The 57,671-nt window shown below is 60.0% G+C and carries 42 protein-coding genes and 1 pseudogene (2 of these 43 running past the window's edge); 24 read left to right on the forward strand and 19 right to left on the reverse strand.

What is annotated here, in order from left to right; translation table 11 throughout:
- From aceK to QNH97_RS07230, 8 genes are all read left to right on the forward strand, one after another.
- A protein-coding gene (gene aceK, locus QNH97_RS07195; RefSeq protein WP_283556218.1) for a bifunctional isocitrate dehydrogenase kinase/phosphatase crosses the window boundary here: on the forward strand, positions 1 to 867 show its 3' portion. The gene continues 855 nt to the left of window position 1, outside the view; only the last 867 of its 1,722 coding nucleotides appear in the window; the start codon falls outside the window, past its left edge; its stop codon occupies positions 865 to 867.
- Between the two features lie 328 nt (positions 868 to 1,195).
- Positions 1,196 to 5,107, forward strand: a complete 3,912-nt coding sequence (hrpA, locus tag QNH97_RS07200; protein WP_283556219.1) for an ATP-dependent RNA helicase HrpA — start codon at positions 1,196 to 1,198, stop codon at positions 5,105 to 5,107.
- Positions 5,108 to 5,383: 276 nt separating this feature from the next.
- Entirely contained in the window at positions 5,384 to 6,505 is a 1,122-nt protein-coding gene (locus QNH97_RS07205) for a beta-ketoacyl-ACP synthase III (RefSeq protein WP_283556220.1), read from the forward strand.
- Positions 6,506 to 6,675: 170 nt separating this feature from the next.
- Positions 6,676 to 7,287, forward strand: coding sequence for an RNA polymerase sigma factor (locus QNH97_RS07210; protein WP_283556221.1), 612 nt, complete (start codon positions 6,676 to 6,678; stop codon positions 7,285 to 7,287).
- A complete protein-coding gene (locus tag QNH97_RS07215) occupies positions 7,281 to 7,517 on the forward strand; it encodes an anti-sigma factor family protein (protein ID WP_283556222.1) in 237 nt (78 codons plus the stop codon). The genes QNH97_RS07210 and QNH97_RS07215 overlap by 7 nt, the downstream gene beginning before the upstream one ends.
- A gap of 287 nt (positions 7,518 to 7,804) precedes the next feature.
- Positions 7,805 to 9,115 carry an OprO/OprP family phosphate-selective porin gene (locus QNH97_RS07220; RefSeq protein WP_283556223.1) on the forward strand — a complete coding sequence of 437 codons (1,311 nt, stop codon included), beginning with the start codon at positions 7,805 to 7,807 and terminating at the stop codon, positions 9,113 to 9,115.
- Between the two features lie 275 nt (positions 9,116 to 9,390).
- Entirely contained in the window at positions 9,391 to 10,488 is a 1,098-nt protein-coding gene (locus tag QNH97_RS07225) for an RHS repeat-associated core domain-containing protein (RefSeq protein WP_283556224.1), read from the forward strand.
- 157 nt (positions 10,489 to 10,645) lie between these two features.
- Complete coding sequence (locus QNH97_RS07230) at positions 10,646 to 11,770, forward strand: GNAT family N-acetyltransferase (protein ID WP_283556225.1); 1,125 nt, start codon at positions 10,646 to 10,648, stop codon at positions 11,768 to 11,770.
- Positions 11,771 to 11,786: 16 nt separating this feature from the next.
- Here QNH97_RS07230 and aqpZ read toward each other — a convergent pair whose 3' ends face one another.
- The 6 genes and pseudogenes from aqpZ to QNH97_RS07255 form a co-directional block, all read right to left on the reverse strand.
- Positions 11,787 to 12,476: an aquaporin Z gene (aqpZ, locus tag QNH97_RS07235; RefSeq protein WP_283556226.1), complete on the reverse strand. Its 690-nt coding sequence runs from the start codon at positions 12,474 to 12,476 to the stop codon at positions 11,787 to 11,789.
- A 442-nt stretch (positions 12,477 to 12,918) separates the two neighbouring features.
- Positions 12,919 to 12,992 (reverse strand): annotated as a pseudogene (locus QNH97_RS29445) (hypothetical protein); the annotation flags it as partial.
- 195 nt (positions 12,993 to 13,187) lie between these two features.
- Positions 13,188 to 15,020, reverse strand: a complete 1,833-nt coding sequence (locus QNH97_RS07240) for an ABC transporter ATP-binding protein (RefSeq protein WP_283556227.1) — start codon at positions 15,018 to 15,020, stop codon at positions 13,188 to 13,190.
- An 86-nt stretch (positions 15,021 to 15,106) separates the two neighbouring features.
- Positions 15,107 to 15,661, reverse strand: coding sequence for a peptidylprolyl isomerase (locus QNH97_RS07245; protein WP_283556228.1), 555 nt, complete (start codon positions 15,659 to 15,661; stop codon positions 15,107 to 15,109).
- A gap of 4 nt (positions 15,662 to 15,665) precedes the next feature.
- Entirely contained in the window at positions 15,666 to 16,469 is an 804-nt protein-coding gene (locus tag QNH97_RS07250; protein WP_283556229.1) for an alpha/beta fold hydrolase, read from the reverse strand.
- 14 nt (positions 16,470 to 16,483) lie between these two features.
- Positions 16,484 to 17,407: a PA3225 family LysR-type transcriptional regulator gene (locus tag QNH97_RS07255; RefSeq protein ID WP_283556230.1), complete on the reverse strand. Its 924-nt coding sequence runs from the start codon at positions 17,405 to 17,407 to the stop codon at positions 16,484 to 16,486.
- 50 nt (positions 17,408 to 17,457) lie between these two features.
- Here QNH97_RS07255 and QNH97_RS07260 point away from each other — a divergent pair, with 50 nt between their 5' ends.
- The 4 genes from QNH97_RS07260 to QNH97_RS07275 all read left to right on the forward strand — a co-directional run bounded on the left by QNH97_RS07260 (position 17,458) and on the right by QNH97_RS07275 (position 21,728).
- Entirely contained in the window at positions 17,458 to 17,772 is a 315-nt protein-coding gene (locus QNH97_RS07260; RefSeq protein WP_283556231.1) for a 3-phosphoglycerate kinase, read from the forward strand.
- 150 nt (positions 17,773 to 17,922) lie between these two features.
- The gene (locus tag QNH97_RS07265) at positions 17,923 to 18,522 is read left to right on the forward strand and encodes an FMN-dependent NADH-azoreductase (protein WP_283556232.1); all 600 of its coding nucleotides are present in this window, start codon (positions 17,923 to 17,925) and stop codon (positions 18,520 to 18,522) included.
- A 393-nt stretch (positions 18,523 to 18,915) separates the two neighbouring features.
- Positions 18,916 to 20,778, forward strand: a complete 1,863-nt coding sequence (locus QNH97_RS07270; RefSeq protein WP_283556233.1) for an ATP-binding protein — start codon at positions 18,916 to 18,918, stop codon at positions 20,776 to 20,778.
- 83 nt (positions 20,779 to 20,861) lie between these two features.
- Positions 20,862 to 21,728, forward strand: a complete 867-nt coding sequence (locus QNH97_RS07275; RefSeq protein WP_283556234.1) for a carboxylate/amino acid/amine transporter — start codon at positions 20,862 to 20,864, stop codon at positions 21,726 to 21,728.
- Positions 21,729 to 21,839: 111 nt separating this feature from the next.
- On the opposite strand, the gene QNH97_RS07280 is transcribed toward QNH97_RS07275, so the two are convergent.
- Entirely contained in the window at positions 21,840 to 23,138 is a 1,299-nt protein-coding gene (locus tag QNH97_RS07280) for a mechanosensitive ion channel family protein (RefSeq protein WP_283556235.1), read from the reverse strand.
- A gap of 193 nt (positions 23,139 to 23,331) precedes the next feature.
- Between QNH97_RS07280 and QNH97_RS07285 the strand changes: the two genes are divergently transcribed.
- Complete coding sequence (locus QNH97_RS07285; protein ID WP_283556236.1) at positions 23,332 to 24,678, forward strand: DEAD/DEAH box helicase; 1,347 nt, start codon at positions 23,332 to 23,334, stop codon at positions 24,676 to 24,678.
- A 238-nt stretch (positions 24,679 to 24,916) separates the two neighbouring features.
- Here the strand turns inward: QNH97_RS07285 and QNH97_RS07290 are convergent, their stop codons facing one another.
- The gene (locus tag QNH97_RS07290) at positions 24,917 to 25,192 is read right to left on the reverse strand and encodes a hypothetical protein (RefSeq protein WP_283556237.1); all 276 of its coding nucleotides are present in this window, start codon (positions 25,190 to 25,192) and stop codon (positions 24,917 to 24,919) included.
- 279 nt (positions 25,193 to 25,471) lie between these two features.
- Here QNH97_RS07290 and QNH97_RS07295 point away from each other — a divergent pair, with 279 nt between their 5' ends.
- The 4 genes from QNH97_RS07295 to QNH97_RS07310 all read left to right on the forward strand — a co-directional run bounded on the left by QNH97_RS07295 (position 25,472) and on the right by QNH97_RS07310 (position 40,890).
- Positions 25,472 to 27,178 (forward strand): ShlB/FhaC/HecB family hemolysin secretion/activation protein, encoded by a 1,707-nt coding sequence (locus QNH97_RS07295; protein ID WP_283556238.1) that lies wholly within the window; start codon positions 25,472 to 25,474, stop codon positions 27,176 to 27,178.
- Between the two features lie 23 nt (positions 27,179 to 27,201).
- Positions 27,202 to 40,032 carry a two-partner secretion domain-containing protein gene (locus QNH97_RS07300; RefSeq protein ID WP_283556239.1) on the forward strand — a complete coding sequence of 4,277 codons (12,831 nt, stop codon included), beginning with the start codon at positions 27,202 to 27,204 and terminating at the stop codon, positions 40,030 to 40,032.
- 7 nt (positions 40,033 to 40,039) lie between these two features.
- Positions 40,040 to 40,489, forward strand: coding sequence for a hypothetical protein (locus tag QNH97_RS07305; RefSeq protein ID WP_283556240.1), 450 nt, complete (start codon positions 40,040 to 40,042; stop codon positions 40,487 to 40,489).
- A gap of 98 nt (positions 40,490 to 40,587) precedes the next feature.
- A complete protein-coding gene (locus QNH97_RS07310; protein ID WP_283556241.1) occupies positions 40,588 to 40,890 on the forward strand; it encodes a hypothetical protein in 303 nt (100 codons plus the stop codon).
- Between the two features lie 70 nt (positions 40,891 to 40,960).
- Here the strand turns inward: QNH97_RS07310 and QNH97_RS07315 are convergent, their stop codons facing one another.
- Positions 40,961 to 41,233: a hypothetical protein gene (locus QNH97_RS07315; RefSeq protein ID WP_283556242.1), complete on the reverse strand. Its 273-nt coding sequence runs from the start codon at positions 41,231 to 41,233 to the stop codon at positions 40,961 to 40,963.
- 431 nt (positions 41,234 to 41,664) lie between these two features.
- Complete coding sequence (locus QNH97_RS07320) at positions 41,665 to 42,396, reverse strand: DUF899 domain-containing protein (protein WP_283556243.1); 732 nt, start codon at positions 42,394 to 42,396, stop codon at positions 41,665 to 41,667.
- Between the two features lie 187 nt (positions 42,397 to 42,583).
- On the opposite strand from QNH97_RS07320, the gene QNH97_RS07325 reads away from it, so the two are divergent.
- The gene (locus QNH97_RS07325) at positions 42,584 to 42,976 is read left to right on the forward strand and encodes a transcriptional regulator (protein ID WP_283556244.1); all 393 of its coding nucleotides are present in this window, start codon (positions 42,584 to 42,586) and stop codon (positions 42,974 to 42,976) included.
- A gap of 138 nt (positions 42,977 to 43,114) precedes the next feature.
- Here QNH97_RS07325 and QNH97_RS07330 read toward each other — a convergent pair whose 3' ends face one another.
- The 3 genes from QNH97_RS07330 to QNH97_RS07340 all read right to left on the reverse strand — a co-directional run bounded on the left by QNH97_RS07330 (position 43,115) and on the right by QNH97_RS07340 (position 45,191).
- Positions 43,115 to 43,981 (reverse strand): DUF6279 family lipoprotein, encoded by an 867-nt coding sequence (locus QNH97_RS07330; protein ID WP_283556245.1) that lies wholly within the window; start codon positions 43,979 to 43,981, stop codon positions 43,115 to 43,117.
- A 108-nt stretch (positions 43,982 to 44,089) separates the two neighbouring features.
- A complete protein-coding gene (locus tag QNH97_RS07335; protein ID WP_283556246.1) occupies positions 44,090 to 44,806 on the reverse strand; it encodes a TorF family putative porin in 717 nt (238 codons plus the stop codon).
- Positions 44,807 to 45,002: 196 nt separating this feature from the next.
- Entirely contained in the window at positions 45,003 to 45,191 is a 189-nt protein-coding gene (locus tag QNH97_RS07340; RefSeq protein ID WP_025212437.1) for a PFL_1563 family small protein, read from the reverse strand.
- Positions 45,192 to 45,529: 338 nt separating this feature from the next.
- Between QNH97_RS07340 and QNH97_RS07345 the strand changes: the two genes are divergently transcribed.
- Entirely contained in the window at positions 45,530 to 46,366 is an 837-nt protein-coding gene (locus QNH97_RS07345; protein ID WP_025212438.1) for a CvfB family protein, read from the forward strand.
- A 389-nt stretch (positions 46,367 to 46,755) separates the two neighbouring features.
- Positions 46,756 to 48,204, forward strand: coding sequence for an NCS1 family nucleobase:cation symporter-1 (locus QNH97_RS07350; protein ID WP_283556247.1), 1,449 nt, complete (start codon positions 46,756 to 46,758; stop codon positions 48,202 to 48,204).
- On the opposite strand, the gene QNH97_RS07355 is transcribed toward QNH97_RS07350, so the two are convergent.
- Entirely contained in the window at positions 48,205 to 49,374 is a 1,170-nt protein-coding gene (locus QNH97_RS07355; protein WP_283556248.1) for an MFS transporter, read from the reverse strand.
- 103 nt (positions 49,375 to 49,477) lie between these two features.
- On the opposite strand from QNH97_RS07355, the gene ptrR reads away from it, so the two are divergent.
- Both ptrR and QNH97_RS07365 read left to right on the forward strand, forming a co-directional pair.
- Entirely contained in the window at positions 49,478 to 50,371 is an 894-nt protein-coding gene (gene ptrR, locus QNH97_RS07360) for a putrescine utilization regulator PtrR (protein WP_283556249.1), read from the forward strand.
- A 139-nt stretch (positions 50,372 to 50,510) separates the two neighbouring features.
- Positions 50,511 to 50,639 (forward strand): PA1414 family protein, encoded by a 129-nt coding sequence (locus tag QNH97_RS07365; protein WP_256222727.1) that lies wholly within the window; start codon positions 50,511 to 50,513, stop codon positions 50,637 to 50,639.
- Positions 50,640 to 50,938: 299 nt separating this feature from the next.
- On the opposite strand, the gene QNH97_RS07370 is transcribed toward QNH97_RS07365, so the two are convergent.
- The 4 genes from QNH97_RS07370 to speB form a co-directional block, all read right to left on the reverse strand.
- A complete protein-coding gene (locus QNH97_RS07370; protein WP_283556250.1) occupies positions 50,939 to 52,327 on the reverse strand; it encodes a sodium:solute symporter family protein in 1,389 nt (462 codons plus the stop codon).
- A 192-nt stretch (positions 52,328 to 52,519) separates the two neighbouring features.
- Entirely contained in the window at positions 52,520 to 54,031 is a 1,512-nt protein-coding gene (locus QNH97_RS07375; protein ID WP_283556251.1) for a purine-cytosine permease family protein, read from the reverse strand.
- Positions 54,032 to 54,085: 54 nt separating this feature from the next.
- The gene (locus QNH97_RS07380) at positions 54,086 to 54,511 is read right to left on the reverse strand and encodes a YybH family protein (protein ID WP_283556252.1); all 426 of its coding nucleotides are present in this window, start codon (positions 54,509 to 54,511) and stop codon (positions 54,086 to 54,088) included.
- A 9-nt stretch (positions 54,512 to 54,520) separates the two neighbouring features.
- Complete coding sequence (speB, locus tag QNH97_RS07385) at positions 54,521 to 55,471, reverse strand: agmatinase (RefSeq protein WP_283556253.1); 951 nt, start codon at positions 55,469 to 55,471, stop codon at positions 54,521 to 54,523.
- A gap of 347 nt (positions 55,472 to 55,818) precedes the next feature.
- Here speB and QNH97_RS07390 point away from each other — a divergent pair, with 347 nt between their 5' ends.
- Complete coding sequence (locus QNH97_RS07390) at positions 55,819 to 56,712, forward strand: LysR family transcriptional regulator (protein ID WP_003184133.1); 894 nt, start codon at positions 55,819 to 55,821, stop codon at positions 56,710 to 56,712.
- 9 nt (positions 56,713 to 56,721) lie between these two features.
- Positions 56,722 to 57,318, forward strand: coding sequence for a tRNA-uridine aminocarboxypropyltransferase (locus QNH97_RS07395; protein WP_283556254.1), 597 nt, complete (start codon positions 56,722 to 56,724; stop codon positions 57,316 to 57,318).
- A gap of 159 nt (positions 57,319 to 57,477) precedes the next feature.
- Here QNH97_RS07395 and QNH97_RS07400 read toward each other — a convergent pair whose 3' ends face one another.
- On the reverse strand, positions 57,478 to 57,671 hold the 3' end of the coding sequence (locus QNH97_RS07400; protein ID WP_283556255.1) for an HlyD family type I secretion periplasmic adaptor subunit. Its footprint extends 1,171 nt past the window's final position; the window shows 194 of its 1,365 coding nt (coding positions 1,172-1,365); its start codon lies off the right edge, out of view; its stop codon occupies positions 57,478 to 57,480.

Consider the following 57,671-nt stretch of genomic DNA (forward strand, 5'->3'; position numbering starts at 1 on the left):
TACACCTCTATCGGCTTCTACAAGCACGGTAAATCCGAGTTCTACCGGGCGCTGATCAATCATCTGGCGAACACTGATGACCAGTTCATCATGGCCCCGGGCGTGCGCGGCATGGTCATGAGTGTCTTCACGCTGCCGGGCTTCAACACCGTATTCAAGATCATCAAGGACCGCTTCTCGCCGTCGAAAAACGTCGACCGCGCCACGGTGATCGAAAAGTACCGCCTGGTGAAAAGCGTCGACCGGGTCGGACGCATGGCCGATACCCAGGAGTTCGCCGATTTCCGCTTTCCCTTGAGCAAGTTCGAGCCGGCGTGCCTGGAGGAACTGCTGGAAGTGGCGGCGTCCACGGTGTCGGTGGAAGGCGACACCGTGCTGATTCGCCACTGCTGGACCGAGCGGCGCATGACCCCGCTGAACCTCTACCTGGAACACGCCAACCAAGACCAGGTGCGCGAGGCACTGGACGACTATGGCCTGGCCATCAAGCAACTGGCGGCGGCGAATATCTTTCCCGGTGACATGCTGCTCAAGAACTTCGGCGTGACCCGCCACGGTCGCGTGGTGTTCTACGACTACGATGAAATCTGCTTCCTGACCGAAGCCAACTTTCGCCACATCCCCGAGCCCCGCACCCCGGAAGACGAAATGGCCTCCGAGCCCTGGTATTCCATCGGGCCGCTGGACGTGTTCCCCGAAGAGTTCCCGCCGTTCCTGTTCGCCGATGCGGGGCAACGCAAGCTCTTCGACCAGTTGCATGGCGAGCTGTACAACGCCGATTACTGGAAAGGGCTGCAAGAGGCGATTCGTGGGGGGAAGGTGATTGACGTATTCCCGTATCGGCGTAAAGACCTGGACAGCGAATAGCCCGTCCGGCAAACGAAGTACCCCTGTGGCGAGGGAGCTTGCTCCCGCTGGGCTGCGAAGCGGCCCCAAGATCTTGCGGCTGCTGCGCAACCGAGCGGGAGCAAGCTCCCTCGCCACAACAGCATCCTTGACGCAAATCTCCTGTGGGAGCGAGCTTGCTCGCGATAGCGGTGTATCAATCAACATCAATGCACGCTGAACCACCGCCATCGCGAGCAAGCTCGCTCCCACAAGGGGGTGGCGGTGGGCTGCTTTGCGTGTTCGGCGCAATGGCCGCAAATCTGCGACAATCCGCCCCCTGCACAAACCGACGACCCTTGCGTACCTGATGACTGACCAAGCCCCCGCTATCGACAAGCTGCTGAAAAACCTCGACCACGCCATGCTCGCCGACCGTCAGCGGTTGCGGCGGCAGTTGTTCGAGCTGCGCAAGAAACCCGACGAGGCCAAGCTGGCCCAGTGGGTGACGCGCATGCAGGCGTCGTGCGATCAGGTGCTGGCGCGCAAGGCGAGCCTGCCGGTGATCCGCTACGACGACAACTTGCCGATCGCCGCCAAGCGCGACGAAATCAAGGAAGCGTTGCTCAAGCATCAGGTGCTGATCATCGCCGGCGAAACCGGCTCGGGTAAAACCACGCAGTTGCCGAAGATCTGCCTGGAAATCGGTCGCGGCCAGCATGGCTTGATCGGCCATACCCAGCCGCGCCGGATCGCCGCTCGCAGCGTGGCGAGCCGTGTCGCCGAGGAACTGGCCACGCCGTTGGGCGCGCTGGTGGGTTATCAGGTGCGGTTCGAGGACCAGAGCGACGCCAACACCCTGATCAAGCTGATGACCGACGGCATCCTGCTGGCCGAGACCCAGAACGACCGCTACCTCGAGCGCTACGACACGATCATCGTCGACGAAGCCCACGAGCGCAGCCTGAACATCGACTTTCTGCTCGGCTACCTCAAGACCCTGCTGCCGCGCCGCCCGGACCTCAAGGTCATCATCACCTCGGCAACCATCGACCTGGAGCGTTTCTCCAAACACTTCGATGACGCGCCGATCGTGGAAGTCTCGGGCCGTACTTTCCCGGTGGAAACCTGGTATCGCCCGCTGACCCTGGAGCAGGACGAGGAGGGTAATCGGGTCGAGGACGACTTGACCGTCGACCAGGCGATCCTCGCCACCCTTGATGAAATCGCCGCGTTTGAGCGCAGTGAACGCCGCAGCCCTGGGGATGTGTTGGTGTTCCTGCCGGGCGAGCGGGAGATTCGCGACGCGGCGGAGATGCTGCGCAAGGCCCAGCTCAAGCACACCGAGATCTTGCCGCTGTATGCGCGCTTGTCGCCGGCCGAACAACAGCGGATCTTCCAGTCCCACCCGGGCCGTCGCGTGGTCCTGGCGACCAACGTCGCGGAAACCTCGCTCACCGTGCCCGGCATTCGCTACGTGATTGACAGCGGCACTGCGCGCATCAGCCGCTACAGCTATCGCGCCAAGGTCCAGCGCCTGCCCATCGAAGCCATTTCCCAGGCCAGCGCCAACCAGCGCAAAGGCCGTTGCGGACGGGTTGAGCCAGGGATTTGCGTGCGGTTGTACAGCGAGGAAGATTTCCTCGGTCGGCCGGAGTTCACCGATCCGGAGATCCTGCGCACCAACCTCGCGGCGGTGATCCTGCAGATGCTGCACCTGCGCCTCGGCGAGATCACTGATTTTCCGTTCATCGAACCGCCGGACGGCAAGGCCATCAGCGACGGTTTCAATCTGCTGCAAGAGTTGTCGGCGGTGGACCGCAACAGTCAGTTGACCCCACTGGGCCGCCAATTGGCGCGCTTGCCGGTGGACCCGCGCATGGGCCGCATGCTGCTGGAAGCGGCGAAGCTGGGCAGCCTGCAGGAAGTGTTGATCGTCGCCAGCGCCATGTCGATCCAGGACCCGCGCGAGCGTCCGCCGGAGCGCCAACAGGCAGCCGACCAGGCCCATGCCCAATGGAAGGACCCGGACTCGGATTTCGCCGGTCTGGTCAATCTGTGGCGCGGTTTCGAAGAACAGCGCCAGGCCCTGACCGCCAGCCCGCTGCGCAACTGGTGCCGCAAGAACTTCCTCAACTACCTGCGCTTGCGCGAATGGCGTGATTCCCATCGTCAGTTGAGTTTGATCTGCCGCGACATGCAGTTGAGCCTCAATAAGGAGTCGGCGGATTACCCGAAACTGCACAAAGCGGTGCTCTCGGGCCTGTTGAGCCAGATCGGCCAGAAAACCGAAGACGGTGACTACCTGGGTGCCCGTCAGCGGCGCTTCTGGATTCACCCGTCATCGGGCTTGGGCAAGAAGCGTCCGCAGTGGCTGATGACCGCCGAACTGGTGGAAACCACCAAGCTGTATGCGCGCATGGTGGCCAAGATCGAGCCGGACTGGATCGAGCCGCTGGCCGGGCACCTGATCAAGAAAAACCACTTCGAACCCCATTGGGAGAAGAAGCGCGGGCAAGTGGTGGCCTATGAGCAGATCACCCTGTTCGGGCTGATCGTGGTCGGCCGCCGGCCGGTGCACTATGGGCCGGTGGATCCGGTGGTGTCGCGGGAGTTGTTCATCCGCGAGGCGCTGGTGCGTGGTGAGATCCAGTCCAAGGCCAAGTGCCTGAGCGCCAACACCCGCTTGCTGGAACAGCTCGACGAGCTGGAGGCCAAGGCCCGTCGGCGCGACATTCTGGCGGACGAAGAAACCCTGTTTGCCTTCTACGATGCGCGTTTGCCGGCCGAGATTCACCAGACCGCGACGTTCGACAGCTGGTACCGGATCAACAGCCAGAAAGACCCGCAGTTGCTGATCATGCGCGAGGAAGACGTGCTGGCCCGCGAGGCCAGCGAAGTCACCGCCGCGCATTACCCGGATACCTTGCGCGTCGGCGACCTGACCTTGCCGTTGAGCTACCACTTCGAGCCCAACCATCCCCGCGACGGCGTGACCTTGCGCGTGCCGGCACCGCTGTTGCCGATGCTGCCGCCGGAGCGCCTGGAATGGTTGGTGCCCGGAGTGATCGAGGCCAAGTGCATTGCCCTGGTGCGCAACCTGCCCAAAGCCTTGCGCAAGAACTTCGTGCCGGTGCCGGACTTCGTCAAGGCCGCGCTGCAACGCATCACCTTCGCCGAGGGTTCGTTGCCGCAATCCTTGGGCCGCGAGCTGCTGCGCATGACCGGCGCGCGAGTCAGCGACGAAGCTTGGGCAGAAGCGGCGCAGCAGGTGGAAAGCCATCTGCGCATGAACCTGGAAATCGTCGATGGCCAGGGCAAGTTCCTGGGTGAAGGCCGGGACTTGGCCGAACTGACGGCGCGTTTTGCCGAAGCCAGCCAGGCTGCCTTGGCCGTGCCGCAAACGGCCAAGAGCCAGGCGCCAGTGGAGGCGAAAATCTTCGCGCCGGTGGCCGAGAGGACCCAGCAGAAGATCGCCGGACTGTCGATGACCGTCTACCCAGCGCTGGTGGAAGAGGGCGGCGTGGTCAAGGAAGGCCGCTTCCCGACCCCGGCCGAAGCCGAGTTCCAGCATCGCCGCGCCTTGCAGCGCTTGTTGATGCAGCAATTGGCGGAGTCGGCGAAGTTCCTGCGTGGCAAGCTGCCGGGGCTCACGGAACTGGGCTTGCTGTACCGCGACTTGGGCCGCATCGACAGCCTGGTGGAAGACATCCTGCTGGCCAGCCTGGACAGTTGCGTGTTGGACGGCGAGGAAAGCCTGCCCCGTGACGGCGCCGCGCTGGCCTCCCTGGCCGAGCGCAAGCGTGGCGGCTGGACCGAGCACGCCGAACGCCTGGCGAAGCTGACCCTGGACATCCTCAAGCTCTGGCATGGCCTGCAAAAACGCTTCAAGGGCAAGATCGACTTGGCCCAGGCCGTGGCGCTGAACGACATCAAGCAGCAGCTCAGCCACCTGGTGTACCCGGGCTTCGTGCGCGAAACCCCGCATCAATGGCTCAAGGAACTGCCACGCTACCTCAAGGCCATCGAACAACGTTTCGAGAAACTGGGCAGCCAAGTGCAGAAGGACCGGGTCTGGAGCGGCGAGTTGTCGAACCTCTGGGCCCAATACCAGGCCCGTGCCAGCAAACATGTCCAGGAAGGCAAGCGCGATCCGCAGCTGGAGCTGTACCGCTGGTGGCTGGAGGAATACCGGGTGTCGCTGTTCGCCCAGCAGTTGGGGACCAAAGTGCCGATTTCCGACAAGCGCCTGAGCAAGCAGTGGGGGCTGGTGGAGGGTTGATCGTACAAGCCGGGTAAGCGCCACTTTCCCCTGTGGGAGCGAGCAGGCTCGCTCCCACAGGATTTTTGTCGTATGTAAGGGAGAATGGGCCAAACGCCAGCGTTTATGGCAAACTTCGCGCCTATAAATGCCGGTCCCGTGGTTTTGAGCTTCACTGCCCCGGGCGGATCGGAATAAAGCACTGCCAGGTCTGCTTCCCCTGGATGGGAAAAGACCCTTTGTGTATTGGTACGTCGGTGCCAATGCTTTCTGCCTGAACAGATCAGAGACACGACCATGCATAACGTCGTCATCAGCGGCACCGGCCTTTACACCCCGGCCAACAGCATCTCCAACGAAGAGCTGGTGCAATCTTTCAATACCTATGTCACGCAGTTCAACGCCGACAACGCCGAGGCCATCGAGCGCGGTGAAGTCGAGGCATTGACCGAGTCCAACGCCGCATTCATCGAAAAGGCCTCTGGTATCAAGAGCCGCTTTGTCATGGACAAGGACGGCATCCTCGACCCGCAACGCATGGCGCCGCGTCTGCCGGAGCGTTCCAACGACGAATGGTCGGTGCTCTGCGAAATGGCCGTCGGTGCCGCCAAGCAGGCCTTGGAACGCGCCGGCCGCACTGCCGCCGATATCGACGGCGTGATCGTCGCCTGTTCCAACCTGCAGCGCGCGTATCCGGCCATCGCCATCGAAGTCCAGGAAGCCTTGGGCATCGAAGGTTTTGGCTTCGACATGAACGTGGCCTGTTCTTCCGCGACGTTCGGCATCCAGGCCGCGGCCAACAGCGTGCAGCTTGGCCAGGCCCGGGCGATCCTGATGGTCAATCCGGAAGTGTGCACCGGCCACCTGAACTTCCGCGATCGCGATAGCCACTTCATCTTCGGCGATGCGGCCACCGCCGTGATCATCGAACGGGCTGACCTGGCGACCTCGCCGTACCAGTTCGACGTGGTCAGCACCAAGCTGCTCACCAAGTTCTCCAACAACATCCGCAACAACTTCGGCTTCCTCAACCGCGCCGCCGAAGAGGGCATCGGCAGTCGCGACAAACTGTTCGTCCAGGAAGGCCGCAAGGTTTTCCGCGACGTCTGTCCGATGGTGGCCGAGCTGATCGCTGCCCACCTGGAAGAAAACCAGCTGAACGTCGGCGAAGTGAAGCGCTTCTGGCTGCACCAGGCCAACCTCAGCATGAACCACCTGATCGTGCGCAAGTTGCTGGGCCGCGAAGCTACCGAAGAGGAAGCGCCAGTGATCCTCGACCGCTACGCGAACACCAGCTCGGCGGGCTCGGTGATTGCATTCCACAAATACCAGGATGATCTGCCCAGCGGCTCGGTCGCCGTGCTCAGCTCGTTCGGCGCTGGGTATTCGATTGGTAGCGTGATTTTGCGTAAGCATTGATCGGGTCTGGCTCAGCTTTCATCTGGGCTGGTTCCGCTTTTGTGGCGAGGGAGCTTGCTCCCGCTGGGCTGCGAAGCGGCCCCAGGATTTTGCGGTTGCTGCGCAACCGAGCGGGAGCAAGCTCCCTCGCCACAACGGCACCACCCGTCCATTAGGCAACGGGGCGTTGAATGACAGTCACCGATGACACCCAACTGCTCAAACGCCTCCTGGCCGGCGAGCAGCAGGCCTACAAGGAACTGGTCAGCACCTACCAGGGCCCCATGCGCGCCGTGGCCTATGCCATCGTCGGTAGCCGCCATGCCGACGAAGTGGTGCAGGACGCGTGGCTGTCGGTGGTGCGCAATCTCAATGGTTTCCAGGGCCGATCCAGCCTCAAGACCTGGCTGCTGACCATCACCGCTAACGCCGCCAAGGGCCGTTACAAGCAGAACCGCCGGGAAGTGCTGCTCGATGATCTGCCGTCGCCCCACGGCACCCTGGGCGATGATCGCTTCGCCGCCGATGGCCATTGGCTGCTGGCGCCGTTCGCCTGGCACCAGGACACACCGGAGGCGTTGCTCACAATGAGCGAACTGCGCGATTGCCTCGAACACACGTTGCTCAGCCTGTCGGAACTGCAAAGCAGCGTATTGACCCTGCGTGAACGCCAGGGGCTGGAGCCGGAAGAGATCTGTAATCTTCTCGACATCTCGCTCTCCAACGTACGCGTGCTGTTGCATCGCGCTCGGCTTAAGGTCTTCGCGACCGTAGAACATTTCGAGGAAACCGGCGAATGCTGACCTGCAAGGAACAAGTGGCGCGCTCCAGCGATTATCTCGACGGCCAACTGAGCTTCCGTGAGCGCCTGATGGTGCGTCATCACTTGATGTTCTGTGCCCATTGCCGACGATTCATCCGCCAGATGCGTCTGATGCAGGCGACCCTCAAAAAGCTTCCTGAAGCCCCGATTCCCGACCTGGATCACCTCGCCGAGAAACTCGCCTCCGAGCGTCGCCGAAACATCCGCTGAGCCCTGAGAACCATGTCCCCTTGTGGGAGCGAGCTTGCTCGCGATGGCGGCGTATCAGACAACGAATCTGTCACTGACATACCGCCATCGCGAGCAAGCTCGCTCCCACAAGGGGTTTGCCGTTGCGCTGGTTATTCCCATTCGAAGTAAAAAGTTCCCCTGTCATAAAATCTTTATCTGACAGCAACTGCGCTGACACAACCCCTCGCCAAGATCCCCTCCAACACCAGCGGGCTCAGTTCCGCGTGTTTTCTAACGGCATAGACTACCAACAGGGGAATTCTTCGATGATCCGCAAGCACTTCGCAGGTGTTGCCGCCAGCGCACTGGCCATGGCAGTAACCGCCCAGGCTTTCGCCGGCACCGTCACCACCGACGGCGCCGATATCGTGGTTAAAACCAAGGGCGGCCTTGAGGTCGCTACCACTGATAAAGAGTTCAGCTTCAAGCTCGGTGGTCGTTTGCAGGCTGACTACAGCCAGTTCAACGGTATCTACACCGACAATGGCGACAAAGCCGACGCCGCTTACATCCGCCGTGGCTTCTTGGAGCTGTCCGGCGTGCTGTACACGGATTGGGCCTACACCCTCAACTACGATTTCTCCCACAACAGCGGCGACTCCGATAACGGCTACTTCGACGAAGCGTCCCTGGCCTACAACGGCTTCAAGCCGGTCTCGATCAAGGTCGGTCGTTTCGACCCCGACTTCGGCCTGGAAAAAGCCACCAGCTCCAAGTGGGTGACTGCTCCTGAGCGCAACGCCGCCTACGACCTGATCGACTGGGCCAACGGCCACCAGAACGGTCTGGGCATCCAGGCTTCCAGCACCTTCGCCGATTCGTTCTACGCCTCGGCCGGTGTGTTCAGCAAGGACACCGACGACACTGACGGCAACAGCATCAAGCAAGCCAACGGTCGTTTCGTATTCGCCCCGATGCACGAGGCCGGCAACGTGTTGCACTTCGGCTTGAACGTGGCCTCGCGCGACGTCTCCGACACCGCGTTCGACGCCCGTTATCGCTCCCGTCTGGGCATGCGTGGTGTTGAAACCCTCGGCGGCAACGATGCCGGCCCTAACGGTAACCGTCCGGTACTGGGCGGCGCCAACAACTCGCCGGCCGGCTCGTACGACACGGATACGGCTTACGGCCTGGAAGCCGCTTTCGCCATGGGGCCTGCGTCGATCCAGGGTGAATACATTTCCCGCAAGACCAAGGCTGACAGCGACGCCTTCGAAGACCTCAAGGGTCACGGCTTCTACGTCCAGGGCGCCTACACCATCACCGGCGAGTCCCGTGGTTATAAAGTCGGCAAGTTTGACGCGATCAAACCCCAGAACAAGTCCATCGGCGCGTGGGAAGTGTTCTACCGCTTCGACAGCATGACCGTCGAAGACGACAACATCACCACTGCCTCCGCCACCCGCGACGTGGGCGATGCCGAAGCCAAGGTGCACAACCTGGGCGTGAACTGGTACGCCAACGAGGCGGTGAAAATCACTGCCGCTTACGTCAAGGCCAAGACCGACAACGTCACCAACGCCAATGGTGATGACGATGGCAAAGGTGTGGTTGTTCGTGCCCAGTACGTATTCTAAGTTGTGCTGATCTGATACAGCGTTCTTGCTTCATCCGTTAAAGCTCCTTTGAACCCCGCCTTTGGTGGGGTTTTTTTTGCTCCGCATTTGCCTGAAGTGCTGTATGGGCAATCACCTGTCAACCCTGACAGTTTCGTGGCATTTGAAAAGAGTGCTTACTTTGTCCAGCCGCAGAACGACGGGCAGCGTCTGGGGGCTGGGCAGTACTCGCATTGCTTGTCGAAATGAAGCGCCTGAGCGGTCCATGACAATCACCGGTGAAGATGGAGAGCAACATGGCTGGTCCAGATAAAAAAGAGCAACTTGCATCCAATGAATCCTCTCCTGAGGCCGATGCTTCGTCCGGCGAACCGGCTTTCAGCTTCCACTATGACGCACTGGACACGTTGGCTGGACGCAGTACTTCGAGCGGTAAAGAGCACCGGTTCTACCGCCACGATGAACTGGCGAACGAGATCCTGGGGGGCGTCAGCCGTACCTTCCTGAGGGCCGAGGGCATCGTGCTGGCCGAGCAGCAGACCGGCGGTGAGCCAACGCCCCGTTTGCTGGCGGGGGATGACAAGAACAGCGTGCTGGTTGAGGTCAGTCAGGATGCTATCAAGGCAATCGCGTATTCAGCATACGGTCATCGCATGGATGACGCATCGGTGAGAAGCCCACTGGGTTATAACGGCGAGCGACGTGAGACACAAACCGGTTGGTACTTGTTGGGTAATGGTTATCGAGTCTTCAATCCGCTGTTGATGAGGTTCCACAGTCCGGACAGCTTGAGCCCTTTTGGTAAGGGGGGATTGAATGCGTATATGTATTGTGTGGGGGATCCTATTAATAATTTGGATCCGACGGGGCATACTGTCTTTGGATTTTTCTCACGTGGTTTCAGAGGTCTATTCGGATCAAATAGAATTACCACTGCAACTCCGGGTGCTCAGAAGCTGCCCAGAGTTCTCCGCCTCAATCCGCATGAAAAAACTAGGCCGACGAGCCTGCTGCCTATTAGGCCTAAAGATGTCAATAATTTGGAGAGGAGGGCAGACTTGCAGTTGGAATTCGCTGCGCAGTTTAAAGGTAAGAATGAAACAAAATATTCTATGTATAAGGAATATTATGCAGAGGACTCTAAGGCGCATGCCTTTGCTAAAGAGCATCGAGGTGAAAAGTTGATAACGAAATATGGGCGACAAGCAGCCAAAAGATCTGCAAAAAGAATGGCTAGATTAGAAAATATGCAAGTTGAAGAAAAGAAGGCTGTTTTTTTAGACTGGCAAGCCAACTCCGATCAGCAAATGAGAGCTGTCCAGCGCGGTCCGGGTGAAGTCAGGAGTTATCTGGGCGTTGATAATATGGAAAGAATACGGAAGGAGAGAAAATAACTAACATTTCAAAAATTTAGCGACAAGGAATGACAATTGCCAACCAGTTTGGATGAGTGATCCATTACAGCCGTCGAAAAAATGTCTGTTGCTCGGTAATACCCAGTCCCGATCGGCGATACTAGTCCCATCCGCCGCCTGGATATCGAGGAATCGCATGCCGCTTCACGTTTTAGACAGTCTGTCTGCCGTTGCGCCTGATGAATGGGACGCCTTGGTACCCGCCAACCAACCGTTCCTGCGCCACGCCTTCCTGAGCACCCTGGAAGACAGCGTCAGCCTGGGCCCGCAATCCGGTTGGCAAGCGGAGCATCTGCTGCACATCGAAGACGGACGCCTGCTCGCAGCCTTGCCCAGTTACCGCAAGTGGCATTCCTACGGTGAATACGTGTTCGACCACGCCTGGGCCGATGCCTGCGCCCGAGCCGGGATCGAATATTACCCCAAGTTGCTGACGGCGGTGCCGTTCAGTCCGGTCAGTGGCCCGCGACTGCTGGCGGCGCGGGTCGAGGATGGTCTGGAGCTGCTGGGCAGCCTGCCGGGTTATCTGGAGATCGAAGGGCTTTCCAGCGCTCACATCAACTTCACCGATGCCTTCACCGACGCGGCGCTGGCCGGGCAGGAGGGGTGGCTGCAGCGAATTGGCTGCCAGTACCACTGGCAAAACCGTGGTTATCGGGACTTCCAGGACTTTCTTGATGCCCTCAGTTCTCGCAAGCGCAAGCAGATGCGCAAGGAACGTGAACAAGTGGCGGGGCAGGGCATCGAGTTTGAATGGCTCGAAGGTCAGCAACTGGACGAGGCCCAGTGGGATTTTGTCTACGCCTGTTACGCCAACACTTACGCGGTGCGTCGGCAGGCACCGTACCTGACCCGGGCGTTCTTCAGTCTGCTGGCCGAGCGTATGCCCGAGGCCATTCGTGTGGTGCTGGCCAAGCAAGGTTCACGGCCGGTGGCGATGGCGTTCAGCCTGGTGGGCGGCGACAGTTTCTACGGGCGTTACTGGGGCTGCCTGGCGGAGTTTGACCGCCTGCACTTCGAGACCTGTTTCTATCAAGGCATGGATTACGCGATTGCCCATGGCTTGCAGCGCTTCGATGCCGGGGCCCAGGGCGAGCACAAGTTGATTCGCGGGTTCGAGCCGGTGATTACCCGCTCGTGGCATTATTTGCGTCATCCCGGTTTGAAAGCCGCAGTTGAAGATTTTCTCGCCCGGGAACAGGAGGGGGTGCTGGCGTACGCCGAGGAGGCGAAAACAGCACTGCCTTATCGGCAGTGCTGATCTTCGCAGGTATGGCTCAGCGGGTTTCCTGGCCCAGCCAGCGGTAGGAGATACCGCCGATGACCGCGCCCAGCAGTGGTGCGACCCAGAACAGCCACAGTTGCTCGATGGCCCAGCCGCCGACGATCAACGCCGGACCGGTACTGCGGGCCGGGTTGACCGAAGTGTTGGTGACCGGGATCGAGATCAGGTGAATGAGCGTCAGGGCCAGGCCGATGGCAATCGGTGCCAGCCCGGCCGGGGCACGTTTATCGGTGGCGCCGAGGATGATCAGGATGAACATCGCCGTCATGACCAGCTCGGTCACAAAACCTGCCGCCATCGAATACCCACCGGGCGAATGCTCGCCATAGCCGTTTGACGCCAGGCCGGATGCGGCCAGGTCAAACCCTTCCTTGCCGCTGGCGATGAAGTAGATCAGCGCGGCGGCCAGCACCCCGCCGATGACCTGGGCGATGATGTAGGCAGGCAATTCCTTGGCCGGAAACCGTCCTCCTACGTACAAGCCCACCGACACCGCCGGGTTGAGGTGGCAACCCGAGATATGACCGATGGCGAAGGCCATGGTCAACACCGTCAGGCCGAACGCCAGGGCAACCCCCAGCACGCCAATCCCGGAGGCGGCCAATACCGCGCTGCCGCAGCCGCCCAATACCAGCCAGAACGTACCTAGCAACTCAGTCGCAGAACGTTTGAATAAAGACATAAGCATCCTTGAAAAACAGTCGTGATAATCGGTTATGCATCCAGCAGAATTACGACAGGTTCATCTCCAGAACCTGAGCTGAGTACAGCAGAGCGTTGCGACAAATCCAGCGGCATTAAAAAACCGCCAGCGTCATGGACTGTGGCGGTTTTGGCCTTGGTCGGCGGGGAGTATGTTGCGGCTGTTCGGGCTGGATGGATCCTGGACAGAATTTTTCAGAAAGGCCTTGGGGCTGCACTCCGCAGAAGTAGAGCAGGGAGCGGTCAGCTTTTGTGGCGAGGGGATTTAGCGAAACGTCGCACCGCCCCGCTGGGCTGCGCAGCAGCCCCAACACGCCTGAGTTCCACCCGGCTCGATGGGGTGATGCTCGGATTTCCGGGGGCGCTTCGCACCCCAGCGGGAGCAAGCTCCCTCGCCACGGGGGCGGTGGTGTCTGGTTGATTCAGTCGATCCCCACGAACCCACCCGTCTGGTGCTGCCACAACCGCGCATACAACCCACATGAGCCAGCAGTTCGTATCGGCAGTGCCAGGCTTGCTGGCTGACACCGAACCCTGTGGCGAGGGAGCTTGCTCCCGCTGGGCTGCGCAGCAGCCCCAACAAGCCTGAGTTCCACCCGGCTCGATGGGGTGATGCTCGGATTTCCGGGGGCGCTTCGCACCCCAGCGGGAGCAAGCTCCCTCGCCACGGGGGCGGTGGTGTCTGGTTGATTCAGTCGATCCCCACGAACCCACCCGTCTGGTGCTGCCACAACCGCGCATACAACCCACCATGGGCCAGCAGTTCGGCATGGCTACCGGTTTCGGCAATGCGGCCGTTTTCCAGCACCACCAGTCGGTCCATTCGGGCGATGGTGGAGAGGCGGTGGGCGATGGCGATTACGGTCTTGCCTTGCATCAGCGTCTCGAGGCTTTCCTGGATCGCCGCCTCGACTTCCGAGTCCAGCGCGGAGGTCGCTTCGTCCATGATCAGGATCGGCGCGTCCTTGAGCAGCACCCGCGCGATAGCGATGCGCTGGCGCTGGCCGCCGGACAGCTTCACGCCGCGCTCGCCCACGTGGGCGTCGAAGCCGGTGCGGCCTTCGGCGTCCGACAGCAACGGAATGAACTCATCGGCGCGGGCCTTGCGCACGGCTTCCCAGAGTTGTGCGTCCGTGGCGTCGGGCTTCCCGTAAAGCAGGTTGTCGCGAATCGAGCGGTGCAGCAGCGAGGTGTCCTGGGTGATCATGCCGATGCGCTCGCGCAGGCTTTCCTGGCCGACTTCGGCGATGTCCTGGCCGTCGATGAGGATGCGCCCGCCCTGCACGTCATAGAGGCGCAGCAGCAGGTTGACCAATGTGGACTTGCCCGCGCCGGACGGGCCGATCAGGCCGATTTTCTCGCCGGGCTTGATGGTCAGGTTGAGGTCGCCGATCACACCGCTTTTCTTGCCATAGTGGAAATCCACGTGCTCGAAACGCACCTCGCCGCGAGCGACCGCCAAGGGCTTGGCCTGGTCGCGATCGGTGACGCTGACCGGTTGGGCGATGGTCTGCAGACCGTCCTGGACCATGCCGATGTTTTCGAAGATGCCGTTGACCACCCACATGATCCAGCCGGACATGTTGACGATGCGGATCACCAGTCCGGTGGCCAGGGCAATGGCGCCCACGCTGATCAGCGACTGGGTCCACAGCCACAGCGCCAGCGCCGTGGTGCCAACGATCAGCAGCCCGTTCATGCTGGTGATGACCACGTCCATGCTGGTCACTACCCGCCCGGCCAACTGGGCTTTTTCGGTCTGTTCCTGGATCGCTTCGCGGGCGTATTGCTGCTCGAAGTTGGTGTGGGCGAACAGCTTCAGGGTGGTGATGTTGGTGTAGCCGTCGACGATCCGGCCCATGAGTTTGGAGCGCGCATCGGACGACACCACCGAACGTTCCTTGACCCTCGGTACGAAGTAGCAGAGGGCGCCGATGTAGGCGGCGATCCACATCAGCAGCGGGATCATCAGGCGCCAGTCGGCTTCGGCGAACAGCACCAGGGAACTGACGGCGTAGATCAGCACGTGCCACAACGCATCCACGGCCTGTACTGCCGAGTCGCGCAGGGAGTTGCCAGTCTGCATGATGCGCTGAGCAATGCGCCCGGCGAAGTCGTTCTGGAAGAAGTTCAGGCTCTGCTTGAGCACGTAGCTGTGGTTCTGCCAGCGGATCAGGCTGGTCATGCCGGGGCTCAGGGTCTGGTGCACCAGCAGGTCATGCAGGGCCACGAAGATCGGTCGAAAGACCAGCGCCACCACCGCCATCCAGGCCAGCTCCACACCGTGGATCTTGAAGAAGTCCACATTTGGCGTGCCCTGGGTCAGGTCGATGATGCGGCTCAGGTAGCTGAACAGCGCCACTTCGATCAGCGCGCCGATCAGGCCCACCACCAGCAGCACGGCGAAGCTGGGCCAGACTTGTTTCAGGTAATAGGTGTAGAAGGGCAGGACCCGGTTCGGCGGGGCCGAGGTCGGGGCGTCGCGGAAGATATCGATCAGTGTTTCGAAACGGCGATAAACCATGGGGTACATAGCAGCCCGGGCGAGGGCTCTCCTTTTTTCCTGTGAGCGGCGCGCGACCGGCGCCGCTCAGGCTTGCCCTGTGCGGTTTAGTCGATGCGCTTGGCCGACTTGATGATCACAGGGTCGATCGGCACGTTTTGCATGCCTTGCTTGGTGGTGGCCTGGGAGTTGACGATGATGTCCACCACGTCCATGCCCTTGACCACTTTGGCGAATACCGCGTAACCGGCGTCACGGCCCGGGTCGAGGAATGCGTTGTCGGCCACGTTGATGAAGAACTGGCTGGTGGCCGAGTCCGGGTTGGACGTGCGAGCCATCGACAAGGTGCCGCGAACGTTGTGCAGGCCATTGCTGGCTTCGTTCTTGATGGGTGCCTTGGTTTCTTTTTGCTGCATCTGTGCCGTGAAACCGCCGCCCTGGGCCATGAAACCCGGGATCACGCGGTGAAAGATCGTGCCGTTGTAGAAGCCGCTGTCCACGTACTCAAGGAAGTTCTTGGTACTGATGGGGGCTTTGACCGGGTCCAGTTCGATTTCGATCTGGCCGTTGGTGGTTTCCAGCAACACGTGAGGCGCTGGCGCGGCCATCAGGTTGGCGGCAAACAGTACGGTACCGGCGGCGAGGGCGATTTTTTTCAGCATGGGGTCAGTGATCCTGAGTGGTGGAATCGGTTGCGGTCAAAAAGTCGAGCAGGGTTTGATTGAAACGTTCGGGTTGATCCAGCGGGGTAGCGTGCCGTGAGTCGGCGATGACCACCAGCCGTGCATCGGGCAGCAGTTTTACATAGGCTTCTTTCAGCGCCACCGGGGTGTAGTCGTGGTCGGCGCAAATGACCAGGGTTGGACAGGCGACCTGCGACAGTCGTTCCTGCACGCCCCAGCCGACGATGGCATCGAAGCTGGCGAGATAAGCATGTTTGTCGTTTTTTGCCCAGCGCCGAGCCATTTCCAGGCGTAACTCGGTTTGTTCGGGCTTGGGAAACAGCTTGGCGCCCAGGGCCTTGCCAATGGTTTCCAGGCTGAGAATGCGCATCAGGCTCCAGCGCTTGAACCATTGCCAGCAGTCGTCGGGCGTGCGGACTTTGACTTCCGGCGCGCTGTTGACGATGCACAGGCTCTTGACGAGGCCGGGGTGGTCCACCGCCAGTTGAAAGCAGATCATGCCACCCATGGACCAGCCCACCAGATGCACCGGACCCAGGTCCAGATGTTCGATCAGGGCGACCAGGTCGGCGCTGAAGCCTTCGATGCTGTAGCGCTCGCGCGGCTTGTCGGAACGCCCGTGGCCGCGCACGTCCACCACGATCAGGTGGTAGCGGGCGGACAACACCGGGATCTGCTTTTCCCAGTCGCGGGTGCTGGAGCCCAGGCCATGGACCAGCAGCAAGGGGGCGCCGTGGCCATATTCCTCATAGTGCAGGTTACAACCTTCGTGTTCGAAATAGGCCATCGGCGAAGTCCTTGTCAGGCTTGTTCAGGGGCGGCGAACGGTGCATCCAGCGGCGCGGTGTCGAAAGTGCGCAGCAGTTCGATAAGGATTTGCGTGGCCGGACCCAGGGGTTTTTCCTTGTTTGAATACAAATAGAAGCTCGGGTTGCGACTGCCACCCTGATCCAAGGGTAGACGTTTGAGCGTGCCTTCCCGCAGTTCCCGCTCGATCATGTGCCGGGGCAGCCAGGCGAAGCCCAGGCCGCTGCCGACGAACGTCGCGGCGGTGGCCAGGCTGCCGACGGTCCAGCGCTGCTCTGCGCCAAGCCAGCCGACGTCCTTGGGTTGCTGGCGGCCGGAGTCGCGGATCACCACTTGCAACTGGCTTTCCAGGTCCTGGAACGTCAGCTCGCGATTGTGCCGGTGCAGGGCGTGTTCGGGATGGGCCACCGCGACGAACTCCACGTCGCTCAATTCTGCGCCCAGGTAACCCGGAATGCTGAAGCCGCTGATAGCCAGGTCGGCCACGCCTTCAAGCAACACTTCCTCCACCCCCGACAACACTTCTTCACGCAGCCGCACCCGGCAGCCTCGGCTTTGCGGCATGAACGCAGTCAAGGCGCGCACGAGGCGGGCGGTGGGGTACGCGGCATCGACCACCAGGCGCACCTCTGCTTCCCAGCCTTGCTCCATGTGATGGGCCAGGTCCTCCAGTTGGCTCGCCTGTTTCACCAGTTGCCGGGAGCGACGCAGCAACACGCCGCCGGCTTCGGTCAACACGGCCTTGCGCCCGTCGATGCGCAACAACGGCACGCCGAGTTGATCCTGCATGCGGGCCACGGTGTAGCTCACCGATGACTGGGAGCGATGTAGCACTTCGGCGGCTTGGGCGAAACCACCATGGTCCACCACGGCCTGCAGTGTTCGCCATTGATCAAGGGTCACGCGGGGCGCTTTCATATTGGGCTTCTCTTGTCCTAAGCTGGCGGTCCCTTGGTGGAGACTGCCGAATGAAGAAAATCTGTTGTGCGCTGCTCGCCCTGTTGCCGCTGACTGCGTTTGCGTACCCGATCGATGTGGAGAAACACCTCAACGGCCTGAGCATCGACTACACCGCCTATGACACCGATGCCGACATCGGTTCCATCCAGGTCAACAACTACGGCGGCACGGACGCGGCCTGCACCGTGGTGTTCCGCAACGGTCCCGAAGCGCCTCGCACCCGCAAGATCGAAGTCGCCGCCGGCAAGTTCAAGAACGCCACCGCCAAGTTCAACCGCAACATCATCAAGCTGCGCATCGAGCTGACGTGTAAGCCGAAGTAACCCCGCGCGGGGCTGCGACAGAACGCATGCTCCGCTTATAAACGAAAATATCGATGCTTTGCAGCAATTATTTGCGCTTTTTCATCGATATGGTCACGTTTAATCTTCACTCCATCGACTGACAACATTCTCAGATGGAGCCTACATCCCATGTCCCGCGTTCTGATCATCGAAAGCAGTGCCCGCCAGCAAGACTCGGTTTCCCGTCAACTGACCCAGACGTTCATCAGCCAGTGGAAAGCCGCGCACCCAGCTGATGAAATCAATGTTCGTGACCTGGCCGTGAACCCGGTACCGCACCTGGATGCCCATTTGCTGGGTGGCTGGATGAAGCCTGCCGAGCAGCGCAACGACATCGAAAACGCCTCGCTGGAGCGCTCCAACGAATTGACCGATGAGTTGCTGGCCGCCGACGTACTGGTGATGGCTGCGCCGATGTACAACTTCGCCATCCCCAGCACCTTGAAGGCCTGGCTCGACCACGTGCTGCGTGCTGGCGTGACCTTCAAATACACCCCCACCGGCCCCCAGGGCTTGCTGGCGGACAAGCGCGCTTTCGTGCTGACCGCTCGCGGGGGCATTCATGCCGGTGGCAGTACCGACCATCAGGAACCCTACCTGCGTCAGGTCATGGGCTTCATTGGCATCCACGACGTGACCTTCATCCATGCCGAAGGCATGAACCTGGGCGGCGACTTCCAGGAGAAGGGGTTGAATCAGGCCAACGCCAAACTGTCCCAAGTCGCCTGATCTGTTAATCCTCGGGTAATCGCCAGGTGGTCTAGTGGCCTGGCGCTTCCCTTCAAACCGTTTTGCGCATCGAACCTCCCTTTGCACTTGTTGCTCCTGAGTGCAGTAGCCCGATTGAACGCTTTAGCGAGATCGGGCTTTTTTTTGGACTGGAAATAGCCCCCACTTAAATGGGCCCGAGGCTAAATCCACGGCGCAGGGAAATGTATTGATCGGAGCCTCAGTCAGATTTTGACAAAGTCTCCCCAGTCCCGCTGTGGTAGGCTATTTCGCAAATCGAAAACACCTTCGTAAACACGAAAAACTGGCGCTTCGGTCAAGTAAGTCTTGCCGTCAATACTTGCAGAAAGTGAAAACGATCCCTGCTTGAAATTACAGTATGGAGGCTGTGATATGTTCAAAGTCAGACGGAAAACTTGGGCTTTATTCTTGGCTTATCTCATCGGGGCCAGTGGCTATATCTATTACCTGTATGTCGAGACTCAAGACGTTCTCACTGACAACGTTAATAGCAAATTGCTGCATGCCGCGTTGGGCGCTTCGGCCATCCTCGGTGACCGTTACCACGACAATCTGATCGACAAACAATCCAAAACGCCAGCGCAAGACTGGGATGCCATTCAGCGGCTCTCCAGCTTCAATGAGTCCATGGGCACGGCTTTTGTCTACAGCGTGGTTAAACGCGCTGGAAAGGCTTATCTGATCAGTTCCAGCGCATCACCAGAAGAAATTCAAGAGAAGAATTTCGTGCGCTTTTTTGATCCTTATCCAGATGCCAGCCAGGCATTACTTGATAGTTTTGAGCGCACCGAGCCGACCTGGATCGACTATTCGGATCATTGGGGGGACTTTCGCGCCGTCTTCGTCCCCTTAAAGTCCCAAGACGGCACGGTGTATGTTGTCGGCGCGGAAATTACGTTGGCGGACTACTATCAACAACTTAATCAGGACTCCCTGTACCACATTATCCTGGCCATTCTGGTGTTTCTCGCTTTCAGTCTTTTGCGCATGCGCGCTCATCTCCAGCAATTGCAAATAAACGAAAAAATATTGAATCAGGCCAAAAATGCCGCCGAGGATGCCGATCGCTCAAAAACCAGATTCCTGGCGACCATGAGTCATGAAATCCGCACCCCCATGTACGGCGTCATCGGCGCCACCGAGTTACTCGCCCGGTCTGCCCTGGACCCCGAGCAGCGCGGTCTGCTGACAACGATTCATTCCAGCGGACGGACCCTGCTCTCTCTGATCGACAACATTCTCGACCTTGCGAAAATCGAAGCGGGCAAACTTGAATTGAAACCGCGTGTTTTCGAAGTGAGAACACTGGTTTCATCCATTATTGAAATGATCCGGCAGAATATTCAGGACAAACCCATTGTACTGGAGGCTCAGTTCTCTCCGGACGTACCGCCCTTGGTCAAAACCGATATCGATTGCCTTCGCCAGATATTGACCAACTTGTTGGGCAATGCCGTCAAATTCACCGAGGCCGGAAAAGTATCACTCCTGGTCAGCGCCAGCGGCTACGGTCCTCAAGCCCGGCTCGATTTTTCCATACGCGATACCGGCATAGGCATCCCGCTGGAACGGCAAGACAGCCTGTTCAAACCCTTTGCCCAGTTTAAAGAGCCCGTCAGCCAGCGCTTTACCGGGAGTGGGCTGGGCCTTTCAATCTGTAAGACTCTGGTCGAGGCGCAGGGCGGGACTTTAACCTTCACTAGTCAGCCTGGCGTTGGATCGACGTTCTGTTTCTCACTGCCCATGGCGCTTTTTTCAACCCGGGAAATACCCACCGGGGACGATTCAGCGGCGGTGGGTTTCGACTCATCTTTTGCTGTGGATTACCCGCTCGATATCCTGCTGGTGGAGAATCATTCCCTGAGCCAGAAAGTGGCCACGGCGATGCTGCAAGAGTTGGGTTACGCGCCCGACCTTGCGTCAGATGGACTGGAGGCGGTCAACCGATGCATGACTTCGACTCCGGAGGTCATCTTCATGGACATCAACATGCCGGTCATGGATGGGCTGGAGGCCGTGCGTAAAATCCGCGAACTACCACGGGGCGATACTTGCTACATCGTCGCGTTCACCGCGAGCGCTTTTTCGAGCGAGCTAGATCGTTTCCGGGCTGCTGGCGCCGATGACATTCTAACCAAGCCGGCGAACTTCCAGGCGTTGACCCGAGTGCTTCAGCGTGCCGCCCACTTCCGGCAGCAGCACCGGGCCGGCACTTCGGTCGTGGATGCCGTTTGAAGATTGAGGCTGCACCATCGCGAGCACGCTCGCTCCCATCGTTCAAAACGGCTATCTTCGCCGCCACTTGAAACGGGGGGCGTATGGGCTATCTACTTTTTGTGACGCTGATCCAGGCGTTTTCCTTCAGCCTGATCGGGGAGTACCTGGCCGGGCATGTGGACAGCTACTTCGCGGTGCTGGTGCGGGTCGTGTTGGCGGGGCTGGTGTTCATTCCCCTGACGCGCTGGCGCCAGGTGGAGCCGTCGTTCATGCGCGGCATGCTGCTGATCGGCGCGTTGCAGTTCGGCGTGACCTACGTGTGCCTGTACCTGAGCTTTCGGGTGCTGACGGTGCCCGAGGTGTTGCTCTTTACTATCCTTACACCCCTGCACGTGACCTTGATCGAGGATGCGTTGAACCGTCGCTTCAACCCCTGGGCCTTGATCGCAGCGCTGGTGGCCGTGGCCGGCGCGGCGGTGATTCGCTACGATCGGATCAACCCGGACTTCTTCATGGGCTTTTTGCTGTTGCAACTGGCCAACTTCACCTATGCGGCCGGGCAGGTGCTGTACAAGCATCTGGTGGCCCGCCACCCGAGCGATCTGCCGCACTACCGGCGCTTCGGTTATTTCTATCTCGGTGCGCTGATGGTGGCGTTGCCGGCCTTCCTCTTGTTCGGCAAGACAAACTTCTGGCCTGAGGCGCCACTGCAATGGGGCGTGCTGGTGTTCCTTGGCCTGGTTTCCACGGCATTGGGATTGTATTGGTGGAACAAAGGCGCATGCCTGGTCAACGGTGGGACGCTGGCGGTGATGAACAACCTGCACGTGCCCGTGGGGCTGTTGGTGAACCTGCTGATCTGGAACCAGCATGAGGAACTGGGGCGGCTGCTGCTGGGCGGGTCGGTGATACTGGCGGCGGTGTGGATCAGTCGGTTGGGGGTGCGCCAGCCTCAGCCTTCACCCTGATCCCCTTGTGGGAGCGAGCTTGCTCGCGATGACGGAGTGTCAGTCAGCCGCTATGTCTCTGATACACCGCCATCGCGAGCAAGCTCGCTCCCACAGGGATCTGTGGTGGTTTCAGATCACCTGCTTCTGCGGCGCTGAAATGGAACTCGCCCCCAGCACCGCCGGCAGCAGCCCTGAACGCAAGTCCGTGCCGCTGGGCTGCTGATACAGGTTCAAACCGAACTCCGGCATCACCGCCAGCAGGTAATCGAAAATATCCCCTTGGATGCGTTCGTAGTCGGCCCATGCGGTGGTGCGGGTGAAACAGTAGATTTCCAGTGGGATGCCCTGGGCCGTGGTCTGCAACTGGCGGACCATGCAGGTCATGTTCGGCTGGATCTCCGGGTGGCTCTTCAAATAGGCCAGGGCATAGGCGCGGAAGGTGCCCAGGTTGGTCATGCGCCGACGGTTGGCCGACATCGCCGCGACGTTGCCCTGGGCTTCGTTCCAGGCCTTGAGTTCGGCCTGTTTGCGGCCAATGTAATCGGTCAGCAGGTGAACCTGGGTCATGCGCTGCTCTTCCTCGTCATGCAGAAAACGCACGCCACTGGCATCGATGAACAGGCTGCGCTTGATCCGTCGCCCGCCGGACTGTTGCATGCCGCGCCAGTTCTTGAACGACTCGGACATCAGACGCCACGTGGGGATCGAGACAATGGTCTTGTCGAAATTCTGCACCTTGACGGTGTGCAGCGTGATGTCCACCACGTCACCGTCGGCGCCGACCTGGGGCATCTCGATCCAATCGCCGACCCGCAACATGTCGTTGCTGGTCAACTGCACGCTGGCAACGAACGACAACAGGGTGTCCTTGTAGACCAACAGGATCACCGCCGACATCGCCCCCAGGCCCGACAGCAACAACAGCGGCGAACGGTCGATCAGGGTGGCGACGATGATGATCGCGCCAAACACATACAGCACCATCTTCGTCAGTTGCACGTAGCCTTTGATCGAGCGGGTCCGCGCATGTTCGGTGCGCGCGTAGACATCCAGCAGGGCGCTGAGCAAGGCACTGAGGGCCAGCACCAGGAATAGAATGGTGAAAGCCAGGGCGACATTGCCCAGGAAAACCAGGCTGGTCTTGCTCAGCTCCGGCACCAGGTGCAGGCCAAACTGGATGATCAGCGACGGCGTCATCTGGGCCAGGCGGTGGAAGACTTTGTTATGGCGCAGGTCGTTCATCCAATGCAGGGCCGGTTGGCGCCCGAGCAATTTGGCCGCGTGCAGGATCAGGTAGCGCGCCACGCGCCCGAGCACCAGGGCAATGACCAGCAGCAACATCAGGGCGAGGCTGGAATGCAGGAGTGGGTGCTGGTCAAGCGCACCCCAGAGGTCTTGAAGGTTGACCCAGAGTTGTTTGATGTCCATGGACGAAACGGTTCTTCTATAAAGACGCGACGGTGCGATTAGAGCATTTAAGCCTGGTCAAGTGACCGTTGATGACAAATCGGCTTATAAAAATCCACTGATTTACCGCCGTTTGTATAAAGAAACTCGGCCTTCGCGCTCGAAACCGTTACCCTATGCAGCTGTTTTTTTGCATTTCTTCGAGGTAGCACCCGTGTTTTCCCAATTCGCCCTGCACGAACGCCTGCTCAAAGCCGTGGCCGAGCTTAAATTTGTCGAGCCAACGCCGGTGCAGGCAGCGGCTATTCCGCTCGCGCTCCAGGGGCGTGACCTGCGGGTGACGGCACAGACCGGCAGCGGCAAGACCGCCGCGTTCGTGTTGCCGATCCTCAACCGCCTGATCGGCCCGGCCAAGGTCCGCGTCAGCATCAAGACCCTGATCCTGCTGCCGACCCGTGAACTGGCCCAGCAGACCTTGAAGGAAGTGGAGCGCTTCTCGCAGTTCACCTTCATCAAGTCCGGCCTGATCACCGGCGGCGAAGACTTCAAGGTCCAGGCCGCCATGCTGCGCAAGGTGCCAGACATCCTGATCGGCACGCCAGGGCGGATGATCGAGCAACTGAACGCCGGCAACCTTGACCTCAAGGAAGTCGAAGTGCTGGTGCTGGACGAAGCCGACCGCATGCTGGACATGGGCTTTGCCGAAGACGTGCAGCGTCTGGTGGACGAATGCACCAACCGCCAGCAGACCATGCTGTTCTCCGCCACCACGGGTGGTTCGGGCCTGCGGGAAATGATCGCCAAGGTGCTGAACAACCCTGAGCACTTGCAGCTCAACGCAGTCAGCCAGCTGAACTCCACCACCCGTCAGCAGATCATCACCGCCGACCACAACCAGCACAAAGAACAGATCCTGAACTGGTTGCTTGCCAACGAGACTTATCAGAAAGCCATCGTCTTCACCAACACCCGGGCCATGGCCGACCGTATCTACGGTCGTCTCGTGGCCCAGGAATACAAAGCGTTCGTGCTGCACGGCGAGAAAGACCAGAAAGACCGCAAACTGGCCATCGACCGCCTCAAGCAAGGCGGCGTGAAGATCCTCGTCGCCACCGACGTCGCTGCCCGGGGCCTGGACGTGGACGGCCTGGACATGGTCATCAACTTCGACATGCCCCGCAGCGGCGACGAATACGTGCACCGCATCGGCCGTACCGGCCGTGCCGGCAATGACGGCCTGGCGATTTCGCTGATCTGTCACGGCGACTGGAACCTGATGTCGAGCATCGAGCGCTACCTCAAGCAGAGCTTCGAGCGCCGTACCATCAAGGAAGTCAAAGGCACCTACGGCGGACCGAAAAAGGTCAAGGCCTCGGGCAAGGCCGTTGGCGTGAAGAAGAAAAAAGTCGACGCCAAGGGCGACAAGAAGAAAACCGGCGCCAAGGCGCCCACCAAGCGCAAAATCGCCAACCGCCCGAAGACCGACGCCCTGTCGCTGGTCAGCAAGGACGGCATGGCCCCGCTCAAGCGCCGCAAGCCAGAAGCGCCTGCGGCTGATTGAAGCGGCGGTAGAGCTTCATGAAAAACCGGACCTTGGGTCCGGTTTTTTTATGGGCAATCAGTTTCGCCACCAACCCCTGTGGCGAGGGAGCTTGCTCCCGCTGGGCTGCGCAGCAGCCCCAATGGTGTGTGTTCAGCATTGTTCCGTGGTGAGACTTGGTTTTTTTGGGGGCGCTTCGCACCCCAGCGGGAGCAAGCTCCCTCGCCACGGAAGCGAAGTGGTGCTCAGGCTAGGGCAATCACCCAGCCTTCTTCTCCGCCTCCTTCAACTCTTCCAGACGCTTATCAATCAACTGGCACTTATCCGGCATGTCCTTGCTGGCAGTCTCCATATCCATGGCCTGCAACTCATCATTGATTTCCTTGGCTTTGGCCGGGTTCTGCTCGGTGAGCTTGGTCACTTCCTGGGCCAGTTGTTCCCGCTTGGTAGTGGCTTCCTCTGGCGTGCAAGTGGCCCAGGCGGGCAGGGCGCAGGTGAGGGTGGCGGCAAGGGTGAGCTTGAGGAGGGTTGTCATGGCAGGGCCTCGTATTCCTTGTTGGGCAGGTAATGGGTTGAGGCCGGGGTTGATCGGAAAGTTCATTCGCTGAGGGCTGTGAGGATCTGTGTGTTCTGTTTGTAGGAGGTTTCCAGCTCTGCCCCCGGATCTTTCGCACCGTTGTACCGGAGGCGTCCGATTTCAGACGAACGGATCCAACAATAACCTCAAAGCTCAGGCGAATAAGTTGACGTCAAAATGATGGCTAACTAATATCGCGCCACTATTTTGATGTCACTTTGGATCGAAGGATCGAACATGCTCTCACCCACCTTCTGGGCGAGGTTGGGCCTGGCTTTGCTATGCCTTTCTCCGCAGATGGTTGCGCAAGCAGCCCCCACGCCTGGCGACACCGACCTGATCCGAGAGCGCCAGAACCGCTTGCTCGAAGAGCAGCGCCGCCGGTTGGAAGAGCTCAAGAACCTGCCCGGCAAGGAAGCGAAGCCGACCCAGCCGACAGCGCCTGTCGATACCCGTTGCTTCCCCATCAAGACCATTGAACTCAAGGGGGCCGACAGCCTCTCTGCCAGTGAGCGCGAGCGACTGCTCAAACCCTACATCGGCCAATGCCTGGGCGTTCCGCAGCTCAACGAACTGCTCAAGGTCATCACCGACCACTACATCGAAAAAGGCCTGGTCACCAGCCGCGCCTATCTGCCGCAGCAGGATTTGTCCGGCGGGCATTTGAATGTGCTGGTGGTGGAAGGGCGGCTCGAAGGCTTGAAGGGCGCCGAGAACAGCAAGCTGTCGGATCGCGAGTTGGCGATGGCGTTTCCTGGGGCGACCGGCGACTTGGTCAACCTGCGGGAGATCGAGCAGATGGTGGACCAGCTCAATCGCCTGTCGTCGAATCAGGCGAAGATGGAGCTGACCCCCGGCCAAAACGTTGGCGGCAGTGAAGTGCGCGTGACCAACGAACCGCAAAAACCCTGGCGTGCCGGACTGTCCCGCAGCAACGACGGCCAGCGCAGCACGGGCGAGCAGCAGTGGGGCACCAGTTTCGAGTGGGACAGCCCGCTGGGCTTGGCCGACCAGTTGATGTTGCGCGGCGGTCACGACGCGATGACCGACCACCAGCACACCTCCCGCAACGCCATGCTCTATTACAACCTGCCGTTTGGCTGGTGGAACGTCAGCTACACCTACAGCCAGAGCGAGTACCGCTCGCAAATCGCGGCCAACGGTTTCAACTTCAAGCAGACCGGCGACAGCCAGAACCATCAGTTGCGGGTCGAGCGGGTGATCCACCGAGACGCCCTGAGCAAGACTTCCCTTAACACCGGCCTGGCGTACCTGCGCACCAGTAACTTCGTCAATGACAGCAAGCTCAAGGACAGCAGCAATCGCATCACCGAGGCGCAGTTCGGCATCACCCATGGCCGGCGAGTCGGCAGTGCCTTCGTCAACTTGGACCTGGGCGTGCAGCAAGGCCTCGGCGCCTTCGATGCCCAGGGCGATCACGACCCGGGCCGGGGCCTGCCGGATGCGCGCTACCGCAAATACACCGCCACCGCCAGCTACCTGCAACCCTTCAAGCTGTGGGGTGAATCGTTCAGCTTCAGCAGCCTGATGACCGGCCAGCGCAGCGAAGACGCGCTGTTCAGCCCGCAGCGCATGAGCCTGGGCGGGCAATCCTCGATTCGTGGCTACAAGGACCAGTCGCTGTCCGGCGACAGCGGCGGTTACTGGCGCAACGACCTGCGCTGGAGCCGCCCGGTGACGCTGCCCTGGCTGCGGCCGGTGTTCGCCGAATACGGCACCAGCCTCGGTTATGACCAGGGCGTGATTCGCGGCAATCGCTACAACAGCGATCCGCACGGGCGCATGTCGAGCAACTCGGTGGAGTTGTTCGCCCGCGGTGAGCACTTGAGCGCCAGCGTCACCTTCGCCCATTCCCTGGAACGTCCGGATGCCCTGACCGAGCGCGAAGCGCCGATCTACTTCCGCGTGGATGCATTCCTCTAATTTCGCTGCAACGAGACCTGAACATGGACGACCGCCAATACACTTTCCTGGCCCGCCAACCTTCCGCTGCCCTGCAAACCCGCGAGCAGTTCTGGGGCATGCCCAAGCGTGGCCTGGCGTTCCTGTTGGCCAACGTCATGTTCTGGCAACCGCTGTGGGCCCAGGCCGAAGGCATTGTGGTCAGCGCACCGGGCACCGGCCTGGACCGGGCGGGCAACGGCGTGCCCATCGTCAACATCGCCCGGCCCAACGGCAGCGGCCTGTCCCACAACAAATTCAAGGACTACAACGTCGGCAGCAACGGCGTCATCCTCAACAACGCCACGTCCCGCACCCAGTCCACACAACTGGGTGGGATCATCCTTGGCAACCCGAACCTCAACGGCACGGCCGCCAAGATCATCCTCAACGAAGTCAACGGCGGTAACCCCAGCCAACTGCGCGGCTACACCGAAGTGGCGGGGCAATCGGCCCACGTCATTGTCGCCAACCCACATGGCATTACGTGTAATGGCTGCGGGTTTATCAACACGCCCAGGGCGACCCTGAGCACAGGTAAACCGATCATCGAAAACGGCCAATTGAACCGCTACCAAGTGGATCAGGGCAGCGTCTCCATCGAAGGCGCGGGCCTTAACGCAACCAATGTCGACCGCTTCGAAATCATCACCCGCAGCGCGAAGATCAACGCCGAAATCCAGGCGAAAAACCTGACCATCGTCGCCGGCCGCAACGACGTCAATGCGGGCACCCTCAACGCCACTGCTCGTGCCGACGACGGTAGTGCTAAACCGCAACTGGCCATCGACTCCTCGGCCCTGGGCGGCATGTACGCCGGCGCCATCAAACTGGTGGGCACCGAGGCCGGGGTTGGGGTGAAGTTGGACGGTAAGCTGATTGCCAGCGGTGGTGATATTCAGCTCGATTCCAATGGGCAGTTGAGCATGGTCGATGCTTCGGCCAGTGGCGCTGTGAACGTGAAGGCTGCGAGCCTTGATTCTCGGGGATCGGTTTACGCTGGCACGACACTGAGCGCTCAAACGCAGGGCGATCTGACCAACCAGCAAACCCTCGCGGCGCGGGACAGCATCGTGCTCGATGCGGGTGGGCGGTTGAGTAATAGCGGGATTATCGAGGCTGGGGTTAATGCTGATAACACCCGTAATGCCACGGGGGATGTGAGCGTTACGGCGCAGAACCTGAACAACAACGGCAAGAGTGTCATTGCCAGCCGTAACCTGACGGCCAACGTTGCGCAGACGTTGAACAACCAAGGCGGGACCTTGAGTGCCGGGCAAACCGGTACGGTAAAAGCCGGGACCTTGAATAATCAGAGCAAGGGGCGGGTGCTGAGCAACGGCGCGCTGAACGTGACCGCCGACAAGCTCCTCAATGCCCAAGGCCTCGTCAGCAGCAATGGCAACCTGACGGCCAATGTCGGGCAACTCAACAACAGCAACGGCGAACTCAACAGCTTGAGTAACGTCACGTTGCGCGTCGCGTCGTTGGATAACGTGGCGGGGCTGGTCGCGGCCGGCCAAGTGCTGGACATCAACGCCAGTGGTCAGGTGAACAACCGAGGCGGGCGTCTCACCGCAAGCAAGAGCGTCCAGCTGAATGCTGGATCGATGGATAACACGGCAGGTCGCTTGCTCAGTGACGGCGCGCTCACCGCAAGCATCTCGGCGCAGTTGCTCAACCAGACCGGGTTGCTGTCATCGGCCGGGCTGCTGAGCCTCAACGCGCAGCAACTGGATAACCGCCAGGGCTCTCTGTATGCCCGGCAAGGGCTGAATCTGAACCTGCGCGGGCAACTGCTCAATGCCCAGGGCGGCGTGAAAAGCGACACCACCGCCAGCGTCAAAGCGGCCGAGATCAATAACGACGCGGGTCAGCTATCCAGCATCGGTGCGTTGAGCATCCACAGCACCGCCACCCTGAGCAACCTGGGCGGCAGCGTGATCAGCAGCGACACGCTGCTATTGAAGGCCGGCCAGGTGAATAACGCTGGCGGCCGCATCGCCAGTGCAAAAGCTCTGGATGCCAACGTCAGTGGTCTTGATCAACAGAACGGCCAATTGGTCAGCAACACCAGCCTTGCCCTCGACCTCAACCACGGGCAGTTGAATAACCAGGGCGGGCTGATCAGTGCTCCGGGCAGCTTGCTGCTGAAAAACCTGGCCGCGGTGAACAACCGCGACGGCGAGATCTCCAGTGACCAGGCCTTCAGCCTGAACGCCACGAGCCTGGACAACAGCGCCGGTTCGATCGCCAGCAAGCAGAACCTCAACCTGGTCATCGCCCAAGCCTTGAACAACACCAAAGGCCTGATTGCGGCCAACGGTCTCGAGGTCCGCGCCGCCAGCCTGGACAACAGCGGCGGCACCCTGGGCAGCGACACCGACCTGACCGTCAATGTCGACGGGACGTTGAACAACCAGGATGGCGAAATCTCCAGCGCAGGCCTGACCCGGCTCAACGCGATGGCGCTGAATAACGGCAACGGTCAGGTCTTGGGCGACAAGGCCTTGAATATCACCCTTGGCGGTGCGCTGGACAACCGCAACGGTGTGCTCGGTTCGGGCAAGGTCGTGGATATCCAGGCGGCCAGCCTGAACAACAGCAATGGCGGGCAAGTGATCAGCGACGGCACCCTGGCCGCGCGCATCAGCGGCCTGCTGGATAATCAGAGTCTGGGTGAAGTGGCCGCCAAAGGCGCACTTGACCTGCAAACCGGCGCCATCGACAACCGTGGCGGTCGCCTGTCCGGCTATGACCTGCTGACGTTGCACAGCGATTCGCTCGACAACCGCGGTGGGAACATCCGCGCCGACAAGGCGCTGCAGTTGACGGTTGATCAACTGGACAACCGTAGCAACGGCATCATTACCGGCAAGGCTGGCATCCACTTCGAAGGCTCGCGGTTGGATAACAGCAGCGGCCTGCTGACAAGCGCAGGTCCACTCACCTTGAAGGCCGCTGAGGTGCAGAACGGCCTCGGTCGCATCTCCAGCCAAACCGACCTCACCGCCGTGATCGATACCCTGCAGCAACAGGGCGGTGCGCTGGTGGCCCAAGGCAACCTGAGCCTGGCGGGCAGCACACTGGATAACCGCAACGGCGGTTTGGTCGGCACCACAAAAGCGCTGGATTTGCAGGTCGGGCAGATCGATAACCGGGCGGGCGAACTGTCCGCAGGGCTTGGCGTGAAGGTTGGCGGTCAACGGCTGGACAACAGCGCTGGCGGCAAACTCATCGCCGGCACTGACCTGGAATTGAAAGTCGCTCAACTGATCAACCAGAACAAAGGATTGATCCACGCTCAAGGCCGCATGACGCTCAGCGGCAGCACGCTGGACAACACCGATGGCGCAATCGCTAGCCTCAACGGCCTGGTGATCACCCTCGATAACACCTTGTTGAACAACAAAGGCTTGATCAGCAGCGAGGGCGAGCTGACCGTCAACGCAGGCAGCCTCGATAACTCCGTTGGCAGCTTGGGCAGCGCTGGCGCGTTGTCGATTGTGAGCAGTGGCGGGCTGACCAACCAGGGCGGCTCCATCAGCACCGATGCCGCCCTGACCCTTAAAAGCGTCAGCCTGGACAACAGCCAGAAGGGCCTGATTTCGGGCAACGCCGCGACGCAAATCACCACCGGCGCCCTCAACAACAGCCAGGGCGGGCGCCTGACCTCAGGCAATACGCTCCAGCTTGATGCCACGCAGGTGAATAACGCCGCCGGCCGCATCGCCAGCAGCCAAGCCTTGACCGCCTCGGTCACCGGGCTCGATCAACAGCAAGGGGAATTGTTCAGCAACACCAGCCTGCGCCTGGACATGAACCAGGGCCAGTTGAACAACCAGGCCGGCCTGATCAACGCTTCGGGTGCGTTGCTGTTGAGTAACCTCAAGGACGTCAACAACCAGAACGGTGAAATCTCCAGCCAGCAAGCCTTCACTCTGGCAGCGCAAAACCTCGATAACAGCGGCGGTAAATTGCTGAGTAACCAAGGCCTGGTGCTGAGAACCGCCCAGGCCCTGAACAATGCCCGGGGCGTCATTTCCGCAGCGTCGTTGGACAGCCGCAGCAACAGCCTGGACAACAGCGATGGCCTGATCAGCAGCCGAGCTCAGCTCGACCTGAATGTGCAAACCCTGCTCGACAACCAACGCGGCTCGCTGATTGCCGACGGTGCGCTGCTGCTGACGGCTGATCACCTCGACAACCGTGCTGCAAACATCGCCGGCAAGGCCGGGCTCAACGCCACCGTCACCCGCCTGGATAACCGCCAAGGCACGCTGATCAGCACCACCGACCTGACATTGAAAGCGTCCAGCCTCGACAACCGGCAGGCCGGTCTGATCGGCGCGACAAAAGCGCTGGAACTGGACGTTGACGATCTCGACAACCGTGGCGGTGAGCTGACGGGCAATGCAGACGTCACGCTGGTCAGCCAAAACCTCGACAACAGCGACGGCGGCCAGGTGTTCGCCGGGCAAGCGCTGAAACTGACCGTGGATAAACTGCTCAACCGCACCAAAGGCCTGCTCAGCGCCAAGACTAAGCTGAGCCTCGATGGCGGCTCCCTGGACAACAGCGGCGGTTATCTGGTCAGTCAGCAGAATCAGCGCATCAGTCTGAGCCGCGATCTGAATAACACCCAAGGCCAACTCAGCAGCGAAGGCACGCTGAACATCAGCGCAGCCAACCTGACCAACACCGGCGGCAGCCTGTCCAGCGCGGCGGACCTCACCGTGCACAGCCTGGGGCGGCTCGACAACCAGGGCGGCGAACTGGTCACCGACGGCGCGCTGCTGCTGACCAGCACGGCGCTGGATAATCGCCAGCAGGGCAACATCAGCGGCAAAGGCGCGGTGAGCGTCACCACCGGCGCTTTCGACAACAGCCAGAACGGTCGCCTCAATAGCGGCGCTACGCTGAACCTGCAGGCCGGCCAAGTCACCAACCAGAACGGTGGACGCATCGGCAGCCAAGGTGCGTTGACCGCTTCGGTTTCCGGCCTGGATCAACAGGGCGGCCAACTGTTCAGCAACACTTCCCTGAGCCTGGACACGAACAACGGCCAGCTCAATAACCAGAATGGCTTGATCAACGCCCCCGGCACCTTGCTGCTGAAAAACCTCAACGGCGTGAACAACCAGGGCGGCGAAATCTCCAGCGCCCAGGCGTTCACCCTGGCGGCGAAAAACCTCAACAACGACAACGGCCGGCTGCTCAGCAACCAGGGCCTGACCCTGCGCATCGCCCAGGCCTTGAACAACGTCAAAGGCGTGATCGGCGCGGCCACCCTCGACGCCCGGGCTCAAAGCCTGAACAACAACGGCGGCACCCTCACGAGCCGCGGCAACCTTGACCTGACAATTGATCAACAATTGGATAACCAGGCCCAAGGCCTGATCAGCGCCGCGCAACGCCTGACACTCAACAGCGGCGACTTGAACAACCAGAGCGGCAGCGTGCTGGCGGGCGGCGCTTTGGTCCTCAACGCCATGGCCCTGAACAACAGCGCCAACGGCCTGATCAATGCCCAGGATAACCTCACGCTTGGCGCCGATTCGCTGGACTCCAGCGACGGTGGTGAAGTGTCGGCCAAGGGCGACATGAACCTGACCCTATCGGCGCTCACCCAAAATGGCGGTCGCCTGATGGGCGAGAAAGCCCTCACGCTGAACCTGGGCGGCCATGACCTGAGCAACCGCAATGGCCTGATCACCGCCAAAGGTCCGCTGACCCTCAACGGCCTGCGCGACCTGAACAACCAGGGCGGTGAAATTTCCAGTAGCCAGAGCTTCAACCTGGCCGGGCGCACCCTCGACAACACGGGCGGCAAGCTGATCAGCAGCAACCTGCTCAGCCTCAACGCCACCAACGTGCTCAACCAGAACGGCCTGATCTCCGGCTGGCAGGGGTTGGACGTCCGCGGCACCAGCCTGGACAACCGCAACAACGGCACACTCTCCAGCCGCAATGGAGACGTTGGCGTCACCCTCAGTGGGGCGCTGCTCAACAGCGGCGCCGGTGCGTTGGTCGGGCAGAAAAAACTGACTGTCAGCGCCGCCAGCCTGGATAACAGCGGTGGCGGGATTCTTTCCAGCAGCGGCGACCAGACCCTGACCGTCATCGGCGGTTTGCTGAATAACGCCCAAGGCGGCTTGATCGACAGCGGTGCTGTGCTGGTCATGAACGCCATGACCCTGGGCAACGCCGGCGGTACCGTCAACGCGCAAAAAGCTCTGAGCTTCACCGGCTCTGTGCTGGATAACAGCGGTGGCAACCTGATCGGCAACGCCGCCGTGACCCTGGACCTGCTCGGCGCCTTGACCAATACCAATGGCAAGATCGCTAGCGTCGGCCCGCTGCGGGTCGAGCGCGCCACGCAGATCAATAACCAGGGCGGCCAGATCGCCAGCCAGGGCCTGCTGACCTTGCTCACCGATGGCCTGGACAACAGCAATACGGGCACCCTCGCCGCGAAAAATGCGCTGCTAATCACAGCCTCCGGAGCCGTGCAGAACCACACCAATGGCCTGATCTACAACCAGACGGCCGACGTTGCACTCAATGCCGCGAGCCTTGCCAACGGCCAGGGTGAGATGCAAGGCCAGACCGGCCTGAGTCTTGAACTGCGCGCAGGCCTGGACAACCAGGGCGGAAAACTCATCGCCCAAACCGGCGATGTCAGCGTGACTGCGGCCAGCATCGACAACCGTGGCGGCACCCTCGCCAGCCTCAAGGGCGCCCTTGAGGCGAGCACCGTGGGCGTGCTGCGTAACGGCTTCGATGTGAACAACAAGGGCGGTGTGATTCAAGGCCAACGTCTGGACCTGCGCGCCTTGGCCGGGCTGAACAACAACGGCGGTCGAATCGCCGCGCAGGCGGGCGATATCGTCATCGACACCGCCAGCCTGAACAACCGCAGTGGTGGTCTCTACGCGTCTGGCCTGATCAAGGTCTCCGGCGCCGGTGCCAGCCTGGACAACGCCGCCGGTCAGATCGCCGGCAATGCCATCCATTTGGATCTGGACGGCGCCCTGACCAACCGTGGCGGCATTCTGGAAAGCGACAGCACCTTGGTGGTGAGCGCCGCGAGCCTCGATAACCAGACCGGCCAACTGCGTGCCCTAGGGGGCGCTGGCAAAACCGACTTCCAGATCGGCAGCCTCTTCGACAACCGCAACGGCAAGCTGGAAAGCGTCAACAGTCAGCTGACCCTGTCCGCCAACAGCTTCCTCAACGGCGGCGGCCAACTGCTGCATCTAGGCGACGGCACGTTCGACATCTCCCTGGCCAACGTCACCGGCGCTGGCGGCGACATCGTCACCCGTGGCGGCCTGACGCTCAAGGCCGATACCTGGACGAACACCAGCGCCATCCAGGCCGGACGGTTGACGGTCGACGTCAACAACTTCACCCAGACCGAGACCGGGCAACTGCTGGCTTCGACGCAACTGGAAGGCAAGGGCGGGAACTGGGTTAACAACGGGTTGATCGCCAGTGATGGTGGCCTGGGCTTGCAGTTGACCGGGCGGTACAGCGGCAATGGCCGAGTCACCAGCCTGGGCGACATGACGGTAGACGCCGCTGCGATCGACTTGAGTAGCGTGGCGAGTATCACCGGTGGCGGGACCACGACGATCGGTGGGCGCGGTGGCCTGGGCAGCCTGAACAACTACGGGCGGATGACGTCGGCGGGTGCGCTGAATATCACTGCGGGCACCATTAATAACTATGGAACGGTTGCCGGTGCGGATGGATTGAAACTGACGGCTTCGACCTTGCTGAACGATCAAGGTGGGTTTTTGTTCAGCGGTGGCGACATGAAGCTGCGGGTGGGGAGTTTCACCAACCGTAAGTCGGATGTTTATGCGCTAGAGAACATTGATGTAGCGCGCAATGACCTGGGGGGACGGTCGGCGTTGATGGAGAATGATTCGGGCACCATGGAGAGTGGGCTGGATTTTTCTATTAATGCGGATTCGATTATTAATAAGCGAGGGGACTTCAAGACTGAGGCGGAGTTGTATTCGTCGGCGTTGGGCTTTCGTTGCTATAGTTGTAATTCGCTTCCTACGTCTGGGACATGGGAACAATTACCTTCCTCGTATTTGGTTTTTCAGCAAAAGTATCGCGTAGTAGTGTCTGGGGACTCTGAAGCCAAAGCGGCCTCCTTGAATGCAGGAAAAAAGCTGACTGTTCAAGGAGGTTCGTTTTTAAATTCAAACTCATCTGTCACCGCGGGAGGTGATATTGCTATAAATGTAGACGGTTTTGAGAATTCAGCTACTGCATTGGGGGATTACACGAGTTATCAATATTATTCTGACTATAGCCCGTTCTTGGATACGATGAGGCAGGTTGTAAATTACAATATACATAATGATGCTGACTATAATGAGGATATGCGCTTTTGGAATGCTGCGGGAGTTGAGTCCATAGCTTATTCACGCGTTCTCCGTCAGGGGTCTAAGAATCCGGATAAGGAAAGTGTTCAAGTTATCGGTCCGGTGACCTTGCACCTTTCATGGTCTTGGGATATATCATCGGCGATCATATTCGAAGCTTCTAAATACTCAACGGGCGTTCGCGCGGATTTGCCTGCCTTCATAAAAAATCTCAACGCATTTAAATCTGAAGTTTTTTCTACCACTTCATCTGATAGCTTTGCTCCCGCCATCATCCAAGCCGGCGGCAACGTCTCCATTACCGCAACAAACAAAATCACCAACGGCGTGGAGCGCCCGTTCTCCACCGGCATAACGACTTCCTCCCGCAACACCACAACCGCCGCCTCAGGCTCAGGCAAAACCACGGTCGTGACCCTGAACAGCCAACTCCCACCGGACTTGGCCCAACAACAAATAAACCCCCTGACACTCCCCGGCTTCAGCCTCCCCACCGGTCAAAATGGCCTGTTCCGGCTGAGCGGGCAGGGCGCCAGCGACGCGTCAGTGTCCCAGACGCCGCCCGTGTCGCAGAACTGGACAATCGGCGGCGCCAGCGTGAGCGCATTGAATCGATCGACCGCCACCCCAACCGCCAATGTGCGCGACATCCAGATCACCGATGTCACCCAGGTTTCCGCCGCCGAACGACAGGTGCAATTATTGAATCGTGAGAGCGGTAGCGTCACGGCTGGCGCGTCCGCCATTCAGGTCAGCGCTCCAACGGACTCATCCACAAGCACGCCACAACTGCCAGGGCATTCCCTTGACAGCACCGTCACCCGTGGCGCCGACATTGCGTTGGACACTTCGGGCACTCCACCGATCGACGCCTCGGTAAGCGCACCAGTGCCTGTCACAGGCCAAACGGTGGCGCGGGTGACGGGGCTGCCGAGTACGGCTGTTACCTCAACGACACATAAATACTTGATCGAGACCAATCCGGTCCTTACCAACCTCAAGTCATTCACCAGTTCGGATTATCTGCTGACGAAACTCGGCTACGACGCGGACACCAGCGCCAAACGCCTGGGCGACGGTCTGTTCGAACAGCGTTTAATCCAACAAGCCGTCGTCGCTCGCACTGGCCAGCGTTTCATCGACGGCCAGACTTCCGACGATGCGATGTTCAAGTACCTGATGAACAACGCCATCGCCAGCAAGGACGCACTCAACCTGTCGATGGGCATCACCCTCACCGCCCAACAAGTTGCCGCCCTGACCCACGACATCGTCTGGCTCGAAGAGCACGAAGTGAACGGCGAAAAGGTGCTGGTGCCGGTGCTGTATATGGCCCAGGCCAATAACCGCCTGGCACCTAATGGCGCGTTGATTGCCGGGCAGGACGTTACGTTGATTGCCGGCAAGGATCTGGAGAACGCCGGCACGCTTCGAGCCACCAATAATCTTTCCGCTACCGCAGGCCAGAACCTTGCCAACAGCGGACTGATTGAAGCCGGCAATCGCCTCGACATGTTAGCTGGCAACACCATTGTCAACCAATCCGGCGGCATCATCGCCGGGCGTGACATCAGCATGAATGCGCTGGTTGGCGACATCATCAACGAGCGCACGTTGACCACCGCAAGTGTCAGCAACAAGGGCTATACCCAGCGGCAGGACTATGCAGATAACGCCTCGCGTATCGAGGCGGCCAACGACCTGACCATGGGCGCCGGTAGAGACGTCAACAGCGTCGGCAGTGTCATGGTCAGCGGGCGCGACACGCAAATCGATGCAGGGCAGGATGTGAATATAGTCTCTGCGCAGCAGCAGACCTCCAACACCGGTGGTACCCGCAGAAGTTCAATCACCCAACTGGGCTCGGAGGTAGATGCCGGTCGCGACGTCGTTGTGAATGCCGGCCGAGACTTCAATGCCATCGCCAGCAAGATCAGTGCCGACCGCAATGTAGCCTTGGCCGCCGACGAGGACATGATCATTGCCTCAGGCGCCAACGAAACTCACTCTTACCGCAAGTCGAAAAAGGTCACTGCTCAAGAGGATCACGTCAAACAGGTCGGCAGCGCTATCAATGCTGGAGGCGACGTGAGGTTGGACGCCGGGAAAGACATGGCGCTTATCTCCAGTCGTATCAACGCCGGTGACGAGGCTTACTTGCTGGCTGGAGAGAACCTGGCACTCCTGGCAGCACAGAATAGCGATTATTCGTTGTATGAGAAAAAGAAGAAGGGCAGTTTTGGGAAAAAACAGAATCGGCGAGATGAGCTGACCAAGGTAACTCATGTGGGAAGTGAGATCACCACTGGGGGCAATCTGACGCTGTTCAGTGGTGGGGATCAACGGTATCAAGTAGCGAAGCTGAACAGTGGCAACGATGCAGCGTTGCTGAGCGGCGGTGCGATTACCTTTGAAGGCGTAAAGGATCTCGTTCAAGAAAGCCACACGAAGAATAATTCCAGCATGGCCTGGAACTCCATGAAGGGTAAGGGCCACACTGACGAAACCTTGCGCCAGAGCCAACTAATGGCGAAAGGTGATTTGATCATCCAGGCCGTTGACGGCTTGAACATCGATATCAAGCAGATCAATCAGAAGTCTGTCAGCCAGACTATCGATGCGATGGTAAAGGCCGACCCTGAGCTGGCGTGGTTGAAGGAGGCTGAAAAACGAGGCGACGTCGACTGGCGTCGTGTGGAGGAAATCCACCAGAGCTTCAAATATTCAAGCTCAGGGCTTGGCGTTGCCGCCCAAATGGTCCTGGCAATCGTGCTGGCGGTGGTCACGGGCGGTGCTGGAGCAGGTCTGATAGGGGCTACGGGAGGAACCTTCGCGTCAGGCTTTGCCAATGCGGTGCTGATCGCCGTGGAAACTAACGCAGTCAACAGCGCCATTAGCAACCAAGGTGATTTGGGCGCGGTTCTGAAAGACGTCACCAGCAGCGAAAGCCTTAAAAGCTATGTGATTTCAGGGATGATGGGCGGCATTGGAAGCAGCCTCGGCTACGATCCGACTAAAATAGGCTTCGATTGGAACAGTGCCGGCCAGATCGTCTTGAAGACGAGCGCAGAAACCTTGGTCCAAACCGCCCTACAGGGCGGCAGCCTTGGCGATAACTTTGTCGATAACCTGCTAGGCGCCGTCATTGATATTGGCGGTGCTGTTGCCGCCAATGCAGTCGGTGACTACATGGTCGAAGGCAGTCCCTCCAAAATCGCTGCCCACGCCTTGGTGGGTGGCTTGAAATCGATGGCCATGGGCGGTGATTTCAGGACAGGAGCCTTGGCGGGAGGCGCCAACGAAGCGCTTATTGGATATCTGGCGAAGCTGGTTCTACCCGAGGATTATGATCCGAACAAACCGGGAGCCGAGCAGGCTGAGGCCAACCTGTTGGCCATGTCGCAGTTGCTTGGGGTGCTCACAGCAGTGGTTTCAGGCAGCGACCCGCGTATCGCAGCAGACATCGCCGCCAACGCGACGCAGAACAATTTTCTCAATCACACAGAGAACACCGAGCGTTTGGAGGCCATTAAAGGTTGTAACAATGGCGATCAGCAGGCCTGTGCCCGTAGGGAAGAGCTTAATCTACTGGACGTGAATCGTGATAAGGCCGTTTGGGCGGCGTGTGATGGAGCTGCCACGAGCCCAGCCTGCACTGCCGCGCGGACGGAAGCCCAGATAGCTCGATTTGACCTCTTGAGGCATTTGGACAATCCGGAAGCGCAAGCGCAATTGCAAAAGGATTTGAAAGATCCTGCGTTGATGAATTTTACGATTCTGGGTGAGTTGCGCAGTATCAAGATGCTGGATGATGCGGTCATTCGTCAAATTTCAACCAGTATCAGCAAGAGCCTGTTTTCGATAGGAACTAACCTGGCGCCGGGGATTGGGGATGTAAAGGCTTTTGCAGAAGCTGAGGATGCATGGGACTATATTTTTGCATCGATAGGTGTGGTCCCTGGCGCTGGTGATATTTTTGCTATAGGGATGCGTGAGAGCAGAGCCCTGCTAAAGGATGGCAAGGCGCAGGAAGCCAGTGATCTACTTGGAAGCTTGGCGACTTATGCTTCGGATGCAAAAGACGCAGGGAAGACCCTGCCTGAAGTGCTCAATCCGACCTACAGGGAACTAAAGGGGTTGAATAAAGGTTTTCAAGCGCATCACACCCTACCGCAGTATTTGGGGGAGATGTTGGGGTACAGCCGTAACGATATGCTTGATCATCCGGCTACTTTGATTACTCAATATGCTCACACTGGAGCGATTAATCCAGATGCCATGCATAAAGCGATCAATCAATATTTGCCGCCAATGAAGGAAGGTAAAAAAGCAATCTATACCTCTGGTCAAATAAAAACGGGGTTGCAGCAGGCTTATAAGGATATTGGGCGTCCCGAACTCTTTGAGTCTATTAAACATTTAATTAAGTAGGTGGTTTATGCTTGATAAGCAGGTATACGATTTGACGGCGCGAGATATCGAAGAGCATGGTGTTTGGTATTTCCCTATGGATGAGACTGTCCAGAACGAGCTAACCGTACGTCCTATATGCTCTAAGGAGCAGATTGATATAGGGTTTCAAGTCATTGTCAGGGCTTGGTTTCAAACCTGTTGCGGTGCTAGATATATAGGGTATATCTATTGGGGTGTTAGTTCGGCCATTGGTCACCTGCAGCCTGTCATGTTTGTCGGTGTGGATCAGTGTATTAATTTTTGGAGTGGGATGAACGAACCGATGTGGGAAAACTATTCTCCAGAGCTGCAAGTGATTCGTTCGGATTTTCCCATTTCATTTTCTTCGGAGAGTGTCTTTGATTTACCTGTTGTGGCAGGAGTTTTGCAAGGGTTGTACAGCCTGAAAGATGGTCAGGTGACAGTATCTACATAAGTAACTAGGGCTGGGAGGTTGGCAGATTTGAGCAGGAAAAGGGGACAGATTTGAATGGCACTTCCTTAGCGGCTAAACGCTTGAACTGAAAGCGAAAAATGAAGAGGGTCGTTTGCCTGTCCAGTGGTGCCGTTTTAGATGCTGCCCTTGGGCGTTTTCGAGGCAAGGGCGGCGATGAGCAAACATTGCTCAGATCGATGCTCGAACTGGAGTTAAGAGCCGTTGCAGGGGCGGGTGGTCGATATACGCATTTCGCTAATGGTTTGATTACGTTGCAGAAAGTTGATGAAGGCGTTTACAAGATCCTTGATCTTGAAATGTTCTATAAAAGTTACGGCTGGTGCGCTGTCTTACGAGGGGGGGAGTATGCGCCTCCCGGAGATTTTTGGGATGAAGAGTAAAGATTTTCTGATGAGTGCTGATCCGATTTAAGAGTTGAAAAACGGGCGATCTTCAAGTCGCCCGTTTTCATTACTCAGCAGCCTGCGCCCGCAACCGCCTCCCAATCACGTCCATCACATCACAGCCATCGCGCAACGATATCGTCAGCATTTTGCAGAAGTCAGAAAGCACCACTGTATCGGAGCTGATATCCGAACGGAACGCGATGTTTTCCAGCAGTTGGGTCACGGTGCGGATGCGGTAGTCGGCGGTTTCGAAGAGGACATCGAGTGGAGCTTCGGTGTCGATGAGCAGGGTAGCGGGGACGCAGTCGATGCCAGTGATGGGCATGTATCGATTCATTTTGAAGATCTCTGTTTGATTGGCTGAAAGCCATCACTCAGTCGTCGCCAAACGATTGGGTGGTGGCTGTGCGCAGGTTGGCGAACCGGTTACAGAGAAAACCGGCAGATCCGAAGATCTCCCGCGCACAGCCGCCGTGGAATATAGCGGCTTTGCGGGTGCGTCGGTACCTGCAATGAGCTGGTAGCTTTCGCATTCTCTGTAGTCGGGTCGCCAAACCCGAGTCGCCTTTTGGGACGACAACGGACTATAGGCCGCCCCGTTCTCGAGCTACAAGACGCCGCTTTCCGAGCTTTGTGTAGGACCTTTGGCCCAGCATCAGTCGGCTTTTGGGGTGCGGCGGTTCAGGCAACGCAGGCGCCTGCTGCGCAGTCGAGCGGGAGCAAGCTCCCTCGCCACGGGGACCGCGCTTGACTGGGCCAGTGGGCGTATCAGCTATGGCAGCAGCTGTGGGGTTTGGCCTCGTCGTATTTATCGTGATGCCGTACCCAGTCCATGATTTCTTCTTCGTTGCGGCCCTTGGGCGTCAGGTCGAGGTAGTTGTAGGTGCCAACCAGGATGTCGAGGCCGCGGGCGTAGGTTGAGTAGGTGTGGAAGATGTCGCCGGCTTCGTTGCGATAGAAGACGCTCAGGCCTGGGAGTTCGCCTTCGGTGCTGTCGGATTTTTCGTAGTTGTAGGTGGCTTTTCCGGCGGCGACGTCTTCGTCATTGAGGGTGACGCCAAAGTCGGGGTTGAAGTCGCAGCCGTTGGACGAGACCCAGTCGAAGGCCCAGCCCATGCGCCGTTTGAAGGGTTGGAACTCGGCGAACGGGGCGCGGGAGACGGCTACGACGGCGACGTCGTGATGGGCCAGGTGCTGGTTGGCGCCGTCGATGTGGTCGGACAGGAAGGAGCAGCCTTGGCAGCCTTGTGTCCAGCCAGGGCCGAACATGAAGTGGTAGATGATCAGTTGGCTGCGGCCGCCGAACAGGTCGGCCAGGCTCAGTTCGCCGTGGGGACCTTGGAAGCGGTAGGGTTTGTCGATTTTTACCCAGGGCAGGGCGCGGCGCTCGGCGCTGAGTTTGTCTCGTTCGCGGGTGAAGGCTTTTTCGTGGGCCAGGTGTTGGCGTCGGGCGGTGAGCCATTCTTCCCGTGAGACGACTGGATGATTCTCTACGTTCATGATGATTTCTCCTACATGGCAGAGCCGCTGAGTCGGCGCTTCAACAGGTAGTCGTTTGGCCTTCGATGAATTCGACAGGCCGTTGGTCGGCTGGTGATATGGCCCGCCCGCGAACCCGGCTGAACGGCGGCGTAGCGCCTCGGTCACAACCTAGGTAGGCATCTCACTCTTTAGAGGATGGACCAGGATGACGACTTATAACTGGGACTTGATCGAAAAGTTGTTGCATGAAGTGCAGAACGGCGCTGGCCACAGCTTCACCCCTCGGCCTTATGCGGAGGAGTACGCGGCGGCGAAGGCGGCCGAGGGCGAGGAGATCGAGAACCTCGATCATCTGAAAGCGGTCGCCGGGGAGTACGAAAAGTTACTGCTGGAGCGTGGTTATATTGAGCCTCGGCCGGAGGAAGAGGGCGGTAATGGCGAGAACTTTGTGCTGACGCCCCGTGGTTCGCGGTTGTTGAGCCTGATCGACAGCAGCATCCCGGGCAATGATCATCCGCGCCAGGTGCTGGATGAGCAGGACGATGCGCTGGATGAATTTACCTTTGATGAGTTGGCTTCGAAGGCGCAGATTGCCTGACAGGCCTGCACTGAGCCCTGTTGGAGCGAGCTTGCTCGCGATAGCGATTGAACAGGCAACACATCTGTTGAATGTCAGACCGCTATCGCGAGCAAGCTCGCTCCCACATTGGATCTCCCACAATGGATCTCAGTGGTTCTAAGATCGTGCCGCTTTCAGGCACTTCAAGTCGCTGAAATCCTTCTTCACCCCGTCTATTTTCTTAAGCAGCTGTTCGCGCTGGGCCGGGGTGCTGTCGGCCATCAGGTCCACCAGCAGGCTGCGGGCCTGGGCTTCGGTTTTGTTGAAGGCTTCGCGGTAGGCCGGGGTCCAGAGGCTTTCGCGGTTAACCAGCAATTGCTCGATGCGTTTCGGGAAGTCGGGGCTGTGGCGCTGGGCCACGGCTTCGCTGAACTGGTTCTGCCAGTGGGCACGGTTGGCGATCCATTGCTGGTTCTGGTCGCCTAGGGCGGTGGACCAGGCCACGACGCGTTGGCGTTGGGCGATGTTGAGCGGGCCGAGCCAGTCGTTCAGGCGTTTTTCCATGCGTGCGCTACGTTCCTGGATCTGCTCCTGCAGCGTCGGCTTGAGGTATTGCTGCTGGCGTTTGCGCTGGTCTTTGACGAAAGAGGCGTCCATGTCGTCGACTTGTTCGTCACTCAAGCCTTGCAGCAGTTCGGTGGCCGACGGGGTGATTGCCCGGGCGGTTTCGGCGATGGCGGCCTTGGCTTCCCGGGTGCGCTGTTGCAGGGCTTCGTCGGTCACTTGATTGGTTTGCACCATGGTTTTCAAGCGGTCCAGCCAATCGAGGTAGCCGGGTAACTGCGTCGTGCAGTGCCAGGTCAGGTGTTCCTGGAGGCGGTCGTTGAACCAGTCTTTTTGCTCGCCTTTGATCTCCAGGTAGTCGTTGAGGGTCCAGGGGATGATCAGGTCGAGGTTGCGGTAGGCCAGGCCTACACGGCTGCAGGCGGTCAGCGTCAGCAGCAGGGCGATGAACATGGCGGTGCGTGTTAACCAGCGCGACATGAGCGAGTCCTTGCGAGGGCATGGTTGCGAAGGTGTAGCTGTTTTGTTTGAGCATCGCAGGCGCGCGGCAGTTCAGCCGATTGAATACGTAACACTTAGTAAAAAGAGTTAGTAAAAAGGGTGCGCCATCTTGAGGGTCAGCAGGCCGTCGCATTCGCTGTTGTGACCGGAGTACGCCGAGCAACTGCTGCCGCTGAGGCTTGAGTCGCTGTAGATCAAGTCCAGGTCGATGCCTTTCCACGGACGGGAAATTTTCAACGACCAGTCGCTGAAACTGCCTACGGAGCCGTTCTCCACCGAGACCGGTGAGTTGAGCTGGTGGGTGGTGTATTTGGCGCTGATACCGATGCCGAACGGCACGTTGCCGCCCAGGTCGGCAAACAGTGTGCTGTTCTGTTTGTCCGGATCGTTGCTCAAGGCTGCGCCGAAGCGGCTGCCAAGGAAGGTCAGGCCGCCGAAGAATTCTTGGCTGTCGAGGGTATCGACGGTGGGGTAGCTGTAGTGAATCAAGCCGACTTCGTAGCCCAGGGTCTGGTCGAAGGGTTGTTTAAAGCCCATGTAGGAATCGATTTCAAGGTTGGCGGACGAGGTCAGGCCGGCGCTGGGTGACCACTGGCCGACGTACCAGCCGCTGTCGTGGCTCAGGTCCAGGCCGCCATGAAATGAGCCGCTGCTGGACGGGGTGACCAGGCCCTCGGCCATGCTGCGGCTCGGGGTAGTGCCCAGTTTGAGGTCGAAGTCGCCGAGTTCGCGCTGGAACACCTGCCCCTGGGCGAAGGAGCATGTCAGCAGGCTGATCGCCAGCGGAACAACAGGAATGCGCATGCTTCACTCCGTGAAATAGCGAGGAGCAGGAACGGTAACTAAGCTGAAACGCTTGAGCTAGAGAGGTGCAAGGATACCGGCGAATGCTCGGCAGCGAAGGCCGTTCGTCGATTCATGGGAAATGGATAGAGCGAGGAGGGGTTCCAGTCCAAGCGCTTCGAAGCTCAAAGCGCTTTGGGACCAGGTGACGCGCAGGTTACTTTTTGCCCAGGCTGATCTGCTTGGACGGGCCGAAAGTCTGGCCGCTGACGCCTTTGGCAATTTGCTGGATCTCACCGCCGGACTTGAGGAACGCAGCGATTTGGTCGTTGATCGACTCGCTGGTTTCAACGGCTGGAGCTGGCTTTGATTTGCTGTTGGATGCTTTTACGCGCATGACGGCCATTAACCTAAAGATAATTAATTGGGCCAGGCATCGTACAGGAAATACTTGACAATAGCTTGGCAAATATCCTTCAAGATTACCCGTGTGGGAGCTGAATAGCGGCTGGCTTATCCTGCCGTTATTGCCCTAAGCCCCTGTTTTAACTAACAACCGTGGCGCGAATATAACGCCGATGCCGCAGGGTACGCACCGTCCATCGCCTGACGAATGGCCGAGCCTCAAGCGCAAACCCAGGAAAATCAAGGGTTGCGCAGGGGTTCTTGGCGAACCTTGCTTGCGTTCACGAATCGCGGCGCAAAACCGGGTAGAATGCCGCCCACGCAATGAGGGTACAGGAAATGGCTTTAGTCGGGCGCTACAACAGTTTGCAAGTGGTTAAACACACTAACTTCGGTTTATATCTGGACGGCGGTGCGGACGGCGAAATTCTGCTGCCCAACCGTTATATCCCCAAGGATATTCCCAGCGAAGATGAAGACTGGCTCAATGTTTTTATTTATCTGGACAGCGACGACAAACTGATCGCCACCACCGAAAAACCAAAAGTGCAGGTGGGTGAGTTCGCCAGCCTGAAAGTGGTTGAGGTCAACAGCATTGGTGTGTTCCTGGACTGGGGCCTGCCCAAGGATCTGCTGCTGCCGTATTCCGAAGAAAAGCGCCAGATGACCGCTGGCGAGTATTGCGTGGTGCACGTCTACCTCGACAAGCACACCCGCCGCATCACCGCCACGGCGCGCCTGGATCGTTATCTGGACAAGACGCCGGCCAACTACACGCCGGGCCAAGAGGTTGATTTGCTGGTCGCCGAAGCCACTGACATGGGGTTCAAGGCGATCATCAATAACAAGCACTGGGGCTTGATCCACAAGAACGAAATCTTCAAGTTCATGCGCGCCGGCAAAGAGGAAAAAGGTTTCATCAAGGAAATCCGCCCGGACGGCAAGATCAGTCTGAGCCTGCAGCCAGTGGGCCAGGAAGCCGCCACCAGCCTGAATGCAAAGATCCTCGCCAAGTTGCGCGAGAACAACGGCACGCTCCCGGTCAGCGACAAGAGCGACCCGGTGCTGATCAGCAGCCTGTTTGGCGTGAGCAAGGGCAACTTCAAGAAAGCCATTGGTGCGCTGTACAAGAATGGGCAGATTGTTATTCATGCTGATCGGATTGAATTGAGCTAACTGCACACAATCCCCCGTGGCGAGGGAGCTTGCTCCCGCTGGGCTGCGAAGCAGCCCCCAAACCAGTTGCACGCAATCAAAGCTGACACACCGAGGTGGCATGTTCGAGGGGCCGCTTCGCAGCCCAGCGGGAGCAGGCTCCCTCGCCATGGTTGATCTGCGCTGTATACAAAACCCTGCACCTTTAGCATGCACTCACGCCCTGTTCATGGGCGTGCGCCCGTTTCTGCGCGGCGTTCCTTTGCGCCACACACCACGGTTTGTCTCACATTCTTCGCCTATGGCACGCATTCTGCGTAGCAACGCGTATACAAACCATGCCGGCTCCCGTGCGCAGTATGGTGAGCAGGTCGACTCGGGGGCACGGCGGCACTCAAAGGAGCCTCGCAATGTCCGAGCAATTGCCCAACGGCTACAGCCCTCGCCTCTATAACGAGGACTTGGGCCCGCTGCCGCAGAAATGGAATTGGTACAACATCTTCGCGTTCTGGATGAGTGATGTGCACAGCGTCGGCGGCTACGTGTTCGCCGCCAGTCTGTTCGCGCTGGGGTTGGCGAGTTGGCAGGTGTTGATCGCGTTGTTAGGCGGGATTTGCATCGTGCAGTTGATTGCCAACCTGGTTGCCAGGCCGAGCCAGCAAGCAGCGGTGCCGTATCCGGTGATCTGTCGGCTGGCATTCGGGGTGTTTGGGGCGAATATTCCAGCGGTGATCCGTGGCTTGATCGCCGTGGCCTGGTACGGCATTCAGACGTACCTGGCATCCAGCGCGCTGATCATTGTGGTGCTGCGGTTTTTTCCTGCAATGGAAGTCTATGCCGCGCCGCAATTTGCCGGTTTGTCCTACCTGGGCTGGTTCGGTTTCCTCGGCCTGTGGTTCGTCCAGGCGTTGGTGTTCTGGACGGGCATGGAGTCGATCCGCCGTTTCATCGATTGGGCCGGGCCGGTGGTCTACGCGGTGATGTTTCTGTTGGCTGGCTGGATCGTGTGGAAGGCCGGTTGGAGCAACATCAGCTTCACCCTGGCGGAAAAGTCCCTGTCCGGCTGGCAGGCCTTCGGCCAGGTGATCATGGCGATGGCGCTGGTGGTGTCGTATTTTTCCGGCCCGACCCTGAATTTCGGCGATTTCAGTCGTTACTGCCGGAGCATGTCTGACGTTCGCCGTGGCAATTTCTGGGGGCTGCCGGTGAATTTCCTGGCGTTCTCCCTGGTTACCGTGGTGATTGTTTCCGGAACCTTGCCGGTGTTCGGTGAAATGCTTCACGACCCGATCGCCACCGTGGCGCGCATCGACAACGACGTGGCTGTGCTGTTGGGGGCTTTTGCATTCGTGACCGCCACCGTTGGCATCAACATTGTGGCCAACTTCGTGTCCCCGGCCTTTGACTTCGCCAACGTTGCGCCCAGCAAAATCAGCTGGCGCGCCGGGGGCATGATCGCGGCGCTGGCCTCGATCTTCATCACGCCGTGGAACCTGTTCAACAACCCCGAGGTGATCCATTACACCCTGGACGTGCTGGCGGCATTCATCGGCCCGCTGTTCGGGATTCTGTTGGTGGATTACTACCTGATCAAGAAACAGCAGATCGACGTCGATGCGCTGTTCAATGACGGGCCAAGTGGGCGTTATTACTACAGCGGCGGCATCAATTGGACGGCGGTCAAGGCGTTGGTGCCGGCGACGCTGATGGGTGTGGCGATCACTTTTACACCGATGTTGCAATCGATGGCCAATTTTGCCTGGTTCACCGGTTGCTTCCTCGGCGGGGTGTTGTATTTCGCCTTGGCCCGGCGCGAGGTGGCGCCGCAGCCATCGCTCAGCCCGGCCGGCCAGGCCTGATCAACGCAGGGCGGTCTGGCTGCACGGGCTCACGGCGCTTCGGCTGGCGGGCCGCAGCAACAGTCCACCGGCCAGCACCAGGCCGCTGCCTGCGATGATCAGCGCCGGTTGCAAGCCGCCGCTGAAATGGCTGCTCAGCGCCGCCAGCAGCGGGCCGCTGAGCTGGCCCACGGCAAAGCAGGCGGTCAGCAGTCCGGCGTTGCGCTGGGTGGCGTGTGGCGCCAGTTCCCGTGAGCGCAGCATCACCAATTGCATGCAGGCCAGGAAGGGCGCGCCACACAGGATCACCCCCAAGGCCAGCCCCGGCCCGCTGCCCAGCAGGCAGGCGAAGACCCCGGCGGCTTGTAGCCACAACGTACCGATCAACCAACGACCGGTGGTGTTCGGGTTTGGCCGACGCAGGCTCACCAGCAGCACGCCGATAGCCGCGGCCAGGCCGAAGCAGGGCCAAAACAGGTCCGCCTGCCATTGCCCCTGGAACTGCGCCGAGGCCATTTGCGACAAAAACGTTGCCGGGATGATGTAGCCCAGGCCGTACAAGGCGTACACCACACCGAGTCGAGCGATACCGCGATTCGGCGACGTGGTGACCGGCGTTGCAGTGGTCGCGGCGGCGGGTTGCGGCAGCATTGGCAAGATCACCAGCAACATCGCCAACCCCACCCCGGCGTACACCAGCCACAGGGTCGCGGACGTCTGGCCCAGCAGGTTCGAGCCCAGGGCCAGCAAGCCTGTCAGAAAAATACCCAACCCAGGGCCGGCAAACACCAGCGCGCCGAGCCGCGGCCGTCCTGCCGCTGCGGCCAAGGGTTGGCTCAGGGCGGTGATCATCACCATCACCCAGGCACTTGCCACGCCAGTGCCGAAGCGCAGTGCCAGGTGCGGCCAGAAACCCCAGGCCCAGAACGACGCCAGGGTCAGCAGCACGCACAACCACAGGCCTCCGATCAAACGCCGCCGTACCTGTTCCGGGCGGCGGGCGAACATGGCGTCGAGCGCGCCGAGGAAGTAACCCAGGTAGTTGGCGGCGGCAATCAGACCGGCGGCGGTCAAGTCGATCTGACCTTCGCCGATCAAGTGAGGTAACTGGGGCGTAAGGGCGAAGCGGCCGATGCCCATGGCCATCATCAAGGCGATGAAGCTGCCGAGCAGACGAATGAGAGGTGACATGGTCGTTCTCCAGCGTTGGGGCGAATGACCGTCAGGCTAGGACTGATTGACTTTCATTAAAAATGAATAATAGTGAGTAACTTGTTCTTTTTTGGAGAAGGTCGTGGAGTTCAGCCAATTACGGATTTTCCAGGCCGTGGCCGAGGAGGGTTCCATCACCCGGGCCGCCGAGCGCCTGCACCGGGTGCCGTCGAACCTCTCGACCCGGCTCAAGCAGCTTGAAGAGCAACTGGGCGTGGATCTTTTCCTGCGCCAGCGTCAGCGCTTACAGCTATCGCCTGCAGGAAAAGTCCTGCTGGACTATGCGGCCAAGCTCTTTGCCTTGCACGACGAAGCCCATGCGGCCGTGCAGGGCGGGCAGCCGGCCGGGGATTTTGTCCTGGGCACGATGTACAGCACGGCGGCGATTCACTTGCCGGACCTGCTGGCCGGTTATCACCGCACGTATCCGGCGGTGAACCTGCAAGTGCAATCCGGGCCCAGCGGTGAATTGCTGGAGGGCTTGCTCACCGGACGTCTGGATGCAGCGCTGGTGGACGGTCCGCTGGAGCTGGCGGGACTGGATGGCGTGCCGTTGTGCGACGAACGGTTGGTGCTGATCACCGAGGCCGATCACCCGCCGGTAGGCAGTGCGCTGGATGTCCAGGGGCGTTCAGTGTTCACCTTTCGCCAGGGCTGTTCGTACCGCATGCGCCTGGAAGCCTGGTTTGCCCATGACCACGCGACCATGGGCCGGGCGATGGAAATCGAGTCTTACCCAGGGATGCTGGCGTGTGTGATTGCCGGCTCTGGCGTGGCGCTGATGTCCGAGTCGATGCTCGCCAGCTTGCCGGGCCGTGAACGTGTGACGGTGCATCCGCTGGCCGAGCCGTTTGCCAGTGCCACGACCTGGTTGATGTGGCGCAAAGGGATGGTGGGGGCGAACCTCAACGCCTGGATTGAGCTGCAGCAGCAGGCTTGGCCGCGTACACCCATGATGACGGCACAATCGGCTTGAACTCCGGGAGGTGGATTTGGATCAATTCAGTAACAGATCATTGCAATCTGTAACGAGCATTGCGTAGGACTTCGGACTATTATCAGTGCGAAGGGGCAACAGAATTCTGCCGCTCGCACCACCCTGAGGGGGCACCACGATGAAAGAGAAAATCCAGAACTGGCTTCACGACTTGGGTGTCGCGCTGGGGCTGATCGAGCCGCCAATGCAACCGATACCGATCCGCACCGATGACGAGCAACGCCGCCGCCAGCCGCGCCGCCGATAAAGTCACTGCAGAATACTGGAGAGATCGCAGTCTTCGACCGTTTCAAACGAGACGGCCGAGGACTGCGATCTTTTATTTTGTGAACCGTCCGTGGCGAGGGAGCTTGCTCCCGCTGGGCTGCGAAGCAGCCCCAAGGCCATTCACCTCGCTGTGTCAGGAATACCGCGTCGGCAGGTTTTACGACGGCTCGCCGCCGAGCGGGAGCAAGCTCCCTCGCCACCGGGTCCTATGTTCGGCTGGCGAACTTGGTGGGCTGGTGTGACCTGCGACGCCATACCCTCTCGAAGAAAACCCCGCTTTCAGGCCGCTTTCGCCACCCCATTCGCGCGCGGCGACAACATGCTCACCACGACGAAACTCACCAGTGCCACGCTCAGGCTGTAGTAGATCGGCGTATTCGCATCCAGGCCATCCTTGAGCATGAAGAACAGCGCAGTCACAAAGCCCAGCGACATACTGGTGATCGCGCCCGCCGTGGTTGCGCGCTTCCAGTAGATCGCGCCGATCAGCGGGATCAGCATGCCGCCGACCAACAGGTTGTAAGCCAGGGTCAGGGCGCTGATCACGTCACTGACTACCAGGGCGATGCCCAGCACCACTAACCCCAGCAACAGGGTTGCGATACGGTTTTCGTGGACGTCGCCATTGCCACTTTCACGGCCTTGGCGCAAACGCGGCAGCAGATCCTGGACCACGGTGGTGGACGCCGCCAGCAGGCCCGCCGCTGCAGTGGACATCAAGGCCGCCAGGGCCGCGGCGATCACCAGCCCGCGAATACCGTTGGGCAGGCTGGTCTGGACGACGCTGGCGAAGGCGTTGTTGACGTTTTCCAGGTCCGGCAGCAGTACCTTGGCCGCCATGCCAATCAACGCCCCGGCCAGGCCGTACAGCACGCAGTAAAGGCCTGCGGCGGTGCCGGCGACTTTCGCCACGCGTTCACTGCGGGCGGTGAACACCCGCTGCCAGATGTCCTGGCCGATGAAGATGCCGAAAAAGTAGATCAGGAAGTAAGTGAGGATGGTGTCCCAGCCAATCGCGGTGAAATCGAAGTAACTGGCCGGCAGTGCCGCCACCATCGCATCCCAGCCGCCGGCATCGACGATGGACATCGGCATCAGCAGGAACACCAGGCCAACGGTCATGATCAGGAATTGCACGATGTCGGTCAGGGTCAGCGACCACATGCCGCCGATGGTCGAATACAACACCACAACACCGCCACCCACCAGGATCGACACCCAGAAGGGCAGGCCGAACAATACTTGCATGACGGTGCCGATGGCGATGGTCGAGGTGGCGCCGATCATCAGCGCATAGACCAGCATGATCAACGCGCTGGCGTGGCGGGCGGCCGGGTTGTAGCGGCGCTCCAGCACTTGGGTCACGGTGTAGATCTTGAGCTTGAGCAACGGCTTGGCGAGGAACAGGCTCAGGCCGACGATGCCCAGGCCGATGGCGCCGCACAGCCAGAATCCGGAAATGCCATAGACATAGCCCAGGCGCACGGTGCCGATGGTGGATGCACCGCCCAGGACGGTGGCGGCCATGGTGCCCAGGTAAAAGCCCGGTCCCAGGTTGCGCCCGGCCACCAGATAGTCGTCACGGGTCTTGGCGCGGCGCATGCCGTACCAACCCAGGGCGATCATGCCAGTGGCGTAGAGAAGAACGACGATTAAATCCAAAGCCATGGTGGCGTGTCTCCGATTGTCTTTTTATAGGAAGTCGGGGTGATGCCGTCCCTGGCACCGCAACCTCAGTGCGAACTTGCTTGTGTGGCGAGGGAGCTTGCTCCCGTTCGACTGCGCAGCAGTCGCCATCAGGGGCTGCTTCGCAGCCCAGCGGGAGCAAGCTCCCTCGCCACAGGTGTGTGTTGACTCAGGTCAAACGGTCTGTCTGAGGGAGGGCGTATCGATTGGCACCGAAGAACCCTTGCTACGCGGATCATCCGGCCCATACACCGCCGCCGGCTCTGGAAACAACCCAAGCAGCGCCAGGTACACCACCGAAGCCAGGCCCAGGGTCACCGGCAGGCTGATGTCGATTCCGCCGGCGAGCTCGCCCAACGGCCCGACGAACTGCCCCGGCAGGTTGACGAAGCACAACCCCACCAGTGCGCTGGGAATCCACGCCCCCAGGCCGCGCCAGTTCCAGCCATGGGTGAACCAGTAGCGTCCGCCGGTTTCGCCCCGGGTGAACACTTGCAGGTCGTCCGGGCAGTAGAAGCCGCGTCGCACCAACAGGCCGATGATCATGATCACCATCCACGGGGTGGTGCAGGTGATGATCAGCACGGCGAAGGTGGACACGCTCTGCACCAGGTTCGCGGCGAAGCGTCCGATGAAGATGAAGGCAATCGACAGCACGCCGATCAGCAATGTCGCCTTGACCCGCGACAGCACCCGCGGGAACACGCTGGACATGTCCAGCCCGGTGCCATACAGCGACGTGGTGCCGGTGGACATGCCGCCGATCACGGCGATCAGGCACACCGGCAGGAAGAACCAGCTCGGCGAAACCGCCAGCAGGCCGCCCACGTAGTTGTTGGCCGCGATGTAGTCCGGCGCCTTGATCGCCACGATGGTGGCGGTGGCGAGGCCGAACAGGAAGGGGATCAGCGTTGCCAGTTGTGCGGCAATCACCGCCAGCATGATTCGCGGCTTGGGCGTGTTGCGTGGGATGTAGCGCGACCAGTCACCCAGGAACGCGCCGAAGGAGATCGGGTTGCTCATGGCCACCAGCGCCGCGCCGATGAACGCCGCCCAGAAGCCCGGCTGGCCGAGGCTGACGGTGCCGGCGAACTGGCTGTCGAAGGTTGGCGCGAAGGCCAGGATGCCCAACAGGAACAACAGGCTGGCGGCCCACACGGCAATGCGGTTGACCCACAGCATGAAGCGAAAGCCGTAGATGCACACCGTCAACACCAGCAAGGCGAACAGCCCGTAGGCCAGGCCAAGGCTCAGGTCAGTTTCCGGCAAGCCGATCAATCGCTTGGCACCGCCGATCAATGCATCCCCGGAACTCCAGACCGACAGCGAGAAGAAGGCGATGGCGGTCAACAGCGACAGGAACGAACCGACGATCCGCCCGTGCACACCAAAGTGCGCACCGGAAGACACGGCGTTGTTGGTGCCGTTGAGCGGGCCGAACAGGCCCATGGGGGCGAGGATGATCGACCCCACCAATACCCCCAGCACAATCGCCCAGACACCGGCCTGGAATGACAGGCCGAACAGTACCGGGAAACTGCCGAGCACCGCGGTGGCAAAGGTATTGGCGCCGCCGAAGATCAGGCGAAACAAGTCCCCCGGGCCGGCGGTTCGCTGGTGGTCCGGGATCTGTTCGACCCCGTTGGTTTCAATTTGCGTAAGGCTGTTGTCGTTATTGTTATTCATGACCTGCTCCGATCATCGAGACGCGTTCATCGAAGGTGAACGTCGTCTGTTTGGCTAAGGGGGTGGCAGCCCTTCCGGCATTGCGGACAAATGTTCATGACAGGCCAGCCATAGGCCCTGTTGTTCTTGTGCGCGTCCTGCCTGTTTGCGGAACAGGATGGTTTCGCGCTCCTGGCTAAAGTGTCGCTCCCCTTGCATGCGCAGCTCGGTGGCCACGTCATGGATGAAAACCGCCACGTCCCCTTGCAGGCTGACGAAGGCGTTGCTCGAAGTGCACGAGAGCACCTCGAAGCCATCCTCGGACCGCCAACGGTCCCACAACGCCTGGTAGGCATCGCGTGACAGCAGCGGCTGTTCGAGGGTGTAGAACACAAAACTCGCGTCAGGTGTGAATGCGCCGAAATAGGCTGCGCGGTCATTGCGGGCGAAGGCCGACACCAGTTCGGCGGCGGCCTGGAGAACCTGCTCCTGCTCGTTCATGGGCGCACCTCAGCGATGCACCACACCGGGCAGTACGCAGAGCATCTCGTACAGCAGGTTGGCGCCCAGCAGCGAGGTATTGCCGCTGGTGTCGTAGGGCGGCGAGACTTCTACCAGGTCGCAACCGACCAGGTCGAGGCCCTGGCAGCCGCGCACGATTTCAATCGCCTGGATGGTGGTCAGCCCGCCGATTTCCGGGGTGCCGGTGCCAGGGGCCCAGGCCGGGTCGATGCCGTCGATGTCGAAACTCAGGTACACCGGACCGCCGCCGACCTTCTCGCGGACTTCCGCCATCAACGGTGCCAGGGATTTGTGCCAGCACTCTTCGGCCTGAACCACGCGGAAACCCTGGTTGCGGCTCCAGTTGAAATCATCGGCTGTGTAGCCTTGGGCCCGCAGACCGATCTGCACCACGCGGTCGCAATCGAGCAGGCCTTCTTCCACAGCGCGGCGGAAGGTGGTGCCGTGGGCAATTTTCTCGCCGAACATGTGGTCGTTCACATCGGCGTGGGCGTCGATGTGCACCAGGCCGACCTTGCCGTGTTTCTTGTGGATGGCCCGCAGGATCGGCAGGGTGATGGTGTGGTCGCCGCCCAGGGTCAGGGGGATGACGTTGTGTTCGAGGATCTTGTGGTACGACTCTTCGATGATCCGCACTGCGTCCAGCAGGTTGAAGGTGTTGATCGCCACGTCACCGATGTCGGCCACCGCCAGCGAGTCGAACGGTGCCGCACCAGTGGCCATGTTGTAGGGGCGGATCATCACGGATTCGGCGCGGATTTCACGGGGCCCGAAACGGGTGCCGGCGCGCAGGGAGGTGCCGATGTCCAGTGGCACGCCGACGAAGGCAGCGTCGAGGCCGGCAGCGGTTTGCAAATGGGGGAGTCGCATCATGGTGGCGATGCCGCCGAAGCGCGGCATTTCGTTGCCGCCCAGTGGTTGGTGAAGAATCTTGTCCACGGGTAGGGCCTCATCGTTGTTTTATTTATCAGGGGCCGATTCTGCGAAAAGCGTGGAACGGGAAGAATCGCTGGGGGCAAATACTTAGTTCAGATTTTTCTAAACTAATGCGGGGCGGGGCGATAGACTTCGCCGCAGTCCCCTGTTTGGATGAGGGGACATAGTGCCCCCTGTGGCGAGGGAGCTTGCTCCCGCTGGGCGGCGAAGCCACCCCAAAACCATTCACCTCGGTGCATCAGGCAGATTGCAGCGACAGGTTCTGCGACGGCTGCGCCGCCGAGCGGGAGCAAGCTCCCTCGCCACATAGATCTCTGCAATTCCATACATCCAGCGTTCAGGAGCATCTGATGGCCAACGCTCTACCCGACCTGAAACTGCTGCGCATTTTCGTCAGCGTGGTCCGGCACCAGGGGTTTGCCAACGCCCAGCACGAACTCAACCTGTCCACGTCGGCCATCAGCACCTACATGAGCCAGCTGGAATCGGCCCTGGGCCTGGTGCTGTGTCATCGCGGCCGGGGTGGGTTCAGCCTGACCAGCAAGGGCGAGTTGTTCCATCAGGAAACCCTGCGCCTGTTGGGCGAGCTCGAAGGCTTCGAACAATACGCCGCAGCCCTCAAAGGCGAATTGCGCGGCACGCTGAACCTGGGGGTGATCGATTCCACCGTCAGCGACAAGGCCTTGCCGTTCGCCGAAGCCATCGGCGCCTACAGCCAGGAGCACCCGGCGGTGCACCTGCACCTGTCGGTCATGAGCCCCTATGAGTTGCAACTGGGCGTGCAGGACAATCGCCTGGACCTGGCCATCGGTGCGTTTTCCACGCGCATGAGCGGGCTGGTCTACATGCCGCTCTACCGTGAGCAACACTGGCTGTATTGCAGCAACCGCCACCCGCTGTTCAACGAGCGGCGCATCCCCGAGCAAGTCATCACCCAGCAGCGTATGGTCGGGCGCGGTTACTGGAGTCAGGCCGAACTGGCCCGCCATGGCTTCAAGCACAGCGCGGCGACGGTGGAGAGCATGGAGGCGCAATTGATCCTGGTGTTGTCCGGTGCCTACGTCGGTTACCTGCCCGAGCACTACGCACAGGCTTGGGTCGACAAGGGGGATTTGCGCGTGCTGCTGCCGGCGACCTTTGGTTACCAGGCACCCTTTTCAATGATCGTGCGCCGTGGCCGCAGTCGCGAGCCGCTGATCCAGACGTTCCGCGACCTGCTCAAGGCGCAGCTCAACCAGGCCTGAGGTACCGCCATGTCCCGAATTCATTGCCCGCGTTGCCACAGGCCGCAAAGCCATTGCCTGTGCCCGCTAATTCCCAGCCTCGACAGCCGCACCCGGGTGCTGCTGTTGCAGCACCCCAGCGAAGTGAACCACGCCTTGAACACCGCCCGGCTGGCGGCGTTGGGGCTGAACAATGCCGAGTTGATCGTGGGCGAGGTGTTCGAGGATTTGCCCAGCTTGCTCAACCCGCCGGGTTATCGGGCGCGGTTGCTGTTTCCCGGCGACGATGCGCAGCCGCTGCAGGCTTATGTTCCGTCCGATGAGCCGCTGCTATTGGTCGTGCCCGACGGCACCTGGCGCAAGGCGCGTAAGCTGTTGCACCTCAACCCGTTGCTGGCAACGCTGCCGAGGGTGACCTTGGCCGAAGGCGGAGTGTCCCGTTATCGCTTGCGCAAGGCGCCGGGGCCGGGGGCGTTGTCGACGGTGGAGGCGATTGTCCAGGCGTTGCAGACCCTTGAGGAACCAGCATGCTTCGAGCCGTTATTGAGGCCGTTTGAGGCGTTGATCGAGGGGCAGATTGCAGCGATGGGGGAGGAGACTTACCAGAAGAATCATGCCGGGAGTTAGAGATTTATGTGGCGAGGGAGCTTGCTCCCGCTCGGCGGCGCAGCCGTCGTAGAACCTGCCGCCGCGGTCTGCCTGACACAACGAGGTGATTGGTCTTGGGGCTGCTGCGCAGCCCAGCGGGAGCAAGCTCCCTCGCCACGGGGTCGAGGTAACTTCGGATCAACGCTCACGCATCGCCTCAGTCCGCGCCTTCAACACCGGCTTGAGCAAGTAATCCAGCACACTCTTCTCCCCGGTAATGATATCCACCGTCGCCACCATCCCCGGAATGATCAACAACGGCTTGGCATCCCCGCCCAAGTGGTTTTTATCCGTGCGCACCTGGATCAGGTAGAAGCTGTTGCCCTTGTCAT

The sequence above is a fragment of the Pseudomonas sp. G2-4 genome, from assembly GCF_030064125.1.
Lineage (GTDB): Bacteria > Pseudomonadota > Gammaproteobacteria > Pseudomonadales > Pseudomonadaceae > Aquipseudomonas.

Excerpts from the sequence above, each read along its gene's own strand:
- hrpA (WP_283556219.1), top strand. The coding sequence starts at position 1,196 with ATGACTGACCAAGCCCCCGCTATCGACAAGCTGCTGAAAAACCTCGAC.
- QNH97_RS07205 (WP_283556220.1), top strand. The coding sequence starts at position 5,384 with ATGCATAACGTCGTCATCAGCGGCACCGGCCTTTACACCCCGGCCAAC.
- QNH97_RS07210 (WP_283556221.1), top strand. The coding sequence starts at position 6,676 with ATGACAGTCACCGATGACACCCAACTGCTCAAACGCCTCCTGGCCGGC.
- QNH97_RS07215 (WP_283556222.1), top strand. The coding sequence starts at position 7,281 with ATGCTGACCTGCAAGGAACAAGTGGCGCGCTCCAGCGATTATCTCGAC.
- QNH97_RS07220 (WP_283556223.1), top strand. The coding sequence starts at position 7,805 with ATGATCCGCAAGCACTTCGCAGGTGTTGCCGCCAGCGCACTGGCCATG.
- QNH97_RS07225 (WP_283556224.1), top strand. The coding sequence starts at position 9,391 with ATGGCTGGTCCAGATAAAAAAGAGCAACTTGCATCCAATGAATCCTCT.
- QNH97_RS07230 (WP_283556225.1), top strand. The coding sequence starts at position 10,646 with ATGCCGCTTCACGTTTTAGACAGTCTGTCTGCCGTTGCGCCTGATGAA.
- aqpZ (WP_283556226.1), bottom strand. The coding sequence starts at position 12,476 with ATGTCTTTATTCAAACGTTCTGCGACTGAGTTGCTAGGTACGTTCTGG.
- QNH97_RS07240 (WP_283556227.1), bottom strand. The coding sequence starts at position 15,020 with ATGGTTTATCGCCGTTTCGAAACACTGATCGATATCTTCCGCGACGCC.
- QNH97_RS07245 (WP_283556228.1), bottom strand. The coding sequence starts at position 15,661 with ATGCTGAAAAAAATCGCCCTCGCCGCCGGTACCGTACTGTTTGCCGCC.
- QNH97_RS07250 (WP_283556229.1), bottom strand. The coding sequence starts at position 16,469 with ATGGCCTATTTCGAACACGAAGGTTGTAACCTGCACTATGAGGAATAT.
- QNH97_RS07255 (WP_283556230.1), bottom strand. The coding sequence starts at position 17,407 with ATGAAAGCGCCCCGCGTGACCCTTGATCAATGGCGAACACTGCAGGCC.
- QNH97_RS07260 (WP_283556231.1), top strand. The coding sequence starts at position 17,458 with ATGAAGAAAATCTGTTGTGCGCTGCTCGCCCTGTTGCCGCTGACTGCG.
- QNH97_RS07265 (WP_283556232.1), top strand. The coding sequence starts at position 17,923 with ATGTCCCGCGTTCTGATCATCGAAAGCAGTGCCCGCCAGCAAGACTCG.
- QNH97_RS07270 (WP_283556233.1), top strand. The coding sequence starts at position 18,916 with ATGTTCAAAGTCAGACGGAAAACTTGGGCTTTATTCTTGGCTTATCTC.
- QNH97_RS07275 (WP_283556234.1), top strand. The coding sequence starts at position 20,862 with ATGGGCTATCTACTTTTTGTGACGCTGATCCAGGCGTTTTCCTTCAGC.
- QNH97_RS07280 (WP_283556235.1), bottom strand. The coding sequence starts at position 23,138 with ATGGACATCAAACAACTCTGGGTCAACCTTCAAGACCTCTGGGGTGCG.
- QNH97_RS07290 (WP_283556237.1), bottom strand. The coding sequence starts at position 25,192 with ATGACAACCCTCCTCAAGCTCACCCTTGCCGCCACCCTCACCTGCGCC.
- QNH97_RS07295 (WP_283556238.1), top strand. The coding sequence starts at position 25,472 with ATGCTCTCACCCACCTTCTGGGCGAGGTTGGGCCTGGCTTTGCTATGC.
- QNH97_RS07300 (WP_283556239.1), top strand. The coding sequence starts at position 27,202 with ATGGACGACCGCCAATACACTTTCCTGGCCCGCCAACCTTCCGCTGCC.
- QNH97_RS07305 (WP_283556240.1), top strand. The coding sequence starts at position 40,040 with ATGCTTGATAAGCAGGTATACGATTTGACGGCGCGAGATATCGAAGAG.
- QNH97_RS07310 (WP_283556241.1), top strand. The coding sequence starts at position 40,588 with ATGAAGAGGGTCGTTTGCCTGTCCAGTGGTGCCGTTTTAGATGCTGCC.
- QNH97_RS07315 (WP_283556242.1), bottom strand. The coding sequence starts at position 41,233 with ATGAATCGATACATGCCCATCACTGGCATCGACTGCGTCCCCGCTACC.
- QNH97_RS07320 (WP_283556243.1), bottom strand. The coding sequence starts at position 42,396 with ATGAACGTAGAGAATCATCCAGTCGTCTCACGGGAAGAATGGCTCACC.
- QNH97_RS07325 (WP_283556244.1), top strand. The coding sequence starts at position 42,584 with ATGACGACTTATAACTGGGACTTGATCGAAAAGTTGTTGCATGAAGTG.
- QNH97_RS07330 (WP_283556245.1), bottom strand. The coding sequence starts at position 43,981 with ATGTCGCGCTGGTTAACACGCACCGCCATGTTCATCGCCCTGCTGCTG.
- QNH97_RS07335 (WP_283556246.1), bottom strand. The coding sequence starts at position 44,806 with ATGCGCATTCCTGTTGTTCCGCTGGCGATCAGCCTGCTGACATGCTCC.
- QNH97_RS07340 (WP_025212437.1), bottom strand. The coding sequence starts at position 45,191 with ATGGCCGTCATGCGCGTAAAAGCATCCAACAGCAAATCAAAGCCAGCT.
- QNH97_RS07345 (WP_025212438.1), top strand. The coding sequence starts at position 45,530 with ATGGCTTTAGTCGGGCGCTACAACAGTTTGCAAGTGGTTAAACACACT.
- QNH97_RS07350 (WP_283556247.1), top strand. The coding sequence starts at position 46,756 with ATGTCCGAGCAATTGCCCAACGGCTACAGCCCTCGCCTCTATAACGAG.
- QNH97_RS07355 (WP_283556248.1), bottom strand. The coding sequence starts at position 49,374 with ATGTCACCTCTCATTCGTCTGCTCGGCAGCTTCATCGCCTTGATGATG.
- QNH97_RS07365 (WP_256222727.1), top strand. The coding sequence starts at position 50,511 with ATGAAAGAGAAAATCCAGAACTGGCTTCACGACTTGGGTGTCGCGCTG.
- QNH97_RS07370 (WP_283556250.1), bottom strand. The coding sequence starts at position 52,327 with ATGGCTTTGGATTTAATCGTCGTTCTTCTCTACGCCACTGGCATGATC.
- QNH97_RS07375 (WP_283556251.1), bottom strand. The coding sequence starts at position 54,031 with ATGAATAACAATAACGACAACAGCCTTACGCAAATTGAAACCAACGGG.
- QNH97_RS07380 (WP_283556252.1), bottom strand. The coding sequence starts at position 54,511 with ATGAACGAGCAGGAGCAGGTTCTCCAGGCCGCCGCCGAACTGGTGTCG.
- QNH97_RS07390 (WP_003184133.1), top strand. The coding sequence starts at position 55,819 with ATGGCCAACGCTCTACCCGACCTGAAACTGCTGCGCATTTTCGTCAGC.
- QNH97_RS07395 (WP_283556254.1), top strand. The coding sequence starts at position 56,722 with ATGTCCCGAATTCATTGCCCGCGTTGCCACAGGCCGCAAAGCCATTGC.